The organism is Desulfovibrio cuneatus DSM 11391, assembly GCF_000430005.1.
Taxonomy (GTDB): domain Bacteria; phylum Desulfobacterota; class Desulfovibrionia; order Desulfovibrionales; family Desulfovibrionaceae; genus Frigididesulfovibrio; species Frigididesulfovibrio cuneatus.
Genome location: NZ_KE387018.1, coordinates 102083 through 149478 on the forward strand (window position 1 = coordinate 102083; position 47396 = coordinate 149478).

At 54.7% G+C, this 47396-nt stretch carries 33 protein-coding genes (1 of these 33 cut by a window edge); 14 read left to right on the forward strand and 19 right to left on the reverse strand.

Annotated features, from left to right (window positions below):
* Nucleotides 1–6135, reverse strand: the 5' portion of a protein-coding gene (locus G497_RS0114685; RefSeq protein WP_211228771.1) for a glycoside hydrolase family 94 protein. 2703 nt of this gene lie to the left of the window's left edge; only the first 6135 of its 8838 coding nucleotides appear in the window; the start codon lies at nt 6133–6135; the stop codon falls past the left edge of the window.
* Nucleotides 6136–6798: 663 nt separating this feature from the next.
* Between G497_RS0114685 and G497_RS0114695 the strand changes: the two genes are divergently transcribed.
* On the forward strand, nt 6799–8388 hold the full coding sequence (locus tag G497_RS0114695; RefSeq protein WP_027188709.1) for an alkaline phosphatase: 1590 nt from the start codon (nt 6799–6801) through the stop codon (nt 8386–8388).
* A gap of 12 nt (nt 8389–8400) precedes the next feature.
* The gene (locus tag G497_RS0114700) at nt 8401–9534 is read left to right on the forward strand and encodes a YibE/F family protein (RefSeq protein WP_245576405.1); all 1134 of its coding nucleotides are present in this window, start codon (nt 8401–8403) and stop codon (nt 9532–9534) included.
* A gap of 23 nt (nt 9535–9557) precedes the next feature.
* Here the strand turns inward: G497_RS0114700 and G497_RS0114705 are convergent, their stop codons facing one another.
* The 5 genes from G497_RS0114705 to G497_RS0114725 all read right to left on the reverse strand — a co-directional run bounded on the left by G497_RS0114705 (nt 9558) and on the right by G497_RS0114725 (nt 18493).
* Nucleotides 9558–12323, reverse strand: a complete 2766-nt coding sequence (locus G497_RS0114705; protein ID WP_027188711.1) for a M16 family metallopeptidase — start codon at nt 12321–12323, stop codon at nt 9558–9560.
* A gap of 184 nt (nt 12324–12507) precedes the next feature.
* Nucleotides 12508–15156, reverse strand: coding sequence for a TIGR03960 family B12-binding radical SAM protein (locus G497_RS0114710; RefSeq protein WP_027188712.1), 2649 nt, complete (start codon nt 15154–15156; stop codon nt 12508–12510).
* Between the two features lie 453 nt (nt 15157–15609).
* Nucleotides 15610–15957, reverse strand: coding sequence for a hypothetical protein (locus tag G497_RS0114715; protein ID WP_027188713.1), 348 nt, complete (start codon nt 15955–15957; stop codon nt 15610–15612).
* Between the two features lie 180 nt (nt 15958–16137).
* Nucleotides 16138–16911 carry a hypothetical protein gene (locus G497_RS19450; RefSeq protein ID WP_051258185.1) on the reverse strand — a complete coding sequence of 258 codons (774 nt, stop codon included), beginning with the start codon at nt 16909–16911 and terminating at the stop codon, nt 16138–16140.
* A 76-nt stretch (nt 16912–16987) separates the two neighbouring features.
* A complete protein-coding gene (locus G497_RS0114725) occupies nt 16988–18493 on the reverse strand; it encodes a hypothetical protein (protein ID WP_034638204.1) in 1506 nt (501 codons plus the stop codon).
* A 777-nt stretch (nt 18494–19270) separates the two neighbouring features.
* On the opposite strand from G497_RS0114725, the gene G497_RS18545 reads away from it, so the two are divergent.
* Entirely contained in the window at nt 19271–20110 is an 840-nt protein-coding gene (locus G497_RS18545; RefSeq protein ID WP_051258186.1) for a hypothetical protein, read from the forward strand.
* A 95-nt stretch (nt 20111–20205) separates the two neighbouring features.
* Here the strand turns inward: G497_RS18545 and G497_RS19455 are convergent, their stop codons facing one another.
* Nucleotides 20206–22860 carry a lyase family protein gene (locus G497_RS19455; protein WP_051258187.1) on the reverse strand — a complete coding sequence of 885 codons (2655 nt, stop codon included), beginning with the start codon at nt 22858–22860 and terminating at the stop codon, nt 20206–20208.
* A 207-nt stretch (nt 22861–23067) separates the two neighbouring features.
* On the opposite strand from G497_RS19455, the gene G497_RS0114745 reads away from it, so the two are divergent.
* The 5 genes from G497_RS0114745 to G497_RS0114770 all read left to right on the forward strand — a co-directional run bounded on the left by G497_RS0114745 (nt 23068) and on the right by G497_RS0114770 (nt 30096).
* Nucleotides 23068–24090, forward strand: coding sequence for an aldo/keto reductase (locus tag G497_RS0114745; RefSeq protein ID WP_027188716.1), 1023 nt, complete (start codon nt 23068–23070; stop codon nt 24088–24090).
* 172 nt (nt 24091–24262) lie between these two features.
* Nucleotides 24263–25759: an aldehyde dehydrogenase family protein gene (locus G497_RS0114750; protein ID WP_027188717.1), complete on the forward strand. Its 1497-nt coding sequence runs from the start codon at nt 24263–24265 to the stop codon at nt 25757–25759.
* Nucleotides 25760–25966: 207 nt separating this feature from the next.
* On the forward strand, nt 25967–26863 hold the full coding sequence (locus tag G497_RS0114755) for a LysR family transcriptional regulator (protein WP_027188718.1): 897 nt from the start codon (nt 25967–25969) through the stop codon (nt 26861–26863).
* A gap of 30 nt (nt 26864–26893) precedes the next feature.
* Nucleotides 26894–28225, forward strand: a complete 1332-nt coding sequence (locus tag G497_RS0114760; RefSeq protein WP_027188719.1) for a malic enzyme-like NAD(P)-binding protein — start codon at nt 26894–26896, stop codon at nt 28223–28225.
* 503 nt (nt 28226–28728) lie between these two features.
* The gene (locus G497_RS0114770; RefSeq protein WP_027188721.1) at nt 28729–30096 is read left to right on the forward strand and encodes an MFS transporter; all 1368 of its coding nucleotides are present in this window, start codon (nt 28729–28731) and stop codon (nt 30094–30096) included.
* Between the two features lie 126 nt (nt 30097–30222).
* Here G497_RS0114770 and G497_RS0114775 read toward each other — a convergent pair whose 3' ends face one another.
* From G497_RS0114775 to G497_RS0114825, 11 genes are all read right to left on the reverse strand, one after another.
* Nucleotides 30223–30558 (reverse strand): SMR family transporter, encoded by a 336-nt coding sequence (locus tag G497_RS0114775; protein WP_027188722.1) that lies wholly within the window; start codon nt 30556–30558, stop codon nt 30223–30225.
* Between the two features lie 2 nt (nt 30559–30560).
* On the reverse strand, nt 30561–30962 hold the full coding sequence (locus tag G497_RS0114780; RefSeq protein ID WP_034638158.1) for a DMT family transporter: 402 nt from the start codon (nt 30960–30962) through the stop codon (nt 30561–30563).
* Nucleotides 30963–31103: 141 nt separating this feature from the next.
* Nucleotides 31104–31814 carry a ribonuclease HII gene (gene rnhB, locus G497_RS0114785; protein WP_084516349.1) on the reverse strand — a complete coding sequence of 237 codons (711 nt, stop codon included), beginning with the start codon at nt 31812–31814 and terminating at the stop codon, nt 31104–31106.
* Nucleotides 31815–31943: 129 nt separating this feature from the next.
* Nucleotides 31944–32291: a 50S ribosomal protein L19 gene (gene rplS / locus G497_RS0114790; protein WP_027188725.1), complete on the reverse strand. Its 348-nt coding sequence runs from the start codon at nt 32289–32291 to the stop codon at nt 31944–31946.
* Nucleotides 32292–32355: 64 nt separating this feature from the next.
* The gene (gene trmD, locus G497_RS0114795) at nt 32356–33687 is read right to left on the reverse strand and encodes a tRNA (guanosine(37)-N1)-methyltransferase TrmD (RefSeq protein WP_027188726.1); all 1332 of its coding nucleotides are present in this window, start codon (nt 33685–33687) and stop codon (nt 32356–32358) included.
* A gap of 240 nt (nt 33688–33927) precedes the next feature.
* A complete protein-coding gene (gene rimM, locus G497_RS0114800; protein ID WP_027188727.1) occupies nt 33928–34488 on the reverse strand; it encodes a ribosome maturation factor RimM in 561 nt (186 codons plus the stop codon).
* Nucleotides 34489–34550: 62 nt separating this feature from the next.
* A complete protein-coding gene (locus G497_RS0114805) occupies nt 34551–34784 on the reverse strand; it encodes a KH domain-containing protein (RefSeq protein WP_027188728.1) in 234 nt (77 codons plus the stop codon).
* Nucleotides 34785–34949: 165 nt separating this feature from the next.
* Entirely contained in the window at nt 34950–35183 is a 234-nt protein-coding gene (gene rpsP, locus G497_RS0114810) for a 30S ribosomal protein S16 (protein WP_027188729.1), read from the reverse strand.
* Nucleotides 35184–35609: 426 nt separating this feature from the next.
* Nucleotides 35610–37139: a signal recognition particle protein gene (gene ffh / locus G497_RS0114815; protein ID WP_027188730.1), complete on the reverse strand. Its 1530-nt coding sequence runs from the start codon at nt 37137–37139 to the stop codon at nt 35610–35612.
* 271 nt (nt 37140–37410) lie between these two features.
* Nucleotides 37411–38805 (reverse strand): bifunctional folylpolyglutamate synthase/dihydrofolate synthase, encoded by a 1395-nt coding sequence (locus G497_RS0114820; protein ID WP_245576406.1) that lies wholly within the window; start codon nt 38803–38805, stop codon nt 37411–37413.
* Between the two features lie 75 nt (nt 38806–38880).
* Nucleotides 38881–39270, reverse strand: coding sequence for a Fur family transcriptional regulator (locus G497_RS0114825; protein WP_027188732.1), 390 nt, complete (start codon nt 39268–39270; stop codon nt 38881–38883).
* 234 nt (nt 39271–39504) lie between these two features.
* On the opposite strand from G497_RS0114825, the gene G497_RS19460 reads away from it, so the two are divergent.
* The 6 genes from G497_RS19460 to G497_RS0114860 all read left to right on the forward strand — a co-directional run bounded on the left by G497_RS19460 (nt 39505) and on the right by G497_RS0114860 (nt 45942).
* A complete protein-coding gene (locus G497_RS19460; RefSeq protein ID WP_051258188.1) occupies nt 39505–41424 on the forward strand; it encodes an ABC transporter substrate-binding protein in 1920 nt (639 codons plus the stop codon).
* A gap of 466 nt (nt 41425–41890) precedes the next feature.
* Nucleotides 41891–42175, forward strand: a complete 285-nt coding sequence (locus G497_RS20260; RefSeq protein ID WP_027188733.1) for a hypothetical protein — start codon at nt 41891–41893, stop codon at nt 42173–42175.
* A gap of 265 nt (nt 42176–42440) precedes the next feature.
* Nucleotides 42441–43598 carry an MlaE family ABC transporter permease gene (locus tag G497_RS0114845; protein ID WP_051258190.1) on the forward strand — a complete coding sequence of 386 codons (1158 nt, stop codon included), beginning with the start codon at nt 42441–42443 and terminating at the stop codon, nt 43596–43598.
* A 3-nt stretch (nt 43599–43601) separates the two neighbouring features.
* Nucleotides 43602–44405, forward strand: coding sequence for an ABC transporter ATP-binding protein (locus G497_RS0114850; RefSeq protein WP_051258191.1), 804 nt, complete (start codon nt 43602–43604; stop codon nt 44403–44405).
* Complete coding sequence (locus tag G497_RS18555; protein ID WP_034638159.1) at nt 44405–45301, forward strand: MlaD family protein; 897 nt, start codon at nt 44405–44407, stop codon at nt 45299–45301. The genes G497_RS0114850 and G497_RS18555 overlap by 1 nt, the downstream gene beginning before the upstream one ends.
* The gene (locus G497_RS0114860) at nt 45298–45942 is read left to right on the forward strand and encodes an ABC-type transport auxiliary lipoprotein family protein (RefSeq protein WP_027188736.1); all 645 of its coding nucleotides are present in this window, start codon (nt 45298–45300) and stop codon (nt 45940–45942) included. Before G497_RS18555 ends, G497_RS0114860 begins: the two co-directional genes overlap by 4 nt.
* Before the next feature lie 86 nt (nt 45943–46028).
* On the opposite strand, the gene G497_RS0114865 is transcribed toward G497_RS0114860, so the two are convergent.
* Nucleotides 46029–47237 (reverse strand): acetate kinase, encoded by a 1209-nt coding sequence (locus G497_RS0114865; RefSeq protein ID WP_027188737.1) that lies wholly within the window; start codon nt 47235–47237, stop codon nt 46029–46031.
* Between the last annotated feature and the right edge of the window lie 159 nt (nt 47238–47396).

Here is a 47396-nt window from a genome sequence, read left to right on the forward strand (position 1 = left end):
CAACTGCCGGTACCCGACCTGGTCTTCATTCCATATCACCAAGTCTACCACCAGGCCTTTGAGCCGCCAGTATTCATGGGCTTGCAGGAGTTGGCGCACAAGGTCAATATTCTCGAGGTCTTCAATTTTCACAAGTACTATGGGTAAATCACCGGAAATGGCATACCCCCACAGGCCTGATTGCCCCCGCCTGTTTTTGATAAGTACACTTTCAGGCGCCCGAAGTGAGGCGTTAGCATAGATGATAGAACTTGCCAGACGGTTGTATAAATGGGCGTCGGCTTCCGATGCCCCCAATTGGCGCAGGAGCACCTGCCCGTGTGTCCAGGTCATACCCAAGGCTCTGTCGGCAATGTGTCTGTCGCGGTAAGTATTAATAAGGTTCACCGCTGTTTCGCGGGTTTCACCAATGCCAGTAACCATGTCTATGGTAACGGATTGTTCCGCATCCAGCGTTATGCGGGCGCGGATAGCAACAATGGGGTCAAGCACAGAACCTTCACGGCCAGAAAGGTCAGAACCCAAACCTTCTCGCGAATTTGCACCCTGGCACACGGGGTCCATGGCCTGCGGGTTTGCCGTGCTGCGCCCACGCCCAATAAACTCCTGCCGATCCGTTTCATAGCTCATTGCGTCCGCTTCAACACCATGCACTGCCATGGTGTGCAGCATCCATGGAGTTTTTTCGTTTGCCGACCTTTTGCGGCGAGAACACAAAATAGCCTGTTGCTCCGGCACAATTTGGGTTTGCACAAACAGCTTGCTGAATGCCGGGTGCAGGTCATCCGCCAGGGGCAGGGCCAGAACAACTTCCGCAAAGCTGGTAACTTCAATGGTACGGGGATGCGAAGAACGGTTGGTAATGCGAATTCGCCGCAATTCTATGTCGTCTTCCAAAGAAACAACAACTTCCATATGGGTGTCATAATCGCAATCCTGGCGATTAAATTCTGCCCGCCCTTCTGAGAATATGGCCTGAAACCGGGTGGAAGCTTTGCACAATGGCTGGTAAGGGGTAGACCAAAATTCTCCGCCTGCAACATCCTTGATGTAACAAAACATGCCCCAGTTATCGCTGGTGCTGTCTTCACACCAGCGAGTTATCGCCATATCCCGCCAGCGGCTATACCCGCCCCCGGCCTGAGTGAGCATAACATGGTAGCTGCCGTTGGAAAGCAACTGCACTTCCGGCTGCGGCGTATTGGGGGTTTCAAAAATACGCAAAGGCGTTGCCTGGGGGCCGGAAGCCCGTATACGTTCGGGGTGCACACTGGTATGGGCGTAAGAGTTGGAAACCTCCGGCACCCGTTCTTGTAGCAGCAGCATTGTTGCCTGGAACAATGGTTCTGCGGCAAAGCGCTTGAGCATGGGAGCACCGAGTAACAGGTGGGAAAACGCCAGCAGGCTCATGCCCTGGTGGTGGGCCATGAAGGAATGGACCACACTACAGGTTTGCCCCCGCGGCACACGTGAAGGTGTGTAGTCTATGGCTTCATACAGGCCGAATTGCCCTTCAAAATTTTCCGCTGCCAGGCGCTGTAAATTCATGCAGGCCTCGCCTGGGGCTACCAGCAATGCCAGGGCTGAAGCATAGGGCGCAATAACCAATTCTGCGGCCAGGCCGCGCTTTAAACCAAGGCCCGGCACACCAAATGCCCGGTACTGGTAGTTCAACGAGGCATCAAAAGCGTTGTACCCGCATTCAGAAATCCCCCAAGGCACACCTTGCAGCTTGCCATAGGCAATTTGCCGGGAAACAGCCACCTTGCACGTTTCGTCTAAAAGCGTGTGCTTAAAGCCTGGCATAATAAGGAGCGGCATCAAGTATTCAAACATAGACCCGCTCCAGGAAAGGAGAATAGGCTCACCAGCGGAACTGGTAAGAAGACGCCCCAAGGCAAACCAGCTTTCCTGTGGCAACACCCCTTGGGCAATGCCCACAAAGTTGGTTAGCCTGGCTTCAGAGGCCAACAGGTCATAGAACCCGGCATCCTGCCTGAGTTCATTAACATTATAGCCAATACTCAAAAGGCGACGTTCAACATCATACAAAAAGTCATAGTCCATTTGGGTGAACAACGTGCATTGCTGGCATACTTCGGTTATTCGTTCCCTCCTGGCATTGGCTTGCCCGCTCCCTGTTTTTATAAGTTCTTGCAGGGCAATTACCACATTGGCATTGCCCCCCGGCGTGGTGTGCCATGCCGCAAACCGTGGGGCCAAGCTGGTTTCCAACTCTGCCAATTCGCGCAAGGTAAGCAGCCTGTCCAGTTCGGGGAAAACATCCAGAAGGTGCTGTGCAACAGGCAACTGAACCCACGGGCAAAGTAACCCAAGCTCATTTTGGGCGTTGCGGCATTGCCGTTCAAAAGCCCTCACCCACCACAAAAACTCATTTTCCGTACTCTCGCCTGCTGCCACCTGTTCAGAAAGCACTTCTGCCGCAGCAGTGCCAAGCTGAGTAAGAGCAAGCTGTGTGGCACCCAGGGTGGCAGGAAGGTTTTGCACTATTGTGTTCATCTGGTGCTGCAACAGAATGAATGGAGAAGATTTTGTACCAGCTTGAAGAACCGGTTCGCGCATTTCAAGGGTGAGACTATCTTGGGCAATGTGCAGGGTGTCGCATAGGTTTGTGAAAATTTGACTTTCATGAATAGGCCGGTCGGGAATTTCCGCCAAACCAGAATGCAAGGTCAAAAGGTGCCCGGCAAGGTTACCGCTATCCACCGAAGAAACATACAAAGGCGACAAAGGCAAAAGGGATTGCGTGTCATACCAGTTATAAAAATGCCCGCGGAAACGCTCCAGGCGGTTCATGGTCTGAAACGCTTTTTCAGTACGCTCTACAAGCTCGCCTGCCGTAAGCGTCCCAAAGTCATACGCACAAAGATTGGCCAAAAGCGCAATACCCATGTTAGTTGGCGAGGTACGGTGGGCTATTCTGGCAACAGGTTGTTCCTGGTAGTTGTCGGGGGGCAGCCAGTTGTCTGCCGGACCCACAAAGGTTTCAAAAAAGCGCCAGGTTTTTCTGGCCAGTTTTCGAAGAAAAACAAGTTGTTCCGCTGTTAGTTGTTCCTGTTGCGGCACCAACGGCCGGCTTACCCACCACATAACAGCCGAGGAAACCAACCAAAGAGCCAACAGAGGCAAAACGGCAACCCTGGCCAGTTCCCCCCCAGGGTTTACAAAAAGCAGGAGTAGCGCTCCGGTTACCGCTATCACCGGGCAAATCCACATAAACTGGAAAGCGCCTCGCAAGCTGGTATCGTCATGGAGGTTGGCCCCGGCAGAAGGGCTCCACTCCAGTAAATGCTTATGGGAAGCAAGCACCCGCCACATTGTGTGGCTTATGGCTTTCACACTGAACAGGGCTTCATGGGGCAAACAAAAAAGAGAAAGCAACGCCTGAATGCAATGCCTTCCTGTCTGGCGCACAGTGGCGCTTACGTGCTGGCGCAAACTCATGTCTGCCGATTTTTGGAACAGTCTCAAGGCAGAAGAAAGCACATAGGGCAAGAAGATAAGACCCACCACCGCCAAAGACCACAACAGGGGTGAAGGTGACACGCCCCAACCAACAATCAACAGGCATATCAATGCGGGGGAGGTTAAACTGCGGCGCAGGTTGTCAAGAATTTTCCAGCGGGACAATGCAGACAGTGGGTTTTGGCATAGCTGCCCGGCAGGGGCAGGCACCGTTGGCAAAATCCAACTTGCTATCTGCCAGTCTCCACGAATCCAGCGGTACCGCCTGCTTACATCCATGCTATAGCGAGCTGGGTATTCTTCATACAGTTGTACGTCGCTTACCAGCCCAGACCGGGCGTAGCAGCCTTCCAAAAGGTCATGGCTTAAAATTCTGTTCGCGGGCAAACGTTCACCCAGGGCCTGTTCAAAAATGGCAACATCGTAAATACCCTTGCCAATAAACGAACCTTCTGCGAACAGGTCTTGGTAGGTATCCGACGATGCCCCGGTATAGGGGTCTATTCCTGTCTCGTTTGAGCATAGTTGAGCGTAACGTGAACGAGTGCTCCCCGGCAGGCCGGCTGCCACCCTGGGCTGTAAAATACCATAGCCCGCCACAACACGTTTCAGGCTTTTGTCGTAGCGGGCCTGGTTAAGCGGGTGCGCCATGGTGCCAATAAATTGCCGTGCTGAATCACGGGCCAATTGGGTGTCGGCATCAAGGGTAATTACATACTTTACCGCAGAAAGTACCGTTGTGTCCCCTGTGATATGAGAAAATTTGTCCCGCTTTCCACTGAGTAAAAAACTGTTTAAATCGGCTAACTTCCCGCGTTTTCTTTCATAGCCCATCCACAGTGATTCCTGAAAATTCCAAAGACGCGGGCGGTGAAAAAGAAAAAATGAATCACCAGATTTCCCTGTGTACTTACGATTCAAGGCATCAATCCTGGCATGAGCGGCTTCCAGCAAGGGTGTGTCTGCCGGGGTGCTTTGCGCGTGAGCATCGGCAAAATCTGTAAGCAACGCAAATTGCAGGTGCTTGTCACGGTTGGCTAAGAAGTAAACTTCCAGGTCCGTGACCAATTTTTCGACATTTTGGGCACTTAACAGCATGGTGGGAACAACCACAAGAGTTCGCAATTCTTCTGGTATTCCTTGCGAAAAATCAAGACGCGGCAAGGGCCGTGGTGTAACGAACAGGGCTGTTAGCCTGTTCACCAAAGCACACGCCACATGGCCCCCGCCCATCCAGGAAAGCAACCCAATGGCATATAGTGGCCACCCAGTTACGCCTTGGCGTGCGGCTAACGCAACAAAACAAGCCGCCACAAGGCCGGTAAGCAGTAAAATTCCCCCGCTATACCACAGCAAAGGGAACGTTTGGCAAACCCGCAGCAAACTTTTGCCAAAGGGCAAAGCAATTCCTGCGCTTTGCTCCAGCAACGGCAAGCCTTCGCCAATAATATAATAGCCCACATGCCAGGTGCGTTTGTCACATCCTGGCCCAGGTGCGGGCAAGCCGTTATGGCGTTCTGCGCCTACCTGGGCCAATTCAACCGCCTTACGGGCCACGTCGTTTTCAGAATACGGGCTTGCTTTCGCCAATTTTTCCAACACATGACGGTAAAGGTCGCGGGTGGCGAAATCCATATCACCGTAAGCTCCGGCTGGGTCTTCTTTCAGGGTTTGTTCCACATAGCTCAGGCCTTCAACAAAGTCCTGCCAATTCGTGGAATCCAGAATACGCAGGCTGCCTATGCAATTGCTCATGGAAACTTGGTTAGTAGACTGGAGCTGGTTTTCCAGGCGCACCAACTGTTCTGTGGTAAGCCCTTTTTCCGCAAGGCGCTGTTCAACCCAGGTTAAAGGAAGAGCAAGTGCAGGGCCAAGCCCGCGCAAACGGCGTACAAGTTCAGCAACAAACGAACTTGAAAGGGATGGGGTTGAACGAGCCATATCGGCAATGGAAAGAATCAGGTTCTTCGGTTTTTTCTCGGCCACTGTTATCATTTGATCAGCCCATGTATTGGCGCTGATACATTCCAGCCTGCTTTCGGCTATTCTGCTGGCCACTTCCCGCAGTTTATCAACTAAGGCTAACCGCAACATAATGGGAATAGCCCAAAGCTCACCCAGGTTCAGTATAGTTACCGACTGGTACGCGGCCACCATATTACGCAGGCTGTCTGGGTCCATACGGCCGTCACCATGCGATATAGCCGCAAGGCTAATAGCATAAACACGGGGAAGCCCCGCCGAAGATGTGTTTAAAAGATGTGGCAATTCCTGGCTGTATCCTTTAGGCAGGTGCCGCCGAGCGGTGCGAATTTGTTCTTCAATCACATAAAAATTATCCAGCAGCCATTCCCCGGCGGGCGTAATGCGCTGCCCAGCGTCAATATCTTTAACCAGCAGGGCATGGGCACCAAAAAGCACGCGTTCATTGTCATCAAGTCGCGTAAGAAGGCGGCTACGGGAACGCCCAGGCTTCAGTATGTGCGTGGAGGCAAGAATTTTGCTCTGCTGCGCTTGTTGTTCGGCATTCCGCAGTTCCAAGCGGAACGGCGGTTCACTTGGTGCAGCTTCGCCTGGGTCGACTGATGAAGAAAACAGGGCCATGATACGGGTAGGTATTGTGCTGACGTATGCAAGAGTGAAATTCATAACGGCGACCTCCTTGTTCTGTGTAATTCGAATTCCTCAGCAAAATTACGAGGATTCGGATGGAACGGCCGCGCCTTGGAATAACGGGGGTTGTATTGGATGCAAGTCAGAAAAGGCCAGTTGTGCAGCCTTTTGTGGGCCAGGCAGAATGAAATAGCTGTCCATACCCTTGAGCTAGCGTACTATAGCCGCATTCATAAAATCTATCTGTGCGCTAAAACACTTATGGATAAATAGTAGGCACGTAAGTTGATACTGGCGTATAATTATAAATGAAAAACAAAAGACTTCGCGGGTTCAACTTCAAAGTGCAACACCCGCTGTTTGACGGTTAGCGTAATCCCAAAAGGTTGTATAGGGGGGGTGAACCCCAGACACGTTCTTGGCCTCCAGTTCAAGCGGCACATTGCCTCGACAGTTCTGTTCTTGGTAACATCTGTCAATACTCCCGTATTCCTTGTCACCAAAATGTCATGGCTCTGCCACCGCACCAAGTCATACAGCGTAGGCTTTTTAGTATTCCTTGTCACCAAAATGTCATGGCTCTGCCACTGTTTGTTCACATGGAATTTGTACAAGTGCAGCAGCAACCAATGCGGTTGCCCGAAGTGTGCACTTTACACCGTTAAGAGCGTCACCAGCGTTACGCACAAGGAGTATTCCATGATTCAGGGAAGAAAATACCTTCAACAAACTGCGGCCTTGCTTGCAGGGCTTGCACTACTCTGCACTGCCACCGCAGGGCTGGCCAGTGGCATTCCTCAGGCCGAAAACACATGGAATGGGCCAAAGCCCAAGTATGTGTTTATGCTTATTGCGGATGGTCTTGGGCTGCAACAGGTTGCCTCAGCAGAAGCGTTTCTTGCCAGCCAACGCGGCAACGCAGCCCCCGGCATTGTCAAGCTTGATCTTTCCCAACTGCCGGAACAGGGCTTAAGCACAACCTATTCTGCCAACTCGTTTATTACGGACTCAGCCCCGGCAGGCACTGCCCTTGCCACCGGGTATAAAACAGATAACGGCGTTATTGGTGTAGACCCTTCCAAAACCCAGCGTTTTACCACCATTGCCGAAGCCGCCAAACAGGCTGGCATGAAGGTGGGGGTTGTTTCTTCCGTTTCCATTAACCACGCCACCCCAGGTTCCTATTACGCCCACATGCCTTCACGCAACAGCTACTATGAAATTGGGGAACAGCTTATTGCCAGCGGGTTTGATTATTTTGGCGGCGGCGGGCTGCACAAGTACAACGCAAAAGATGCCGCAGGCACCCCCCGCAAAAGCCTGTATGCCATTGCTGCGGAAAAAGGCATGCGTGTACTGCGCGACAAAAATGCCATTCTGGCAGCAAAGCCGGGCAGCCCTGTGCTGGCAGTAAACCCTGTGCTGGATGCAAGCAATGCTATGCCCTATGCCCTGGATAAAACAGAGAACGAACTGAGCCTTGCAGAATTTACCGCCAAGGGCATTGAACTACTGGATAACCCCAAAGGCTTTTTCCTTGCTGTTGAGGGCGGGAAAATTGACTGGGCCTGCCACGCCAACGACGCCGCCGCAAGCATTCACGACACCCTGGCCTTTGATAGCGCCGTACAGGTTGCCCTGGACTTTGCCCAAAAGCACCCCACAGAAACCCTGGTGGTTATTACGGGCGACCATGAAACTGGTGGCATGAGCCTTGGCTTTGCGGGCACAGAATACGCCACCTTCTTTGAAAAAATAGCCAAGCAGAACCAATCATACGAAGGGTTTGACAAAAAAATTGCCGACCTGCGCAAAGAAAAGGGCACCGCTGCCACCCTTGCAGACATCAAAGGCGCCATAACCACTTCTTTTGGCTTGCAATTTGCCACGCCCGAAGCATTCACTGCCCTTGTGGAAAGCGCAAAAACCGACAAAGCCGCCAAAACACAGCTTGGTCTTACCCTCACCGCCACAGAACAGGCCATGGTAGAAAGTGCCCTTGCCCTGAGCATGAAGGGGGGCTGGGCAGAAAAGCCAGGTAGCCAGGAATATTTGCTTTATGGCGGGTATGACCCATTAAGCGTGCAGCTTACCCACATTCTGAACAACAAGGCGGGCATTGGCTGGACATCCTACGCCCACACAGGCATTCCTGTGCCCGTATTTGCCCAGGGGCCTGGAAGTGAACTGTTCCGCGGCTATTACGACAACACAGACATTGCTAAAAAGCTGTTCAGCATCATGGGCTTAGCCTTTCCTGCTCCTACAGCCTACAACGCTTCTAAATAACAGGTTTATACCATGAAAATGCCACAATGCCGTGTTACGCGCGACACCCTGTTTGTTCTGGCAGTATTTGCCGCCACCGTATTTCTGTTCTTTCTGCCCACAGGGTTTGAACGCCCTTTAAGCGGCGAGGCAGTAAAAGCAACGGTACTCACCACAGACAATTCCGGGGTGCGCCAACACGGCATTGTGCGCACAGGCGACCAGGCTTTGCTCCTGCACATTGAAAGCGGCGAGCGTGCCGGGCAAAAGGCCCAGGCAGTGAACCACCTGTTTGGCAAGCTTGAACTGGATAAAATGTTCACCCCAGGCGATTCCGTGCTGGCGCTTATGGATGCCACCACAGAGCACGTGCTGAAAATAACCGTACAAGACAGATACCGCCTGCATGTGGAAGCCATGTTGTTCGGCCTGTTTGCCCTGCTCCTGCTTTGGTATGCCGGGGCAACCGGGGCACGCACCCTGCTTTCCTTCGTCTTCACGGCGGTGGCGGTGTGGAAGGTACTGCTGCCAGGGTTGCTGAAGGGGTGGAACCCCCTGCTTGCTTCCCTGGGCATCACTTCCGTGCTGTGCTTTGTCATTATCTTTCTGGTGAGCGGGTTCGACCGCAAAGGCTTTGCTGCATATGGCGGTGCCCTGGCAGGTCTGCTTTTTACCGGGGTTCTTTCCGTAGTGTTCGGGCACTTTTTTGCCATTCACGGGGCTGTGCGCCCGTTTTCCGAAACATTACTCTACAGCGGGTTCGGGCACCTGGACCTGACCGGATTTTTCCTGGGGGGCATTTTCCTGGCTTCTTCTGGGGCGGTTATGGACCTTTCCATGGACATTGCCGCTGCCATGCACGAATTGCAGCAGAAAACCCCCCATATTTCCCGCCTGGAGCTTATGCGTTCCGGCAACAGCATTGGCCGCATGGTGGTGGGCACCATGACCACAACCCTGCTGCTGGCCTACACAGGCAGTTTTACTTCCATGCTCATGGTGTTTGTGGCACAGGGCACACCCATTTCTTCCATGCTGAACCTGCAATATGTGGCGGCAGAACTGCTACACACCCTTGTGGGCAGCTTTGGCCTTGTTACTGTAGCCCCGTTTACCGCCTTGCTTGGGTCCTGGGTTCTTACCCGCCCGCAGTCAAAGCAACGCTGACAATTTCCGTTTGGCGGCGTTCTTTACTTGCTCTCCTGCTTTTTACCTGGCTCCACCGTGGTAGTATAAGCCTTATCCACCTGCAAATAGGTGCGGGCAAGGCGCTGCACATCGGCTGCCGTAATTTTACGGGCAGCTTCCAGGTGTTTGCGTGGTTCATCCAGGGGCAGCCCCAGCATGTGCAATGAAGCCGCTTCCCCACTACGTGAAGCAAGGGTCTGGTGTTCTCGGTAATAGTCGCCTTCCATCTGGTTCTTGGCCCGTTCCAGTTCGCCTTCCGGCAGCAGTGTGTTGTGCAGGTTGTCAATTACCCGCACAAACCCATCCTTAGCCTGTTCCAACTTCTCTGGTGCAGTGCCAATATAAAACGCCAGCATCCCGGCTTTTTCCGCCTTCCAGGGTATGGCAGCCACGGTATAGCCAAGGCCTTCCTTGTCGCGCAGGTCGGAAAACAGCAAGCCGCTTTGCCCGGAAAGAACGTTTTGCAGCACATCCAGGCCCGCTTCATCCGGGTGGCCTATGCCCACCGTGGGGAAGGCCAGAATATAGTGGGCCTGTTCCCGGCCCGGCAGGGTAAGGGCCAACTTCTTCTTATTGCCCCACTGGGGCACGTTTACCACCGGTGCAGTCAAGGCAGGCACTGGCAAGCGCTTTGCCGCAGCAATAATAGCTTCACGGTCATACTCACCGCTTACTGAAAGGGTCCAGGGCATTTGGCGCTGTTTGTCCCAAAAAGCGGCAGCATCTTTTTCCGTAAACCTGGTAACCCGCTCTTTTTCCCCCAGTTGCATATAGCCGTAGCTGTGGGTGGGGAAAAGCAACGGGAACAAACGCCTAAAGGCAAGCCCTGTGGGCTGGTCTTCACGCATGGTAATGGCCGCAATTTGCTGTTCACGCACGCGGCTTGCTTCTTCCGGCAACAGGGCGGGGTGTTCCACCACGTCACGCATAAGGCTAAGCATGTCTGTAAGAAAACGTTCCGGCGCAGTAAACCCAAGGGCCATGCTTTGCCTGCTGGCGGAAACCGCAAGGCCGGAAGCTTTATCTGCCTGAAAATCTTCCATCTGGTTAGCAGTAAGGGAGGTAGTTCCTTTTTGCAGGAGCGCTGCGGTAAAGGTTGCTAACCCTTCCTGCTGTTTATCCAGCAAGGCGTTGCCACCATGAAACACCAAATTCACTGCCGTGTAGGGCAGCGTGGCATCTGGCTGTAAAATAAGGGTTCTGCCACCACCAAGGTTCACTATTTCCGCATCTTCCACGGAAGCAACAGGCCCGGTGGCCTTGTCTTCCGCCACGTTACCAGCCAAGGTGGTGTAATGCTGCCATGTGGGGAACGGGGTGGTGTTCAACCAGTCTGTTTTGGTCTGCACGGGGGTAAAGCGTGCTTGCAGTTCTTTACCAAGCCACGCTTCCATGCTTTCCGCCCCCTTGGGGGCTGCGGTATTTTCCGGCAGCAGCACCACACTGGCCATGCGTGAAGGCACAAGCACTTCCCCGGCAAGGGCAGTCAATTCTGCGGCGGTGGTTTGGCGCACAGCGCTCAGGTAGTTGGCTTCGCTATAGTTTTCATCGCCAAAAAACTGGAAATAACCCAGCTTGGAAGCGTTGCCAGCCACTGTTTCCTTGGAGCGGTACAAATCATCTTCAATATTCAGCTTGGCCCGTGCCAGTTCTTTTTCCGTTACCACAAGGGAACCAAGGGTTGCCAGGTCAGTGGTAAAGGCTTCCCAGAACGCAGGCAGTTTTTCAGCATCCAGGGTGGCGGTAATGTACAGCACCCCGACATCTTCAAAGGAGTAGTTAGCCACGGCAATGGAATCCACCAGACGCTTTTCATACTTATAGGTACGGTATAAGCGCGAAGTGGCGTCGCCCCCCAGCAGGTGGGCCAGCACGTCCAGCTTGGCGGAACGCGGGTCGCTTTGCGGGGTAACAGGCAAGGCAAAGGCCAGGTGTACCTTGTTCCATGGGCCACGCTCCACATGAGTGGGCACCTGCGGGGTGGGCTCGCGCATGGCTAGGGCCACAGCAGGAGCACCCACCTGATTCTGCATGAGGGAACCAAAGTCTTTTTCAATGGCCAGCAGGGTTTCCTGCGGGTCTACATTGCCATACACCAAAAGCAGCATAGATTCCGGCTGGTAATGCTTGGCAATATACGCATGAATGGCTTCTTTAGTAATGCCCCGAATGGTTTTTTCAAACCCGATAATGGGCACCGCATAGGGGGTGCCGTGCAGGGCCCGTTGCTGGGTAAGACGGAACAGACGGCTTTGGGGGGAATCTTCCCCGCGCTTCAATTCTGCCAGCACCACTTCCTTTTCCGAGGCAAGTTCCTCCGCATCAATGGTGGGGAAAAAAGCCATATCCCGCAGCACGTCCAACCCTTCACGCCAGCGTGCGGCAGGCATATCTGCCAGATAGACGGTATAGTCATAGCTGGTGGCGGCGTTTACATACCCGCCAAACTTTTCAATATCTCCGGCCACGGCCCCTTTGGGCCTGTGTTCCGTGCCCTTGAACACCATGTGTTCCAACAAGTGGCTAATGCCTGCCTGGTCTGGCGTTTCAAACACCGAGCCCGTATGCACATACAGGCGCAGGGAAACCAGGGGGAAGCGGTCGTCGCGCTGAATAAGCACCTTCATGCCATTGGAAAGCCGGGAAAGGAGCGGCGCTTGCTGCGTTACCGGGGCAGGCTGGGCTGCGCTGGCAAGGGAAGCATTGCCCATGGCCAGGGCAGCACCAAGGCACAAGGTTGAGAAGGTAAAAAGAGAAAAACGTATCATGGCGTCTCCGTAACTGCGGGGAATAATAGTATTGGCCCCGCAGGAGTATCGTATTGTCATCTTGTGGTACAGGGAAAAAATAAGCCGTGCCACGCAATCAGCCAGTCGAAAAAACGGTCAGTGCATAAAGTAAGCATTTTGGGCCACAAGGGAAGACCAACATGGGCACAATGTGGACTATCCCTTACACTTCCCCTTGCAGGGCAGTGCGCAGTTTTGTCAGACGAATGGTTTCTGGCCCTGCCGGAAAACCCACCGCACCCAACGCTGCCATGCAAAGCGCCTGGGGGGAAACATAGCCCGCCTGCTGCCAGTCTAATGCCAGCACCACTGTGCCATCTGGCTCCGGGGAAATGGTAGTGAAATATCCCCGTGCATCCAGTTCACGCAGGCCTTTTTTTGTTTCCCGCTGCCATGGCAACGTTTCGGCTGCCAAAATGGCCTGCCAGGCTGTTATAAACGCCGCAGTCTGTTCCGGTTTGGCAAGGGCCACGCGGTATACTTCCCACGGGCCGTCTGCTCCTTTTTTTTGCAGGGCCAATTGCTCCACAGCAACAATGGCAAGGCCCTGGGGCAAACCCTGGTTCAGGGCTTCCTGCACGTCTTCCGGTTTGCGTTCCTCTGTAATGTACAGGGAAAACCACTCGCATTCACTGGCAACCCCTACAGGCAACGCCCGCCCAAAGGAAAGTAGCGGCAAGGGATGGAAGCCCTGGCTGAAAGCCAGCGGCAGCCGTGCCCGGCGCAAGGCCCGCTCGAAAATACTTTGCAGTTCCAGTTGGCTTATGTACACGGCGTTGCCAGAGCAGCGGTACCACACCCGCAGTTGCATGGCCTTGCGGGTAAGGTGGTCTGCCAGTTCTTGCGGCCTGCGCTTGCCTTCCACTTTCACTTCCTGGAACCGGGGCACCACCCTGCCGCGTTCATCCAGCACCACGGAATGCGACTCCTGGTCGCGCTGGGCCACATTAAGCTGGTTGGCAATGGCTGGCCCCAGGCTGGCATTGTCCCCGGCTTCACGCAGCAAGGAAGGCCGGCCAGGGGTGTCGCACGCGCCGCACTGGTGGCACTGCCCGTAGCGGCAGTCGTCCGTTACCTTACCAGCCAGGGCGCGGGCCCGTTCCTGCCGCAAAAAGCGCTTGTCCACCCCGCTATGCAGGTGGTCCCAGGCAAGGGGGCCGTCTTCATCACGCGGGCCAGTAAATTCTTCCGGCGTAAAGCCGTGTTCCTGCATGGCCTCAAGCCACGGGGTCAGGGTAAAATGCTCCATCCAGCTTGGGAACACAGCCCCCTTGCGGAACGCCGTTTCCACCACTGGGGCAAGGCGTCTGTCTGCGCGGGAAAATATCCCTTCCAAAAAGCTGTTTTCCGGGTCATGCCAGCGCAGTTTAATGCGCTTTTCCCCTTTCACAGCGTGCAGCAACAGCCCCACCCGGCGGTGAATTTCCTCGCGGGGAACCTGCGCATCCCACTGGAACGGGGTGTGGGGTTTGGGCACAAAGGGGGAAAGAGCCGCGGTAATTTGCAGCCCCTTTACACCAGGGCCTGCGGCGTCCCGCGCTTTTTTGCACAGGTCAAGAATAGCCAGCACGTCTTCATCCGTTTCCGTGGGCAGGCCCAGCATAAAATACAGCTTAACCTGCTGCCAGCCGTGTTCATACAGCTTTTGAATGTGCAGAATCACGCCTTCTTCTGTCACACCCTTGTTGATAACGTCGCGCAGGCGCTGGCTACCCGCTTCCGGTGCCAGTGTTGCCCCGGTGCGGCGAATGCCCGCCATGCGCTCCATAATGCCGTCATCAATGGACCCCACCCGCAAGGAAGGCAGGGACACAGAAACCTGTTCCTGGGCGCAACGGTCTACGGTGCTGAAAAACAGGTGCTTCAAGGCGGAAAAATCGCCTGTACTCAGGGAGAGGAAGGACACATCATCGAACCCGGTACTGGCAAGGCAGGTATCCAAAAGCGATTGCAGGTTAGGAACGCTGCGTTCACGAGCAGGACGGTACACAATGCCTGCCTGGCAAAAACGGCACCCACGGGTGCAGCCCCGCCCAATTTCCAGGGCCAGGCGGTTATGCACTGCGCCAAAAGGAATGGTCTGGCGACCAGGGTACGGCGCATCGTCCATGTTCACCACAATTTGCCGCCGAATCACCGTATGGTGGGGGTACAAGGGGGTAAGCACCCCGGTGGCTTCATCCATGCTGAAAAATTCCGGCACATACACGCCGGGAATATGGCTAAGGCGCAGCAGCAGTTCCTGCCTGTCTACCTTTTCCTGCCGGGCTGCTTCCAGGCATTGCAGCACAGTAATGGTGCATTCCTCGCCTTCCCCAAGAATCATAATGTCCACAAACGGGGCAAGCGGTTCGGCAGCAAGGGCGCAGCCGCCCCCGGCAATAATCAGGGGCCACGGTGTGCCCTGGGGGCCAAGGCCTGTGCGCTGGCTGGTATGCAGGGGAATGCCCGCAAGCTCCAGCATATACAAAATGTTGGTATAGCACATTTCATGCGTTACGCTAAAGCCAATGGCATCCATTGCCACCAGGGGCGTGTCGGATTCCAGCGTGCACAGGGGGGCATTGTGGGCCTGCAAAATTTTGGCAGCGTCCAGGCACGGGGCAAACACCCGTTCCGCCCACCAGTGTTCATGCCCGTTAATAATATCGGCAAGAATTTTATGCCCCAGGTAGGACATACCCACCTCGTACATATCAGGAAAGGCAAGGGCAATGTGCAAAGTGATGGCGCTTTTGTCTTTAAATACAGCGCCTTCTTCAATGCCAATATAACGGCTGGGCCGGGGAAGAATGGAAAATAGGTCACGCATGGCAGTGCTTGTGGGGGGGGGCAAAAAGGAAGCGGCAATGCAGGCAAAAACACACACGGGGCACGGCCCCGCAGCGCTGTTACCAGTTGTTCGCCAATTGAATGAATATGAATTTGGGAAGGCTCTGCCTCCCCAACCCCTGCCTTTTCCGTTCGGGCTTCGTGGAGATGTGCTGCCAGCAAAGCTGCCCGCACCCTCCACCCTTACTCCACGGCTCGCTACGCTCGCGACTGCCGCTGGCTGTTAGGGCATGATGCCCTTGGCCCCCCCATTTGCATTCAGTTTTTCGCTACACGAAAAGTGAATGCAAATGGGGGTCAAGGGGCGTCACGTCCCTTGCAGGGGGAATGGGGGACAGCGTCCCCCAATAAATCGTCAAATACTATTTATACTACAAAGCCGCGCCATGCAAATGCAGGGCGCGGCAACAAAATGCGTGGCGCGAACCAGGTGCTATTTCAGCAACAGGCTGGAAGCGCCTGCGGCGGCAGATTCCCCTTTCAAGTCCAGGCCGCCAAGCCCGCCGGAAGAAAGGGTGAGGTTGGAACATGCTTCCATATATTTTGTTTGCAAATCTGCCGGGCAGCTTTTGTAGGTATACAGCACGTGCTTGCCGTCAATGGTACCACAGAAGTCGGCATCAAACGGATAGCCATAGGGCATCAGCATCATCTGCACCCCTTGCTGGGTAGGAATAGTTTGCAGCACGGCAGGGTCTTTCAGCCCGCCAGTGGCAGCGTCTGCCTTGCCAATCACTGTTTCGCCTGTCACCAGTTTCACCATTGTTACATCGTAAGCCATACTTGCTCCTGTTCCGTTCGGGCGGCTGCCAAGTACGGCGTTCAACCCGGTTAGATTCGTTCATAAGGGAGGGGAATGAATCCGCTCCATGGATTAGGTAGGTGTCTTGGGCGGTTGTGTCAAGGGGAAAGGGGACAAACAGAATAAAGGCAGGATTTTGGCACAGTCAGGAGAGCAACATTAGCCCACCAGCCCTTCCCGCGTAAGGCAGGAAAGCACCAGGGAGGTGGGCCGTACTGTGGGTTCATGCGCCACCTGCCCCCTCCCTTCCTGTGGGCGCACAATGCTGGCAGTATAAGGCAGCATTGCTTTTTTCTGAAAGCCGAGGTCATACACAAAGTGCAGGGCATGGCGAAACGGCGCAGGGGTGAGGCCGTACAAAGCGTTCAGGCAATAGCCCCCAGGCCCGTACTGTGCTTCCTGGGTGTGCCTATAGTCCTGCACCGCATGGGGAGTGCCCCAACATACATCGAGGGGCACAGGTACACCGGGCCGGGCAAGTAACATAGCCCGCACCACAAAACGCCCCAAAACCGGGGCAAGGGGCACAGCGTAGCGGAAAATACAAAAGTGGATGCAGCAGGCGCTGCCCATAAACCCATTGAGCCACCAGAATCCAAGGGGAACACGCCCACGCACCAGGGGCAGCTGTTGCCAGTCTGTATCAGGTGCCTGTTCACCCTGCCCGCGCAACACCGTGGCGGCCTGATCCGGCAATACACCCATGGTGTAAAAGCTACAGTTATCTTCCCTCATCATACTGGCAAACTGGGCCCCATTGGTAACTACCCCATCATAAAACAGGGTGGTGTGCTGCCCCTGGGCCTGAAGAATGGCATAAAGTGTTGCCAGTTCTTCCCGGTTCAGGTTGTTACTGCCCTGGGGCACATGGGTGGCCAAGGCAAAGGCCTGCTGCCACCCGCTTGTGGTGTGCTTTGGCTGTGTTGTGTGCATTATTTGCCTCCTCCAAATATCGAACCATTGCAAAACTGCGTTTTGGAGCGTCTTCCCTGTGGGACCCGCTAGAAGACTATTTTCCAATAGTATTGAACATATCGTATTCCATAATGGCTTCCCCGGCGGCAAGGTCTGCCCCAAAGGCCGCAGGAAAGTGCGCCTCTAGCTTGGGGTCCAGGATGCGCGCCAAACAGTCCAGTGCGTCATCATGGTTGCACACAGGGTACGACAAAAACTCTTCCACAATGTCTTTTGTCAGGTCACGCCACGTGCCTTCCGCCCCCACAAAGGGGCAGCGGGCTGGCAAATAAATACGCCCCTGTTCAAAGTAAGGGGCCAGGGCCAGAATCCGGTCGCGCTTAGGAATGTTGCCCCCCAGGGGAATAATCGGGAACCGGTAGTTCAGCCGTTCCTGTTCCGTAAGGATATACTCAATATCTGCCTGCATACCGTACTGTTCATACCCCACTGCCAGGGGACTATGCTTGCGGTGCAGGCGAAACAATGTTTCCGCCCGTTCCTTCAGCCCCAGGTGGGAGCGCACGCCGTCTGCCACATACCAGTTGTGGTCCTGCCCCAGGCACAGCACCAGCATAACGGTATAGTCACTTCCTTTTTTGCGGGAGTTTGCCGGGTCAACCACAATATAGCGGTTCATGCCCCCGCACGCACCTTCCGGGTTCCAGTAACGTAGCCACGCTTCACGAAAGCCGCGGGCAAGGTCTGCCCGTGGGTTCAAAAGCATTTGGCAGCCAAACACGTGCACTCCCATACTTTTACGCTTTTCCGCCAGGGCTGTGGCAGAAAGCAACACCGGGGGGCCGTCGGCATGGCCGTTTTCCGTGGCAGGGTAAATGCGCGCCGTAGCGGCCCCGCGCTCCAGCATGGTCTGGTACGTATCGTTACGGTGGTAGCGGGTGCCAATGTAGCGCCGCCTGCCCCCCCGCGCCCCCAGGTTCAGGGAAAGGGCCCAGGCATCCGTTACCTTGGCAATCATTTCCGGGGTGGAAACCGACTCCCGCGTGACCACATCATCGTACACCATAAGGGAAAAGTGCTTGCCTGTGGGCTGCCCGTCCACAAGGCCCCAGGCTTCCACCGTGGCCTCCTTAGGGTTGCCCTTGCGCTTCACCACAATGCCTTTATCCAGCGACCACACAGGCGCTTCCCGGCGTGGTTTTTCCCACAGCACTTCCGGGTAGCAACGCTGCAACAGGCTGTTCTGCTCAAATTCATACTTTATTTGCCCCAGAAAATCCTTGGCCACTGGCCGGGTGTGGGAAAAAATGCCCACCGTCACTTCCGGGTGCAGCAAAATATCGCGTATAGTTTGCCCAAAAGTTATTAGGGACGACTTGCCGTGCTCCCGCGCCCATAAATCCAGGTAGCCATCAGGCCCTGCCTGTACTTCCCGGCAGCGGGCAAACAGCCACGGGTGGTTCAAGTCTTTTCGGCGCAGTAAGCGGGTGAGCAGAAAAAATAAATCACACTTGCCTAGGGTGGCCAACAGGGCCATAACTGCGCCCTTCCCGCCCAAATCCTGCGCTTCTTTCTCCATACGGGCATATTCTGCCTGCATAAGGATATAATCATTCCAGGGCGTTGGTGGTTCCGCCGTGGTGGGGTGATGTTCTTCCTGCACCTTGTTCTCTCCTTGCCAGGTCATACGGTTGCGCAGGGAAGGGGCAAACAGCACAGCCAGCGCACGCCCGTGACCCCATGCCACCAGCGCTGCACAGAGCAGGAGGTATACTCTGCCGCCATTGCCTGTGCCCACTGCCCACTCCCTGCGCCTGCACCCTAGCGCGGTGAAATATGCCCTTATGCCCACACACCCTTGCCAGCACCTTCAGCGCACGGTGCAAAGCCTGCCTGAGCACCATAGACACCATGGGCACATATAACCGCCTTCCTAAGCGTGCATGCCCATAACCTTGGCAGATATACCCACCATAAACAGAAAAAAATGCACCTCGTTTCACAATACTACTTGAGAAAAAATCTAGATTTTGCTAGGGAAGCAATGATTAACTGGCATTTGGGAAACGCTCAGTTATTTCGTTTGGCAAGGAACAAGTTTTTTTTGAAGCAGGAGTAACAATTCCGCAGGAAAGCGGAATTGGAAACTGCCCGCAGGGCGGGAGCCGAAGGCCGAGGCCCAGGACGGGCCGAGTCAACTCTTCCGTCCTCGACTGTTTCAAAAAAAGCGAAGTAACACAGCCAAATGGAATAAATCAGCATTTCCCTCAGGCCAATGCACTTGCAGGCAACGCACAGTATGTGTGCTTAAGCCTGCCATTTTTTTCAGGCTGCTTGCCACAATTTTGTCCGCACCTTTTTCCCCCTCTGGTTCCCCATGCACTGCTCCCTGCCTGCCACGCGCACCTGCTTTCTAGCTTCCGTAGTCCTGTTTCTCTTCTTTTTACTGGCAGTATTGCAGCCTGCCCCGGCCCTGGCCCAAAACCAGCCGCCCAAACAGGCCCCCATTCCCGCAGGCATTCATCTGCCTGGCCCCAATGCCACGCCCGAACAAATTCTGGAAAGCCTTGTGGGCATTCCCTACCGCATAGACGGCACCACCGACGAGTTTGGCAACTACACCCTGTTTGCCCAGCCCAATGAGCGCTTTGCCAGCCCTGGCCTGAATTGCAGCGGCCTTGTGCTAACTGCCTCACGGCTGTTGCTGCGCACCAATTTTACCCTGCATGAAGTAATGGTGGACCGCCTGAACGACAGCTACCAGGGCGCCCCCCTTGGGCATGACTGGGACTTTGGCTGGGACCTGATTATGAACATTTCAGAGCGGTTCCCGCGTACTTTGCTGCTGCCCGGCAACAAAACCATGGACCCAGCCAAAACCACTGGCAGCACCCCCCACGGCTTTGACCTTGCCAAAAAAGAAACGTGGCACGAACTCATGCCACGTTTTAAGACCAACCATTTGTACCTTGTAAGCTGGAAGCAACAGGTGAAAAACCCCGGCTATGACTGGGCCCACTACCATGTGGGGCTTATTCACAAAAACAGCAAAGGGGAAGTGTGGCTGTACCAAACCACCAGGCAGGGCAAAACAGCCAACCGCCGCAACCTTGCCTCGGCTGAGGGTATGCAGTCCTTCATGAAGTCCTTTGCCCGGCCAAGCATACCGCGCTACCTGACCATTATTGAAGTGACACTTCCCAAAACCGGGCAGTAATACCAACGCAAAAACACAGGCCACCGAATCATCCCCCGGTGGTCTGTGTTTTTACCCAGCACTTTCTACACGAATTCCCAGTGTCCTTGCGCTTATTATACCCGCCCGCCTTGCTTTTTCCGGAAGGCATCCACAATGGCAATAAACCGTTGCCTCTTGGCCAGCAGGGAAGGGTCAAGCAATTCCTCTGCCTCATTAGAAGAGAGCAGACCCACTGCAAGGGCTGCCTGCTTGATGGTGCAACCGTGTTCTGCCGCATGATGCGCCACCTGCACACCTTGCTTGTAGCCAAACACTTCCGCAATAACGGTCGCCAAAGCCAGAGAAGAAGCTGCATGCTCTTCACACACCGAAGTGTTCACCCGCACGCCCACAAGGCATTTCTCCACAAACAGCCGGGTGGCATTACACAGCATTTGGGCAGAGTTGGTAATGCCATGCAGGAACACGGCCTCCCACACATTCAGGTCAATATCGCTGCCCTCTGCTGCCATGGTTATGGCTGTGTCGTTTCCGCATACCAAGTATGCCACCTGGTTCACCAGTTCTGGAATGATGGGGTTGATTTTACCCGGCATAATGGAAGAGCCTGGCTGCACGGCGGGCAGCACAATTTCCCCAAACCCGCAGCGAGGGCCAGAATTCATCATGCGTAAATCGCGGGCCATAGAAGAAAGCCCCGCCGCATAGTTTTTAAGCGCGCCTGAAATATCTGTATACAAATCAGCATGCTGGAGTACATCAAAATAGTTCGGTGTGCAACAAAAAGCTGCCCCGGTTTCTTCTTGCAGCGCAGTAAAAAACGCTTCAAGAAAACCGGGGGCAATGCCAATGCCCGTTCCCATGCCCCCAGCCCCCATGCCCAATTCAAGGCACTGCATAGTCAACAAGCGAAATGCAGCCCGCCGCTTGCCCACAAAATGCAAATACCCGGAAATCTGCTGCCCAAGGGTCATGGGCAATGCATCCATAAGGCAGGTGCGGCCCAGCTTTACGGTGCTTCCGTGCTGTTCTTCCAGCATATGCAAGGCGCTTTCCAACAGAGCCAGGCATCCATCCAGTTCTTGCAGCCATTGCCAAAATGCAATGTGCATGGCGCTGTGCACCAGGTCGTTGGTGGAATGGCACATGTTTACGTCGTCGTTGGGGTGTATCCGACCTGTGCCTGGGCCACCGCCAAGCAATACTTCAGCCCGAATAGCAAGCACCTCGTTAATATTCATATTCATGCCCACACCCCCGCCGCCCTGGATGCGGTCCACCGGGAAGGCATGGTCCCATAGCCCTGCCACCACTTCTACCGCGGCCTTGGCAATGGCGTTTCCTTTTTCCGGCGGCATAAGGCCAATGTGCATGTTGGCCTTTACCGCACACAATTTCACCAGCCCCATAGCCCGTACGAACCGAACATTATGATGTATGGCAATACCCTCTATGGCTGCATTCTGACGGCTGCGTTCCGTTTGCGCCCCAAAGGGAGCATTCCAGGCAAGGGTCACTGCCCCCAGGGAATCATACTCTTCACGCTGGCCTGTGGCCCCAAGCCCAAGGGCATGCATACCCGGCCCCAGGGGCTGCTGCACCAGCCCGGCTTGCATGGCCCCCTGCGGTGAGGCACAACAACTGGTGTACCACTGGGTAATTTCTTGCTGCAACAAGGAAAGTGCCCCATGCGGAAACTGTTGTAGCAACCTTGCTTGCAGTACCCCCAGCAGCACTTCCTGTGCGGGCAAACTGTGCATACTGCTTATATCCTGCACCAGCCCCAGAAGGGTACCAAGGGTGTGTAACCCCTGCATGGCAGGGGGCACTGCCCCTTCGCCCACAGTGCCTGAAGCGACCCCATGTACAGCATTGTGCAAACACAGGGCGTAAGTGCAATAGCTGGCAAGCTGGGCGCTTTCCGCTCCCATCAGGGCAAAGGCTTTGCCATACAGGGCATCTTGCGTTTTTTGCACATCAACGACATTACGAAAGATTCCATAGCCGGGGCTGTGCAGCGCACACAAGGGGCTGTGGGCCATACCGTGCTCCAGCAAAGCGGCTTCCGCCTGCCCGCTAAACGCCACAAACGGTCCCGCACCCCACAAAGAAAGCACTGTGGCAATGCGGTTTCCCACAACAGCAATGGCCTGCTGCGGGCATTGTACAGTAAGTGCCCCACCGAGGGGGGCGACCCCCACAGCCTGGGAAGCCAGTGCCAGTTGCCATGCCCTGTGCAAACTCATTGCAGCAAGGCTCCGCTCCTGTTGCCCTGCACTGTGCGCCTGTTCCGCAGGCGGTGCGCACCAGCCCAGCACCCCTGTGGGAATACGGGTTTGCACACCATAACTTCCTGTTACTACAGCAGGGGCTACTACAGCCAGTACTGCGTGTGCCGCTTCCTGTGGCAAAGAAAACGTAAAAAGCAGCGCCTGCGGCCCTTTTGCCCCCAAGCCCTGCTCAAGAGCTGGCACAAGCGGCTGCTGGCGCACCACAATGTTTACCCCGTCAACTGAAAGCGTTATGTCCTGCCCCGCAGTAGGCAACGGTTCTGACAAAGAACAGAGCAAAGGAAAGTGCAATGGCACGCCCCCTGCCTCCAAGTCAACTTTCTGGGCATGGGCAGGGTGCAGCAAACGGCCTGCAACAGAACACTGAACAGAGTGCGCTGGTGTAGAATACTGCAAGGCAACTGAAGCAAACGGAGCATAAAAGACCCGTTCTTGAAGGCGGGAACAATCCAGGGCAATAGTGGAGCAAACGTTCATGGTGCCTCCTTCAGGCGTGGGTATGGTACATGAAAACCTTTTATTCATATGCCCGTCAGGAGAAAGAGAGCAACCCCTCACAGCACGCCATTTTCGCATATCCAGTATGCATACATAGCAATATATTTTTTCCCTATTCTTTCGTATTCATTTAGACAGCAAAGGCGTCCTTTACCCCTAATCTATTTATGTTATTGGAGGTATTTTATGGAATATGTCAATCTTGGCAACTCTGGCCTGCGTGTTTCCCGCCTGTGCCTAGGCACTATGAACATGGGCAGCAAGCAGTGGAAGCCTTGGATTTATGACGAAAAAGAGAGCGAACCCATTATCGCCCATGCCTTTGAAAGCGGCGTAAACTTTATTGACCTGGCTGATTTTTATTCCAGCGGCGAAAACGAAGCTGTTTGCGCCAACGTACTGCGCCGCATTGCCAAGCGCGATGAAATTGTTGTTGCCACCAAAGTAGGTTACCCTTTTGGCGGCGGGCAAAACAACCAAGGTCATTCACGCCTGCACCTTGAAAAAGCCCTGGATGGCAGCCTGAAGCGCATGAAAATGGACTATGTAGACATTTACATGCTGCACTATTACGACCTCACCACCCCTGTGGAAGAGTTCTGGGAAACCATGGATTCATTTGTGCGCAAGGGCAAAGTGCGCTACCTTGCCTGTTCCACCATGATGTCCTGGCAATTTGCCAAAATTTACTACACGGCGGAAAAAAACGGCTGGCAAAAGCCTGTGAACATGCAGCTGCAACTGAGCGCCGCCTACCGTGAAGAAGAACGGGAAATGATTCCCTTCTGCCGCGATGCACGGGTGGGCATTTCAGCGTTCAGTCCGCTGGCACGGGGCATTCTTTCCTGCGACTTTTCCTCCAACCGCAATACCACCGACTTTTTCACCCATGAAATGTTTGGTGATGCCGTTTCCAAAGAAATTGCCCTTTCCGTAAACCGGGTTGCCAAGCGTTACGGTGTGCAACCTGCCCAAATAGCCCAGGCCTGGGTGCTGCAACACAGCGGTGTTGACGTTATGCTGGTTGGGGCAGACACCAAAGACCAGTTCAACACGGCCCTTGCCGCCCTGGAAATGCCCAAGCTTACCCCGGAAGACCTCTACGAAATTGAGCGCAATTACACCCCGCGCGACCATATTAACGACTACAACGCAGACTGCCGTATTCCGCGCAACACGCGCCCGGCAAAAGCTCCTTACGACAAGTAATTCCCCCTTCTGTTCCCTTGCGGAACCGAATGCCCCGGCTTTGCACCTGCTGCCTGTTATTGGCAACGCCACCCAGGCAGCGGGATACTATCCGTATAAATTTCTTTACGTTTTGTCACTTTTGCAGAATGATGCCAAGGCCCGTTCTGCACCATGTGCAAGGAGACCCCCAATGCAAGTTCCTCCAGAATTGCTTCAACGCGTGCAAAAATGGCTACGGCAAGAGAAAAAAAGCTACATCAACGGGCAGTGGGTACGTGGTGAAGGCAAGGGCATTACCCTGTATAACCCCGCCACAGAAGAAGTGCTGTGTGAATATGCAGGCCTGAGTGAGGCCCAGTTGAACGACGCCATTGAAGCTGCCGATACAGAATTCAAAAAGCAGACGTTTGGCAACCTGCCCGCCCGCGACCGCGCCGTATTGCTGCGTAAAATGGGCGACATTGTGCGCCGCAACACGCAGGAACTGGCCCTTATAGAAACTCTGCAAAACGGCAAAACCTTTGTGGAGTCGCTTGGCGACGACCTGCCCGATTCTGCCGATGTGTTTGACTACTACGCAGGCTGGACCGACAAATTTTATGGCGAAGTCAGCCCCACAGGCGCAGGCACGCTGAACTATATTCTGCGTGAACCCCTTGGGGTGTGCGGCCTGATTGTGCCGTGGAACTTCCCCCTGCTGCTGACCATGTGGAAGCTGGCCCCGGCCCTTGCCACCAACAACACCGTGGTGGTTAAGCCCAGCAGTTACACACCGTTAAGCTTCATTCGCTTTATGGAACTGCTGGATGCAGAACTGCAACTGCCCCCCGGCCTTATCAACATGGTACTTGGGCAAGGCAGCCTGGTGGGTAATGCCCTTACAGCTTCGCCTAAAGTTGCCAAAATCTCCTTCACTGGCAGCACGGAAGTGGGCAAAAAAATCATGGAAGGCAGTGGAAAAAACCACCTGCGCCCCCTTTCCCTGGAGCTTGGGGGCAAGTCGCCCTGCATTTTCTTTGAAGACACGCCTAATCTGGATGCCGCCATTGCCCGTGCCTACCAGGTTATGTTCTCCCAAAAAGGAGAAAAGTGTTCTGAGCCTACCCGTTTCATCATTCACCGCTCCATTTACAAAAAAGTGGCAGACGCCCTGGTGGAGCGGGCCAAAGCCTACCGCCTTGGCAACCCGCTTGACCCCAACACCCAGCAAGGTGCCCAGTGCCACAAGCAACACTTTGCATCTATTTGCAACTACCTGGAAGAAGGGGAACGCATCGGCCTAAAACGGTTATGCGGTGGGTTGCCAGCTAAAGCAGGTGATTTGGCAAAAGGCTATTACGTGCTGCCCACCATTTATGACAACGTAGACCCCAATTGCCGCCTGGCTCAGGAAGAAATATTCGGCCCACTCTTGTGCCTGTTTCCCTTTGAAACGGATGAAGAAGCCATTGCCCTTGCCAACAATACCCCTTATGGGCTTGCTGCCGGGCTTTACACAGCAAACATTTCACGGGCCCATACCCTGGCGCGTGAACTGCAAGCCGGGCAAATTTTCATTAACAAATACGGCCAGTACGACTTTGCAGCCCCCTTTGGCGGCACCAAGCAAAGCGGCCTTGGCCGGGAAATGGGCGTCCATAGCATTGAAGCCTTTACCCAGGTAAAAAGCGTGCTCATCCAGTTGTAACAGGGCATAGCAGGTAAGGCTGTGTTTCCACCAGGGGTGCCCAGGGAGTAGTTACATGAGTTCCATTTATTTCTTTGCTGGGCAAAGAGTAAAACGGCATCTCATACAGGCACTCTCCACGAACCCCTGCACCCCTGGCGGAGGATACAACTTGGGTGCAATGCGCCTGAACACAGCCCCCCCGGCAACGTTACAAAGGAGCCCCACATGCCCCAGTTACCCAATGCAAAACTGTTGCAAGCGTTTGAAGCAACGGCACGGCATCACAGCATAACGGAAGCTTCCAAAGAACTGTACGTTACCCAAAGCGCCTTAAGCAGGCAGCTTAAATCGCTTGAGCAACTGCTGGATGTAACCCTTTTTACTCGTAAAAAAAATAAACTGGCCTTAACCGATGCCGGGCTCATTTTGTATGCAGTGCTGAACAAAAACCTGCCGGAAATTATTTCCTGCATTAACGGCATTCAGCGCGGCGGCATGCGGCGCCTGTATATAAAAGCACCCCCTTCCTTTGCCAGCCGCTGGCTTGCCCCGCGCTTGCCCAGGTTTTACGCCCTGCACAAAGTGCCCATAACCCTGCATATTGATTCTGTTGCCTTGCCCCCCATACCACAGCCTTATGACTGTGAAATTATTTTTGGGCACAGCAACGCCCCCTTTGCCCACGCAAAGCTGATTTTTGAAGAACAGATACAACCAGCCTGCGCGCCTTCCATTTTGCACAGGCTGCATACGGAAGGCATAGATTCGCTCCCTGTTTTGCACACCCTTTCCGGCAGAACACCATTGCCTTACTGGGACTTCTGGATGCAGGCAAACCCGGGGAGCCCTTATGCCCCAAGCCAGGCTTCCCTTGTTTCCGGCATGGCCTTCAGTACGCAAGAACAGGCTATTGGCGCTGCTGTGGAAGGCCTTGGGGTTGCCATTGTAGACACAAACATTGCTTCCATTGTGTTGAAGCGCAAAGAACTTATTGCCCTTGCAGAACCCGTGGTCACCCCGTTTCGCTACTGGCTTGTGGCCAACAAGTCGCTGCGCCAAGACGACCCAACACGCCTGTTCTGCAACTGGCTGGAGCAAGAATCGCTGCTTTGCCACGTATAATTCCATTTTTTACCAGCGCACGAGGAACCCATGAGTCAATTTACCGCACAACAAGCTCTGGATTACCACGCAAGCCCACGGGCTGGAAAAGTAGAAGTTGTTCCCACAAAACCCTGTGCCAACCAGCACGACCTTTCCCTGGCCTATTCCCCTGGTGTTGCTGAAGCATGCCGGGCCATTCACGCCACCCCGGAACTAGTTAATACTTACACTAACAAGGGTAACCTTGTAGGGGTTATTTCCAACGGTACCGCTGTGCTTGGCCTTGGCAACATAGGGCCGGAAGCAGGCAAGCCCGTTATGGAAGGCAAAGGCATTTTATTCAAAATGTTTGCGGATATTGACGTGTTCGACCTGGAACTCGCCCACACCGACCCAGACGCACTTATTGCTACGGTAAAAAATCTGGAGCCAACCTTTGGCGGCATTAACCTGGAAGACATCAAGGCTCCTGAATGCTTTTACATTGAAGAAACGCTTAAAGCCTGCATGGGCATTCCCGTGTTTCACGACGACCAGCACGGCACAGCCGTTATTTCCGGTGCAGCCTTGCTCAATGCAGTAGAAATTGCTGGCAAAAACATTGAAGACTGTAAGGTGGTGGTAGTGGGCGCTGGGGCCGCAGGCATTGCCTGTTCCAAGTTTTACCTTGCCCTAGGCATTGCGCCTGAAAACCTCTACCTGTTCGACACCAAAGGCCTGATTCATGCTGGCAGAAAAGACCTGAACCCTTACAAGGCCGCGCTGGCTCAAAAAAAGGACGCAGGCAGCCTTGCCCAGGTGCTGCAAGGGGCAGACATGTTTTTGGGGCTTTCCAGCAAAGACTTGCTGCACCCGGACATGGTCAAAACAATGAGTGCCAAACACCCCATTATTCTAGCCTGCGCCAACCCAGACCCCGAAATACGCTATGAAGTAGCCAAGCAAGTGCGCCCAGACTGCATTATGGGCACAGGCCGTTCTGACTACCCCAATCAGGTAAACAACGTTTCTGGCTTCCCCTTTATTTTCCGCGGGGCGCTCGACACCGCTGCAACCCAAATCAACGAGGCCATGAAAATGGCGGCGGCCAAAGCCCTGGCCCAACTGGCAAAAGAGCCCGTTCCCCAGGAAGTATGTGACCTTTATGAGGGCAAGCAATTTTCCTACGGCCTGGATTACGTTATTCCCAAACCACTGGACCCGCGCCTGCTCACCAGAATAACCCCCGCAGTGGCACAGGCCGCCATGGAAACCGGGGTGGCCCGGAAGCACATTGCCAACATGGAAGCATATACAATTGGCCTTGAGCACCGCATTCACGCTTCCCACAACCGCCTGAACGCCTTTGTCGCTTCGTATGCTGGCACAGGGGCCGTGTAACGGCACCTTGTAATCACTCTCACGGGCACTGACTATAGCCTTTCAGGCCACAAGCCAGCGAAAACGGCTTAACACCTGCCACAGTGCCCCATGGCATCACCCCCTCCCTTGCCGTGTTTTCTCAGGGACGCCTTTGCTACCCTTTTTACGGCCCACGCGTGTGCAGCACGTCCACTGTAAAAAGTTGTCCTTGCAGCAACACACCAAACGGGGAACAGAGTGCCGTATTCTTTTCTCTTCTTGGTTGTATTTTTGTTGTGCCATTGCAAACAGCACCTGTGGCAGCGGAATCTTTACTGCTGCCTGCTTTGGGGCATTGCCCCTGCTGTTTGCAACAATGCGGCGTCCATCCGTTTCCTTGCCCTTAGGCAAGAGCATTTCAATAATGAATGGCTCTGGTAACTGCAAAAGTAGCTGCCCGCTACCAAAAGGAAACTGCCGCATGGCGCTCCACACAGGTTTTGAGGGTTCGTTCCTCAAAGCCACAACTATATGGAGTTAGTATGCATCAACAAAAAATTCGTCTCGACGACCTTCCACTTTCGCCCTTCCATTTTAAAATTACCGCGCTTACTTTTGGAGCGCACCTGACCGACGGCTACATTCTTGGCCTTATTGGCATAGCTCTTACTCAAATTACCCCGCTTATGGGGCTAAATTCCTTCTGGCAAGGGTTTATCGGCTCTTCTGCCCTTATTGGCCTGTTTCTGGGCAGCCTGTTTTTTGGCATGGTGGCAGATTCTTTGGGCCGCCAAAAAATATTTCTCATCAGCTTTGTGGTTATTGCCCTTGGTTCCCTTGGCCAGTTTTTTGTGACCACCCCCCTGCAACTTGCCCTGTGCCGCATTGCCATTGGCATTGGCCTTGGCGGGGACTACAGCGTGGGCCACGCCCTGCTGGCAGAGTTTTGCCCCAAAAAATACCGCGGCCCCATTCTTGGTTCATTCAGTGTTATCTGGACAGTGGGTTATGTTGCGGCAACCTTTGTAGGCTCCTTTGCCATGAAGGAAGGGAACCCTGAAGCATGGCGCTGGATGCTGGCTTCTTCTACCCTGCCCGCCGTTATTATTCTTATTGCCCGTATGGGCGCGCCAGAATCTCCCCGCTGGCTGGCAAACCAGGGCCGCCTAGAAGAAGCCAACGCCATTCTGGCAAGACTGTTTGGCCCCAATGTTATTCTGGGGGATGAAGCCCCTGCCACCACAGGGGGCGGTTTTATGGCACTTTTTGCCCCGCAGTACATCAAGCGCACCATCTTTAACTGTATGTTTTTTGTGTGCATCGTTATGCCCTACTTTGCCATTTACACCTTCCTGCCCATGATTTTGGGCATAATGGGCCTTTCGGAAGGGTTTATCACAGAAATGCTGCTCAACATGCTCCTTATTCTTGGCGCATTCATTGGTATCTGGTGCACTATTCGGTTTACCCGCCGCGGTTTTCTCATCAACTCCTTCATTATCATTACCACTGCCCTCTTCCTGTTGGGGCTGCTGCCTGATACACAAAACGCCCTGCTTATTGGCGTGTTTGCCTTGTTTACCGTAACCCTTTCGGCCATGAGCAACCTTGTGGGCGTTTTCCCGGCGGAAAGCTTCCCTACGGAAATCCGCTCCAGCGGCATTGGGCTTGCTACGGCCTTCAGCCGTTTTGGTTCTGCCATTTCCACATTCCTTTTGCCCCTGTGCATTGTCCACTTTGGCATTCACACCACCATGCTCATTCTTGGTGGCGTTGCCCTGGTGGGTACAGTCATTTCCATACTGTGGGCACCGGAAACAAAGTACCTATCCCTTGCCCAGGCAGCCAAAAATTCTGTTGCAAATGAAAATGAGGCCAGCCTGCTGAACAAGTCTGCACAAGAAGCATAAGCCTGAACACCCCCACATTGTAAGCAAAGCCCCCTTTCCTCAACAGGAAAGGGGGCTTTTATACCGCCTGTACAGGGCTACTTGAGTCGGCACTTAACCGTATTTCCACTTTGTGCTCAATACGGGCTACGCAAGCTGCAAAATAGCCATACCCGCAATAAGCATAGCCATGCCCAGCCAGGCCACAGGCTTCAAGCGTTGGCCAAACAGCATGGCACCACCAATGCCGGTGCCCACCACACCAATGCCGCCCCACAGGGCATAGGCAATGGCAAGGTCCATGCCCTGCACGGCATAGGCAAGGCAGGTAAAGGCCAGGGCAACAAATACCAGTGCCCCCAAGGCATAGGTTTTGCGCACAAATCCTTCCGACTTTGCCAGCAATATGTTGGCATATACTTCAAGGCCGGCAGCCACCACAACAGCCACAAAAAAAGTCCAGGCAGGAGCATTGGCAAACATGGTTAGCCCTCCTGCCCTTGTTGTTTCGGTTGCAGCGGCTGCTGCGGCCCGTCTTCCGTGCCATGGTGCACCAAGAGTGTCCCCACAAGCACCAGGCCAAGGGCAGCAAGGCGCGTAGCATCCATGCGTTCTTGCAGCACCCACACGCTGACCATGCTTATGGCCACAAGCCCCAGCCCTTCCCAAAAGGCATAAGCTACACCCAGGGGAATACGCATAACGGCCCGTGCCAGAAAATAATAGGAAAGGCCCAGCATGGCGTACATAACCAGCATGCCAACCACAGCCCAGGAGCCCTGGGAAACCTTCATGACGCTTGTACCTGCCACTTCAAAAAAAATGGAGCCCAGCAGGCACAACCAGCAGTACAGGGCAGAAACAGAGGGTGTATGTTCACGACCCATAAAGACTCCTTGGGAAAATACATACAGATGACCCTACATACGCCATACAAAGCCATATGGCAATAAAGAGCGCTACATGCGGGCATATATTCACATAGCCATTCTCCTTTGCCACGGCTCTGTACCAAAGTGATGTATGTATTATTCTGGCTTTACTTTACGGAAGGTAAGGCGGTGCAGCCTGCACGGGCCATGGGCCGAAATGGCCGCAATATGCGCCTTTGTGCCATACCCCTTATGGGCAGCAAGCCCATATACAGGAAACCGTTCTGCCAGCCGGGCCATGAGCGCATCACGTACTGTTTTGGCAAGAATGGAAGCCGCGGCAATAGGCACAAACCGAGCGTCGCCATCCACATAGGCAGCCTGCACAGGCAGCGGCAGAGCACTGCATGCCCGCCAATGTGGGGCAGCAATGGTTTTGTTGCCGTCAATGGCAAGGGGAAGGGTGTGAGCTGATGGCAATACCGTACCAGCACTGCCTTGGTGAAATGCAGGAGACTGGTGCCTCACCTGAGCATACAGGGCAAGGCAGGCACGGCTCATGGCCCGGAAGGTGGCATTAAGAATATTCACGGCATCAATTTCCCGGGGCCAGGAGTACCCTACCCCAAAGGCCAAAGCATGTTGGCGAATGGCAAGGGCCAGATCCCTGCGCAGGGGTTCGGCAATTTTTTTAGAATCATCCACCCGGGCAAGCTCTGGGGGCAGTGTAGCTGGCAGCCACACGCAAGCAGCCACCACAGGCCCGGCAAGGCACCCGCGCCCGGCTTCATCCACCCCAATACAAAGCGTAGCCGGGCCTTGGGCCAGCTCCTGCGGAGAAAGTAAAGGAAGAGGTGATGTGCTCATAGGTTCCTTGAAACACCAAAAGCTCCCGCCATTGCAGGGGAGCTTTTGGTATGAGTAGCGTATGAAACGCGCAGTTATTTCGTTTGGCAACGCGAAGTAGCGCCGCCAAACGGAAAAAGTGGGCGTTTCCTAGTAAGCGTTCTTAGGCTTAATACGAGCAGATTTACCCTTAAGCGCACGCAGGTAGTACAGACGGCTGCGACGTACGCGGCCTTCGGTAATCAGTTCCACTTTTTCAATAAAAGGGGAATGCATGGGGAAAATACGCTCAACACCAACACCGTCGGAAATTTTACGCACGGTAAAGGTTGCGTCCACTGTGCCACGGCTAATGCGAATTACGTTGCCCTGGAACACCTGGATGCGTTCTTTTTCACCTTCAACAATACGCATGTGCACTTTCACGTTATCGCCAGAGCGGAACGTGGGCAGGTCCATACGCAAGTGTTCTTGTTCAATCTTCTTAATAATATCCATATTGCTCTCCCTTGGCCCAACGGTGGTGTACTCAAAAAAAATTGTGGGGGCCGCGCTTACGCTGTTAGCACCAGTCGCCCAAAATGCGGTCCATCATAATAGCGGCAGCGGCGCGCACCGAAAGGTGGTTGTAACGCCCATGCCAGCGAAACGGCGGCAGAAACTTTTCGCACAAGCCGCATGCTTCCGGCGCAAGGCCATGGCCTGTGCCCAGCAAAAGCAGAACGGGCCTTTCTTCCAGCACTTCACGTACCCCCAAAAAACCTATGGCTTTCTGGCTTTCCGCTTCTGCCCGTGCGGAAGAACCCACCACAAGGGGGGCTGCACCACATTGGCTGGTAATGTCCTGAATGGCCTCTTCCAGCGATGCCACCCCTGTAACAAGGCTTAAGGCCTCATCCCTGTGGGGGTTGCTTTGCTTGCCTGCCCCTTCATGCCAATGGCGCAAAAGGGATTCCAGCAAGCGTTGCTGGTCTTGGATGGGGGTAACCACGTAGTAGCCCCCAAGCCCGAACGTGCACGAACTGCGGGATATATCGTGAATGTCAAGATTTGTCAAAGAAACAGCGACAGAATTTTTCCATTTATCCAACACAGGGTAATGCACCAGGGCACAATACAAGTTTTTCCCTATGCGCTGCAAGGGTTTTTCTTGCAAAAAGGCATAATCTTCTGCCCCCAGGGGAGCTTCGCCTATAATGTCCGGGCGCACAGCCAAAGTGGTTTCCAAGGCCCGCTCACGCCGCCAGCGGGCTACCTTGCCATGGTCACCGCCGCGCAGCACTTCTGGCACGGAAAGCCCGTAAAATTCCACAGGCCGGGTGTAGTGCGGGTATTCCAAAAGGCCGGAGGAAAAACTTTCTTCCGTGCCGGATTCTTCGTCACCCATATACCCCGGTACCAGCCGTGCCACAGACTCCATAAAGCACAGGGCTGCGGCTTCCCCACCGTTCAACACAAAGTCACCTACAGAAACACATTCCACCGCAAAAAGGTCTTCAATGCGGGCGTCAATGCCCTCATAGCGCCCACACACCAGGGTAATATCCTTGGCAGCAGTCAGCTTACGGGCCAGGGCCTGGCTAAGGGGCTTGCCTTTAGGGGAAAGGTACACCAAAGGCCGGGCAGGGCTTGGCAGGGGGCGCGGGGCCCCGGCTTCCCGCACAGGGTGCCCAAGGTGCAACAGCACGTCAGCAAGGGGCTGGGGCAGCATTACCATGCCTGGGCCACCGCCATAAGGCCTGTCGTCCACCTTGTTGTGCTTGTCTGTGGAAAAGTCGCGCGGGTTATGCACAGCATACGAAACAAGGCCAGCCTCAATGGCACGGCCCATTAACCCCTGCTGCATGGGGCTGGCAAAAAATTCAGAAAACAAACTGACAAGGGAAAAATGCATGGCCAAACCTTTCAGAGCAGTTACGAAAAAAGCCGATGCTACTGCTAAGGGAAACGCTCAGTTTTTCGTTTGGCAAGGCACAAGCGTTTCTTGAAGCAGGGTGACAATTCCGCAGGAAAGCGGAATTGGGCACCGCCCGCAGGGCGGGAGCCGAAGGCCGAGGCCCAGGACGGGCCGAGTCAACTCTTCTGTCCTCGACTGTTTCAAGAAACGTAAAGTAACGCAGCCAAACGGAATAAATCAGCGTTTCCCTAAATACAAATCGAGCAGGCCAGGCGGGGGCGCAATAACCGCTATTTCAGCGGTAAGGTCGATATCCAGCACAAACTCCGGCACAGCAGGCAAAAGCACCTCTTCACCAGTGGGAGTGGTAATGGTCCACAGTTCCTGCCCGGCAGGGGCAGCCACACCGGTAATAACCCCAATTTCACGGGGGGCGCGGCCTTCTTCTTCCGCCACCACCCTAAGGCCCATAATATCGGTTATGTAGGCTTCTTCTTCACTCAGTTCCGGCAATTCTTCCCGCGTGGCAAGCAGGTAAAGGCCACGCAGGGCTTCCGCCATAGTGCGGTCTTCCACCCCGGCAAAGCGCAACAACACTTGTTGGTGGTGCATGCGGGAGGTTTCCACCTTCATGGTGCCAGTGGGGGGGCCTTCGTCACAGCGGCTCACCGCCACGTCGCCTCGCAGCAATTCGGACGTTTCCGCAAAAAGCTGTACAGCCACTTCACCGCGCACACCATGGGGCTTGCTTACGCGGCCAAGGGCAACATAAATTTGTTTGTTTTTTTTATCAGACACGACAGATGAGAGGGAAGCACCGCTGTGCAGCCTGCCCTGGGTAGCTTGCCCTGAACGTAGGATTATTCAAGAATTTCGAGAACAGAACGCTTTTTCAGCTTTGTGGAGGCAGCACCAAGCACGGTGCGGATAGCACGGGCAGTACGCCCCTGTTTACCTATTACCTTGCCCAGGTCTTCTTTGGCAACGCGCAGCTCATACACTACGGTCTGCTCGCCGCCTACTTCTGTCACATGCACCTGGTCAGGGTTATCAACAAGAGACTTAGCAATAAATTCTATAAGTTCTTTCAGCATGTTCACCCTCGCTTTGGCTTGGGGGAGTGCCCTGCCATAGTAAACCTGATGTGTGCGAATGCACGGTGAAAAAGCACAAGCCGGCCCGGCGCACCCGCGCCGGCTTAATGTGCAAAATCAAGGTGTTCCAGCTAGAAAGCCGGACACTCTTAATGCAAAATGAAGTTACTTATTCTTCATCAGGCTGCGCACTGTGTCGCTTACATCAGCGCCAAGGCTAACCCATTTGTCGAACTTTTCTTTGTCAATGCTCACTTGAGCAGGCTGGGTCATGGGGTTGTAGAACCCAAGGAACTCGAGAGGACGCCCATCGCGGCGGCTTTGAATGTTGGTTGCAACAATGCGGTAAAAAGGACGTTTTTTGTTGCCAGTACGTGTAAGTCTGATTTTTGTAGCCATTGTGTATTCTCCCTGATGCGTTGATTGTAAAGCGTGTTGCAAGAAAGTGCAAGGCGCTCGTTGTTTTCCTGTTTGCCCCCAGCACCCACTTACAACCTGCGGGGTGCGGTGCCCCCTACGGTAAAGGGGTGTGGAAGGGGATCCTTCCACAAAATTTGTTTTCTTCCTCCGCTCCTTCGGCAGGGGAGATGCTTCGGCGGCATAGCCACTCACACCCTCTGCCCTCACTCCACGGCTTGCTATTACCGTCGACGTTAAGAAAGCGGTATCACCACTAATAAGTTCTTTCTGTGGCACACAGAAAGCGCTCAATTTTTTTCGTTTGGCAAGGCGCAATTTCTTTTTGCAGGAGGGGTGGGCTCTTTGGCCCTGCCCTCTTGCAAAAAGAATGAAGCAACGCCGCCAAACAAAAAAAGGGAGTGCTTTCTAGCGGTTCTTCTTTTTGCGCTGCCGCTCCGCCTTCCTCTTCGCCCGAAGCTTTTTATGCTCATCCTCGGAAAGGTCGCCGCCGCGCCCACCCATGCCGGGCATTCCGGGAAAACCGGGCATTCCAGGCATTCCGGGCACCCCCCCCATGGGCATGCCACCCATGCCAGGCAACCCTGCCGGGCCAGCACCGCCACCAGGCAGCGTGGGCATGCCACCGGGCACCTTGCCACCACCACCAGTCATTTTTTTCATCATGGTACGCATGGTTTCAAACTGCTTGAGCAGCTTGTTCACATCCGCCACGGTGGTGCCGCTGCCCTTGGCAATGCGCTGCTTGCGACTGGGGTTAATAATAACCGGGTTGATGCGCTCTTTGGCTGTCATGGAGTTAATCATAGCCTCCACTTTTGCCATTTCCTTTTCAGGCACGCTCATGTCACCCAGTTTCTTGGTTAACCCGCCAAGGCCCGGAATAAGCTTTAAAATACTTTCCAGCGAACCTATAGACTTCATGCGGCGCATCTGGGTGCGGAAATCTTCAAAGTTGAACTCGGCCCGCTGCATTTTACGGGCAAGGGCCTCCGCCTCTTCTTCATTGAACTCAGCCTGGGCTTTTTCAATAAGGGTAAGCATATCGCCCATGCCAAGAATACGGCCTGCAATACGCTCGGGGTGGAAAGGCTCCAGCTCAGAAATTTTTTCGCCAACACCAACAAACTTAACGCTTTGCCCGGTAACGGCCTTAATGGAAAGGGCTGCACCGCCGCGGGCGTCGCCATCCATTTTGGTCAGCACTACACCAGTAATGCCAAGGGCTGCATTAAAGGCCTCAGCAACAGTCACCGCGTCCTGGCCTGTCATGGCGTCTGCCACAAACAAAATCTCGCACGGGGCAACCCTGCCCTTAATGCTCACCAGTTCCTGCATCAAGGTTTCATCAATATGCAAGCGCCCGGCGGTGTCCAGCAGCACCACGTCGCACCCGGCCTGTTCGGCCTGGGCCACGGCGGCAGCGGCAATGTCCACCGGGTTCATCATGGTGGTGGAAGGGTACACAGGCAGGCCAAGCTGCCTGCCAAGGGTGGCCAACTGCTCAATGGCGGCAGGGCGGTAAACGTCTGCCGGGGTCAGGTAGGGCTTGTGCCCCTGGGAACGCAGCCAGTTGGCTATTTTCCCGGTGGAGGTGGTTTTACCGGAACCCTGCAAACCCACCATCATAATAATATGGGGCTTTTTGCCTTTCAGGTTCAGCCCGGTGTGTTCGCCCCCCAGCAGGGCTACCAGCTCGTCGTGAACAATTTTCACCACTTGCTGGGTGGGGTTCAAGTTGCCCCCCACTTCCAGGCCAAGGCACTGCTCTTTTACCCGTTCAATGAAGTCTTTAACAACCTTGAAGTTAACATCCGCCTCAAGCAAGGCAAGGCGTACCTCGCGCAGGCCTTCCTGAATGGTGGCTTCATCCAGTTGTTTGCGCCCGCCAAATTTGCGGAACACACCACTGAGCTTTTCTGAAAGGGAATCAAACATACCCGGCACCTGTTGCAGTTTGCGGCACACCACATGGCACCGCCCCGCAGGCAAAAGTCCGAAAAAAGAACACGCCACCCGGCGCGCCATGTTTTTGCACACGCTTTCTTGTTTGCAATACAGGGCAAATGCCTACTACCGCAATGTTACGCAGACATGCTACGCACCATCAAAAAACAAAGAAAGACGCATAGTATTATGCGAGAAAATCTACAGCGTCAAGCAATTTTACACGCCACCAAAGGAATAGAGCACGTTTCCCCGTGGCCTGTTAGCACTCTAAAAGTTCAGGAAGCAAGCTATACACCTCACCCAACATATATAATGAGCCACACACCAGCAGCGGGTGCTTGCCACCTTCTTCCGTAAACGCTTCTGGCATGCGCTGGTGCATATGTTCCGCTGCGCGGCACAACGCTTCTTCAACACTGGTACAGGCAAACGCATTCAAGCCAATGGCGCTGGCCAGCGCCGCCGGAGCCATGCTGCGCGGGTTATCCGCAATGGGCGGCACAAAAATGGCACCCGGGCTCATGGCCCGCACATGGGCCACCATGGCCGCAACATTCTTGTCTTCCAGGCAAGCAAACACGGTGGCAAGCGGGGCAACCCCTTGCTTCGCCAAGGAAAGGCCTAGGGCTGCAAGGCCGTGGGGGTTGTGCCCGCCGTCCAGCACCATGGGGGGCACCCCGTAAGGCGCTTCAAGCGCGCCCAGTGTGCGCGGGCCCAGCAACCTCGCGGTGCGCTGCATGCGGCCTGGAATCCAGGCCGTGGCAAGGCCATGGGCTTCGGCTGTGGCATTGCCTGGCGTACCTATACATACGCTGGCAGCGGTTCCGCTTAAGGCCGGGGCACCTACGGTGGGATTGGCCTGGAACACGCGCCACCCGGCCAGGGCCAAGGCTGCATTGCCAAGCTGATGCGCCCCCCCAAGCCCAAGGGCAACAGGCGGTTCAGGCAAAATCGTTTCTTGTGGGCCACAAAACAGCAAAGAGGCACCTACGCGCTGCGCCACTTCTTGCAACACCGCAACCACGCTGCCATGCTGCGGGCCGGAAAGAGCCTGCTTGCCGTGGCGCATGGCCCCGGCTTTATCGGTTGCCACCGCGGCCAGGGTTTCCCCAAGAATGGCGGTGTGGTCCAGGTCGATGGGGGCAAACAGCACCATGTCGGCTTCCAGGGCAGTGGTAGCATCAAACGTACCCCCAAGGCCTGTTTCCATTACGGCAAAGGCCACATTGTGCTGGGCAAACAGCAACACGGCCAGGCAGGTGATAAGCTCAAAATAAGTCAGGCGCACGCCCTGCCCCTGTTGCATAAGCACATTGGCAGCCTGTACCCATTCTGCTTCCGGCAGCATGGCCCCATTAATGCGAATGCGTTCCCGCACGGAAACAAAGTGCGGTGACGTGTGCAGCCCCACCGTAAGGCCATGGGCCGCTGCCAGGGAGGCAAGAAAGGTGCTGGTGGAGCCTTTGCCGTTGGTACCCACCACTTGGGCCACAAAAAAGGGAGGTCGCTGCAAGCCCAGCAGCCGCAAGCTTTCACGCATACGGTCAAGGCCCAGCTCCATACGAAAAAGCCCCCTGCCTGCCAGGTACTGCTCAAATTCGGCGTACTCTGAAAAAACAGGGGGAGAAATGGCGGGGGAACAATTGTCTGTCAACGAGCTATCCTTTGCCAGTTCCAACAACGCCACCTGCCAGAGCAAAAAGCCCAGCGGGTGGTGCCCAACAACATATTATTGCCGCTTCTCCTGGCATGCATGGCACACCCCAACAAATTCAATATCCACGGACAAAACGTCAAATCCCGGCGCATTGGGTTTTGTACAAGCGGGCAGTTCCACGGGGGGAAAAATATCGCCCACCATGCCGCACCCCTGGCAACGAATATGCTGGTGCGGTGCCATATTGCCATCAAAGCGCATTTGTTGCCCAGCCCGCTCAAGGCGGCGAATGGTGCCGGAACTGGAAAGATATTCCAGGTTTCTGTACACAGTGCCTAAGCTAATATGGGGCAGCTTGTTGCGCACCATAGAATAGACCTCGTCTGCAGTGGGGTGGCTAGTAACGTGACGCAATGCGTCCAAAATTACTGCCCGTTGTTTTGTCATGCGCGTTTGAATCATGGTCACCTCAACTTGCAATTTCCCTATTCCTTAATGATAGCTGTTCTCCTTGTCAAGCCTCAACCCTCTGGTATTGCCTATTTTGTTACTTTTTCCGTCGCAGTGTAGGCTATTTGCATTCGTGGGTGAACAAAGGTATGCTAATACGCAGTGGGCCAAAGCGGCCATGCTCCGTAACACCTTTTCCAGTGGTTATAACCACACACATATGCCCTTCTCCACCAAGGATGCCCCATGATACGCACCCCTCTTTTTTCCCGCTGGCTTTCCATGCTTCTTGTATGCTTGGCAGCACTTGCCCTTTCCGGCTGCATGGGCATGGAAGATACGCAAACAAAGCCGCGTAAAGTAGCCCCCCCGGTAAAAACCATGTCCCCCCTGGAAGAAGCCCGCACAGCCCTTATGCGGGGCGACCATGCCCGCGCCGAAATGCTGGCCCAGCGCCTTGTGGACGACCCCACAACCCCCCAACGGGACCTGACAGAAGCGCTGGGCGTTTACGCCCGTGCCGCCAGTGCCAACCACCACCCCAACGCCGCCCTGACTGCCCTTGACCAATGGCAAGCCGTTGCCCCGGGGGCAGACGCCACCCTTGGCTGGCAAACCCTGTGGAGTGAAAGCATTGGCCAGCTTTCCGACAAGGAAGGCCAAACCCGGGCCGAAGGCATTTTGGCAGACGCCAACCGCAGCCTTGCTGCCCATAACCTGGCCCTTTCCTATAGCGTTGTGCGCGGCTGGGAAAAAGGCGACGCTTCCGGCTTTGACCTGCTGGAAAAGGCCTATGGCGCTTCCACCCCCAAGGAAAAAGGGCTGTTTGAACATGCCCTTGCCCGCACTTTACGCGGGGCTTCCCCTGCGGCCTTAACCCTGGTGCTGCCCCTGGTTACCCCGGAAAACCAGAAATCATTCCCCAACAACATCATTCTTATTGCCCAGGCCCAGCGCGAAGCCTTAAGCCCCAATACCCGCGCCGCAGCAGAAGCTACCCTGGCCGGCTTTGTGAAGCAGTTCCCCCTTGCAGATGCCACCGTTATTACCGACTTTTTGCCCAAGCAGCAGGTTGTAAGCAAAGGTGCTGGCACAGGCAAACCCGTGGTGCTGGCCCTGCCCCTTTCCGGCCAATACGGGGCCGTAGCCGCCAAAATTATGGCCGGGGCTGAAGTGGCCGCCGGGGAAATGGGGGCATCCCTTACCGTTATTGACACCGACCAGCCAGACTGGACAGCTAAAATTGCCAGCCTGCCTGCTGATGTCCGTTTGGTGGGGGGGCCTTTGCGCAGCGCAGACTATACCACAGCCAAGGCCAAAGGCCTGCTGGCCAGCAAGGCATTTTTCACCTTCCTGCCCAGCCTGGAAGGAAACGATGAAGGCCGCGTTGCCTGGCGTTTTTTCACTGCCCCGCAAGACCAAACCCGTACCCTGGTGGAGCTTGGCACACGCCTTGGCATAAAAGGCTATGCCATTATTTACCCGCAGGAAACTTACGGGCAGCGCATGGCCAGCCTGTTTGAACAAACAGTGCAGGCCGCAGGTGGCACCGTGGCAGGAAGGGCGGCCTACGACCCCTCTTCCCCTTCTACCTGGATGAGCAGCCTTAGCAGCTTGCTGGCAAAACCCGCTAGCCTGCTGCCAGCAGATACAGCCCCCTACCGCGCTGTGTTCCTGCCAGACACCTGGAAAAGCATGGAAGTGCTTGTGCCTGCCATGATGTCCTATGGCGAAACACGCCAGCTCTTGCTGGGTTCCAGCCTGTGGGAACAGGAACTCACCGCACGCCCCCCGGCAGACGTGAAAAACTTTGGGCTGGCGGTGTTCCCTAGTGCCTGGAAAGCGCAGGGCGGTAGCCAGGAAGCTTCCCGGCTGCAAGCGGGCATAAGCCGCATGGGCAAGGGCAATGCTGAATTCTGGCATGGCCTTGGTTACGATTTTGTCCGCTTCGCAACCCGGTTTGAGGCACCTGCCACCACGGAAGCGGCTACCATTAACAGCCAGTTGCAAAGCATACGCGGCTCCTGGGCTATGGCACCCCTGTATTGGGATGGTTCCGGCAAGGCCAGCCAGGCTTTGTTCCTGTTTACCCCCATTGCAGGCGGCTTTGCCCCGCTGGATGAGCCTACGCTGAGTACTGCCTTCCAAAACGCCTGGGCCCTGTAAGGAAACGCTGAGTCAGGGCAAGCTGCTTGCTCTTTGTTTTGTTTGGTTTTGGGCGTGGCACGTTGGTAAAACTAACCTTTTTCGCGCAGACTTCGTTGGCGGCGAATTTTCCGTCAGGGCAGACCATGAGGTCAGCCCCTAAGAAAATCCGCCGCCGCCTTGCCTGCACAAAAAATGTTATCTTTTCACCAACGCCTCGCCCAAGCACAGCCCGAGCGGAGCAAACCTGGGCATTGATAGCTCTTGCTTATTTAAGCGGTTTGTGCCATACGGAGACAGGAATGCAGGGTGGTTTAAAGGCAAGCTTTCCCCCACCAAAGCGGGGCACAGCCCCATAGAACTGCAAGCATTTCCAGTGTACCCACGGCATATGTTGCACGGGCAGGTGCTTGCATGCACCTGCACACAATGGCACGCCCGGCGCAGCAGAACAGGCAAACGACCTTTATCTTACTGTGTACCAGCTATGTCTAATCAGGAAGCAAAAACATTTCAGGGGTATATTCAGGTTCTTCCACGTCAAGCCGAAAAAAAGGAAGACTGCGCCAAAGTTGCCCTTATTGCAGACGACGGAACGGAATATCCCATTTTGCACAAAGGCGTTGGCATGGACTTGACCCAACATGTCAATGCCCATGCGCGAGTTGTGGGGGTATTATGCCCCTGTGGTGAAGGCAACGCACTCACGGTGCGCCAGTTTACCGTAACAGACGGCTTTGAAGACGAATGGTACGACGACCCGGACAAATAGCGTCCCCCGCGCCGCAAGCGCTTTACATTTAGGAAACGCTGTTTTATTCCGGGGAAGTTTTGCAAGTATCCTTGCAAAATCATTCGTAGCAAGTTGCTACTCCCATGCGCTTGGGCAACGCATTGGCGGAACAAGCTGCCAAGGCATGTCTTTTAGTTGGTACGTAAAAAGTGCCTGCTGGCTCCGCTTGCCACAGTATGCATTTTGTTCCCCAACCGCCGTACTCTGGTGCGCTGTAACCCGCCCGCTTGGGCATCGAAAACCCATGTCTTTTTCCTCTCCCTCCCAAAATGAACCCTCCCCAAAGGTTGCGGCCTTTACCACCCAACTCCAGGGAAACACCTTGGCCATTACCTTAACGGGCGAATGGGTGGTGAGCAGCCTGTGCGGTGTGGAAGAAGCGTTGAACACCAAAGCTCTTGGGCACACAGGCCCGTTAAAGGTACTGCTGGACAACATAACCAGGCTGGACACTGCCGGGGCCCTGTGCCTGAACATTCTTGCCCTTGTCAAAAAACAGCAGGGCCAGCCCCTGGAATTACTGACACAGCACCAGAACTACCAGCAACTTCTGGTTGCTTCCCAGCCAGTGGAAGAGGAAAGTAAAGACAGTAAATCCCCTTCGCGCTTTCCGGCTCTGGAAAATTTGGGCAAGCTGGTGTCTTCCACCCTATGGGTATTTGGACACCAGCTTGCTTTTTTTGGGCACTTTTGCACCACCTTTGTTCACCTTATCGCCAACCCGCGGCGAATGCGCCTTACCCCCCTTGTGTTCCACATGGAGCAAACAGGCCTTCGCACCGTGCCCATCGTGGCATTGCTCACTTTTCTTATTGGCATGGTAGTGGCTTACATGGGGGCGGAAGAACTGGCCCGCTTCGGGGCACAGGTGTTTGCTGTTAACCTGCTGGAAGTGACGGTTATGCGGGAAATGGGGGTGCTTATTACCTCCATTGTTGTGGCCGGGCGCTCCAGCTCTTCTTTTACCGCCCAAATTGGGGCCATGGTTTCCAATGAAGAAGTGGCCGCCCTTCGTTCCATGGGGCTGGACCCCATGGAGCTTCTGGTTGCTCCACGGGTTATTGCCCTGCTCATTACCCTGCCCCTGCTGGTGTTTATTGCCAACATCATGGCCCTTGCTGGTGGGGCGCTTGCCATTTGGTATTCCATGGATTTAAGCTTCATGGCCTTTGTTGACCGCTTCCATAGCATTGCCCAAATCAAAAACTTTTTTGTAGGCATGGTCAAATCGCCCTTTTTTGCCATTATCATCGGCATTGTGGGCTGTTACCAGGGGCTTAACGCCAGCCGCAGCGCTGAATCCGTAGGGTTTCTCACCACCAAGTCGGTGGTGGAATCCATTTTCCTTGTCATTGTGCTTGATGCCATGTTTGCCATCTTTTTCACTACCATAGGAATTTAATACATGGCAGCTTCCACCATTGAACAACCCACTGCCAACAACGTGCTGGTGCGCCTGCGGGGCATAACCAACCGCTTTGGCCGCAACACAGTGCATGAAAACCTGGACCTGGATATTCGCAAAGGAGAAATTCTGGGCCTTATTGGTGGTTCTGGCACAGGCAAGTCTGTATTGCTGCGCACCATTATTGGGCTGAACAAGCAGCAGAATGGCAGCATTGAAATTATGGGCGTAAACATGGACACCGCTACAGAAGCCACCAAGGCCAAAGTGCGCAATTCATGGGGAGTGCTGTTTCAAGATGGGGCCCTGTTCTCTTCCCTTTCTGTTCTGGATAACATCCAGTTCCCCCTGCGCGAATTTACCCATATTTCCCCTGCCCTGCGTGAAAGCATTGCCCGCATGAAGCTGCATATGGTGGGCCTGCCGCAAGACGCAGCCCCCAAGTTTCCCGGCGACCTTTCCGGTGGTATGCGCAAAAGGGTGGGCCTTGCCAGAGCCCTGGTTATGGACCCGTTCCTGCTGCTTCTGGACGAACCCACGGCAGGGCTGGACCCCGTGGGGGCAGCGGCCTTTGACCAATTGGTGCTCACCTTGCGCAACAGCCTTGGGCTGACCGTGTGCATGGTAACCCACGACCTGGATTCCCTGTATGCCATTTGCGACAGGGTGGCTGTGCTGGCTGACAAGAAAATTTTGGCGGTGGATACCATTCCCAAACTGCTGGATAACCCGTACCCCTGGATTCAGGAATACTTTAAAGGACCCCGGGGCCGTGCTGCGGCCTTTGGCAAGGGAGTCGCATAATGGAAATTCGTGCCAATTACGCCCTTATTGGCGCATTCACCTTACTGGTGCTTGTGGGGGGGCTTATTTTTACCATGTGGGTGGTGGACCTTGACAGAGCCCCCACCATGGAATTTGATATTTATTACGAAGAACGGGTTTCCGGCCTGGCTGTGAACAGCGATGTACTGTTCAACGGTATCCGGGTTGGCTCTGTCACGCAGCTCAAACTCGACCCAAACAACCCAAGTGCCGTGCGCGCCCGCATTTCCATTGCGGCAGACACCCCTGTGCGGGAAGATTCTGAAGCAACCCTGGAAAACAAGGGGGTAACCGGGCTTGTGGTTATTTCCATTGCCGGTGGCTCTGCCAGTTCCCCCCTGAACATTCCCAAACCGGGCAAAGTAGGCACCATTCGTTACCGCCCCTCAGCCCTTGCTGCCGTAATGAATTCCGTGCCTGCCACGCTGGAAGCTGCTAACCGCCTGCTGGGCAGCATCAACGACATGTTTTCAGAACAGAACAAGGCCAACCTTACGACAGTTATGCAGGGGTTTGGCAGTGTAGGTGCTGTACTGGAAAGACGCGCAAGCACACTGGACGCCACCCTGGGCAACCTGGAAAACATCACCGCTGAATTAGACAGCATGGTTAAAAGCCTGAACATTATGGTACACAGGGATGGCGGAAATGCCGCCAAGGCCGTAAGCGATGCCGCACAGCAGATACAAAAAACAGTAAAGGCCCTGGACCCTGCCTTGCAGCGTTTTTCACGCGAGGGGCTGCTGGAATTGCGCCTGTTCTTTAGCGATGCCCGCCGGCTGGCAGATGTGCTTGCCCGCCTGGGGGAAAACCTTGAAAACGACCCCCGCCGCTACCTTTTCGGCGAACCTGTGAAGGAGTTTAAAGCCCCATGATGCAAGCGCTTCGCCCCATTTATGTACGCGCCCTGTTGCTGGCTGCGGCAACAGCCTTGCTGGGTGGCTGCATTACGCTTATAGACACCGGCCCAGCCCCTGTGCGCATGCAACTGAACCCACCCATGCCCACGGCCACCGCGCAGGCAAAACCCCTGGCTACGCAACTTATGGTTATGCGCCCCACTGCCAGCGCCACCATTAACCGCGACGCCATTGCCCTGCTCTTTAACAACCGGGAAGTGCGCTACCTTGCCAATGTACGCTGGGAAAGTACTGCCCCGCAACTTGTTCAACAGGCGTTGGTACAAGCCTTTGAAAGCGCCAACGTGTTCCGCGGGGTTGCCCCGGACGGCTCCGGCATTGCCGACGATGTGCGCCTGACAACAGACATTCGCCAATTTGTACTGCGCTATGCAGAAGAAAAGGGCATTCCCACAGCCGTGTTTGCCGCCCAGTTCCAACTGGTAGACACAGGCACAGGTGCCGTGCTTAACTCCCTTACGGTGGAAACCACCGCCCCGGCTGCCGGGCGTGACCCCCATGCCCTGGTAGCTGCCTGCGAAGCAGCCCTCGGTAAAGCCCTGGCACAGGTTGTGCCCTGGGCTGCCAAAACAGCGCCCAAAGCCAAGGGTAGATAGCCTGGCATATTCGCCTTACAACAAAAGCCCCCGCACTGCATGCAGTACGGGGGCTTTTGTATTACGCCAATAAGCTCTTGCAGGTCTTACTTGCTCAGTACGCTTTGCGTTGCGCGGGCAATGGCCAATTCTTCATTGGTGGGCACCACCAACACAGGTACGCGGGCGTCTTTGGGGCTCAGGGAACGGATATCACCGGAGCGCTTGTGGTTCACTTCCGGCAGAATGCTGATGCCAAAGCTGCCGAGATATTTGCACACTTCTTCGCGCAGCAGGTCGTCGTTTTCACCAATGCCTGCGGTGAACACCAGGGCATCCACACGGCCCAGCACAGCAAAGTAGGCACCAATGCACTTGCGAATGGAGTAGCAGAACATTTCAAAAGCCAGTTGGGCTTTTTCGTCGCCACTTTCACGTGCGGTGTGAATGTCGCGCATATCGTTCATGCCACAAATACCTTTCAGACCGCTTTTTTTGTTCAGCATGTCGTCCAGTTGTGCGGAGGTCATGTTCTTGTGCTTGGCAAGGTAGCCAAGAATGGCGGGGTCAATGTCACCACTGCGGGTGCCCATCATAACACCAGCCAGGGGAGTCATGCCCATGCTGGTGTCTACGCACTTGCCATTTTCCACCGCAGCCAGGGAACAACCGTTGCCCAGGTGGCAGGTAATAACATTAAAGCTGTCATGCGGCTTGTTCAGGAACGTGGCAGCAGCTTCAGCCACAAAGCGGTGGGAAGTGCCGTGGAAGCCATAACGGCGTACGCTGTTTTCCTTATACAGTTCATAAGGCACAGCATACAAGAACGCCTTGGGCGGCATGGTGGCATGGAATTCGGTATCAAACACCACCACAGAAGGCGCATTGGGCAACAACTTTTGTGCCACTTCAATGCCTTGCAGGTGGGCTGGGTTGTGGAGCGGCGCAAGGGGGGCCACTTCCTCAATACCTGCTTTCACGGCATCAGTCACCACACAGGCGGCCTGAAACTTTTCAGCGCCCTGCACAATACGGTGACCCACGGCGTTAATTTCATCCAGACTTGTAATAACACCCACTTCTGGGTCTACCAGCAGGGCCATTACAGCCTGCATGCCCGCGGTGTGGTTTGGGAACGGTTGCTCTTTGGCAACCTTTTTTTCATGATCAGTACCTGGGGCAGCTTTGTACACAAGGTTGCCCATGCTTTCCCCAATACGTTCCACAAGGCCGGAACACAGTGCCGCTTCCGTTGCCATGTCTATAAGCTGATACTTAAAAGAAGAACTGCCACAGTTAATAACCAGAACTTTCATAGATACCTCTAAAAATCAGGCGCAGTATACACGCCCATGTATGTTGGGGGCAAAGGGAAAGCCTTTGCCCCTGTGTGTAACAAACCACTCAATTTCCTTTCGCTCAGGCGTCGTGGAGATGCTTCGGCGGCATAGCCGCCTACGCCCTCCGCCCTCGCT

Excerpts from the sequence above, each read along its gene's own strand:
- G497_RS0114695 (WP_027188709.1), top strand. The coding sequence starts at position 6,799 with ATGATTCAGGGAAGAAAATACCTTCAACAAACTGCGGCCTTGCTTGCA.
- G497_RS0114700 (WP_245576405.1), top strand. The coding sequence starts at position 8,401 with ATGAAAATGCCACAATGCCGTGTTACGCGCGACACCCTGTTTGTTCTG.
- G497_RS0114705 (WP_027188711.1), bottom strand. The coding sequence starts at position 12,323 with ATGATACGTTTTTCTCTTTTTACCTTCTCAACCTTGTGCCTTGGTGCT.
- G497_RS0114710 (WP_027188712.1), bottom strand. The coding sequence starts at position 15,156 with ATGCGTGACCTATTTTCCATTCTTCCCCGGCCCAGCCGTTATATTGGC.
- G497_RS0114715 (WP_027188713.1), bottom strand. The coding sequence starts at position 15,957 with ATGGCTTACGATGTAACAATGGTGAAACTGGTGACAGGCGAAACAGTG.
- G497_RS19450 (WP_051258185.1), bottom strand. The coding sequence starts at position 16,911 with ATGCACACAACACAGCCAAAGCACACCACAAGCGGGTGGCAGCAGGCC.
- G497_RS0114725 (WP_034638204.1), bottom strand. The coding sequence starts at position 18,493 with ATGCAGGCAGAATATGCCCGTATGGAGAAAGAAGCGCAGGATTTGGGC.
- G497_RS18545 (WP_051258186.1), top strand. The coding sequence starts at position 19,271 with ATGCACTGCTCCCTGCCTGCCACGCGCACCTGCTTTCTAGCTTCCGTA.
- G497_RS19455 (WP_051258187.1), bottom strand. The coding sequence starts at position 22,860 with ATGAACGTTTGCTCCACTATTGCCCTGGATTGTTCCCGCCTTCAAGAA.
- G497_RS0114745 (WP_027188716.1), top strand. The coding sequence starts at position 23,068 with ATGGAATATGTCAATCTTGGCAACTCTGGCCTGCGTGTTTCCCGCCTG.
- G497_RS0114750 (WP_027188717.1), top strand. The coding sequence starts at position 24,263 with ATGCAAGTTCCTCCAGAATTGCTTCAACGCGTGCAAAAATGGCTACGG.
- G497_RS0114755 (WP_027188718.1), top strand. The coding sequence starts at position 25,967 with ATGCCCCAGTTACCCAATGCAAAACTGTTGCAAGCGTTTGAAGCAACG.
- G497_RS0114760 (WP_027188719.1), top strand. The coding sequence starts at position 26,894 with ATGAGTCAATTTACCGCACAACAAGCTCTGGATTACCACGCAAGCCCA.
- G497_RS0114770 (WP_027188721.1), top strand. The coding sequence starts at position 28,729 with ATGCATCAACAAAAAATTCGTCTCGACGACCTTCCACTTTCGCCCTTC.
- G497_RS0114775 (WP_027188722.1), bottom strand. The coding sequence starts at position 30,558 with ATGTTTGCCAATGCTCCTGCCTGGACTTTTTTTGTGGCTGTTGTGGTG.
- G497_RS0114780 (WP_034638158.1), bottom strand. The coding sequence starts at position 30,962 with ATGGGTCGTGAACATACACCCTCTGTTTCTGCCCTGTACTGCTGGTTG.
- rnhB (WP_084516349.1), bottom strand. The coding sequence starts at position 31,814 with ATGAGCACATCACCTCTTCCTTTACTTTCTCCGCAGGAGCTGGCCCAA.
- rplS (WP_027188725.1), bottom strand. The coding sequence starts at position 32,291 with ATGGATATTATTAAGAAGATTGAACAAGAACACTTGCGTATGGACCTG.
- trmD (WP_027188726.1), bottom strand. The coding sequence starts at position 33,687 with ATGCATTTTTCCCTTGTCAGTTTGTTTTCTGAATTTTTTGCCAGCCCC.
- G497_RS0114805 (WP_027188728.1), bottom strand. The coding sequence starts at position 34,784 with ATGCTGAAAGAACTTATAGAATTTATTGCTAAGTCTCTTGTTGATAAC.
- rpsP (WP_027188729.1), bottom strand. The coding sequence starts at position 35,183 with ATGGCTACAAAAATCAGACTTACACGTACTGGCAACAAAAAACGTCCT.
- ffh (WP_027188730.1), bottom strand. The coding sequence starts at position 37,139 with ATGTTTGATTCCCTTTCAGAAAAGCTCAGTGGTGTGTTCCGCAAATTT.
- G497_RS0114825 (WP_027188732.1), bottom strand. The coding sequence starts at position 39,270 with ATGATTCAAACGCGCATGACAAAACAACGGGCAGTAATTTTGGACGCA.
- G497_RS19460 (WP_051258188.1), top strand. The coding sequence starts at position 39,505 with ATGATACGCACCCCTCTTTTTTCCCGCTGGCTTTCCATGCTTCTTGTA.
- G497_RS20260 (WP_027188733.1), top strand. The coding sequence starts at position 41,891 with ATGTCTAATCAGGAAGCAAAAACATTTCAGGGGTATATTCAGGTTCTT.
- G497_RS0114845 (WP_051258190.1), top strand. The coding sequence starts at position 42,441 with ATGTCTTTTTCCTCTCCCTCCCAAAATGAACCCTCCCCAAAGGTTGCG.
- G497_RS0114850 (WP_051258191.1), top strand. The coding sequence starts at position 43,602 with ATGGCAGCTTCCACCATTGAACAACCCACTGCCAACAACGTGCTGGTG.
- G497_RS18555 (WP_034638159.1), top strand. The coding sequence starts at position 44,405 with ATGGAAATTCGTGCCAATTACGCCCTTATTGGCGCATTCACCTTACTG.
- G497_RS0114860 (WP_027188736.1), top strand. The coding sequence starts at position 45,298 with ATGATGCAAGCGCTTCGCCCCATTTATGTACGCGCCCTGTTGCTGGCT.
- G497_RS0114865 (WP_027188737.1), bottom strand. The coding sequence starts at position 47,237 with ATGAAAGTTCTGGTTATTAACTGTGGCAGTTCTTCTTTTAAGTATCAG.